The organism is Streptomyces griseomycini, assembly GCF_014203535.1.
In the GTDB taxonomy this organism is placed as follows: Bacteria; Actinomycetota; Actinomycetes; order Streptomycetales; family Streptomycetaceae; genus Streptomyces; species Streptomyces griseomycini.
The window spans coordinates 57,494-115,164 of record NZ_JACHJI010000004.1; the positions used below are offsets into that span (position 1 = coordinate 57,494).

The following is a 57,671-nucleotide window of genomic DNA, read 5'->3' on the forward strand; positions in this document are numbered from 1 at the left end:
CCGACCGGGACGGTCCTGGCAGCGGTACAGCGTCTGACCGTCGTACGGCGGAGCGGCCGGGTAACCGATCGCCGTCACGTCCTTCATCTGCGGCACGGCCGGGGCCTCGAAGTCCACCGGCAGTGCCGAACCGACCGTCTCCTCCAGTGACTTGCCGCCACTGCCCTTCTCCGGCGTCACATGGATGACGGCGAAGTCGTACGCGGCGCCGTCGCCGCCCGTCGAACCGCCCTGCTCGATCCACTGGTCCGAGGTCTGCGCCCAGTCACCCCACCAGACGCCGTACGGAGCGACCTCCTCCTTGGTGGCGCTCTCGAGCTCCTTGGCCGACTTGCCCGCGTCGTTGTACGACGGCACGAAGGCGATGTTGCGGTACCAGCCGCCCTTCTTGCCGGCGTGCACGCAGTGGCCGGCCGTCCAGACCATGTTGGACTTGCCGGGGTTGGCCGGGTCCTGCACCACCGTCGCGGAGCAGACCATCGTGCCCTCGGGGGAGTCGAAGAAGACCTTGCCGGCCGTGGGGGCGTTGGCGTGGTACGACGGCGGAACGGCCTGCGCCTGCACCGGCTCCGGCGTCGGGTCCGTCACGCCCTGGTCACCGGAGATGTCGCTGTCGTCGACTCCCTGGTCCGGCTCCTCGGCGTCCCGCATGCGGTCCGGGTCCCACAGGCCCTCGATGATCGGGTTGATGAACTCGTTGGCCTCGCGCAGCCAGTCGTCCTTGCTCCAGTCCCTCCACGCGCCGTTCTTCCACTTGTCGATGTCGATCCCGTGCTCCTTGAGCCGGTCCTTGAGGTCGTCCGGGATCTTGAGCTTGCCGTCGTCGGCGGCGGCGGTCGCGGAGGTGTCGGCACTCGCGTCGGCGTCCCCCGACTCGCAGGCGGTGGCGGTGAGCGCGAGTGCCGAGGCGAGCGCGACGGCGGCCAGAACGGGGGAGGTGCCGCGCCGTGTCCTCCCCCCTCGCCGAGTGGTGGACGACGGCCGTATGGATCGCATGATCTGACTCCCCCTGAAATGGACGAACGTGGTGCTTCGGCCGTGTTCACACCTGAACCCACGTGCGGTTCACCGGCGTTCTCACAGCCTTCGGGAACGGCACCACACACTATGCGCTCGCTGTGGGGGACAGCCGACGGAACGGCAACGGTTCCGTCACGGCAGGGATCTTGAGGCAACCCGTAACCCGGTGGGCGGTGCGGGGTTGGTAGCGGTGGGGGACCGCCGCCCGTGCGGCGTCCCCCCGCCCGTGGCCGGCGGGAGACAGCGGAGAGCGGAGAACGGTGGCGGAACTCACGCACGAGGGACGGGAAACGGCAGGCCCGGTCGTCCCGGTGAGAGCGCGCGGAATGACCGTCGAGGACGCGGACGGACGCCGTTACCTCGACTGCCTCTCCGGCGCCGGAACGCTCGCCCTCGGACACAACCACCCTGTCGTGCTCGAGGCGATCCGCAAGGTCATCGACTCGGGTGCACCGCTTCACGCCTCCGGTCTGGCGACCCCGGTGAAGGACGCCTTCACCACCGAACTGTTCCGCACCCTGCCCTCCGGGCTCGCCGACCGCGCGCGTGTGCGTTTCTGCGGACCGGACGGCACCGACGCCGTGGCGACCGCCCTCCGGCTCGTGCGCGCGGCGACCGGTCGCGCCGGCGTGCTCGCGTTCACCGGCGCCCACCACGCGCTGACCACCGGGTTCCCGGACGTGGCCCGCGCCGCACCCTCCGGTGCACAGATCACCCTGCTGCCCTATCCGCAGGACTACCGCTGCCCCTTCGGCATCGGAGGCGAGCGCGGAGCCGAACTGGCCGCCCGGTGGGCCGAGTCCGTCCTCGACGGCCCCGCCTCGGGTGTACCGCTTCCCGCCGGGATGATCGTCGAGCCCGTACAGGGCGACGGCGGGGTCCTCCCGGCGCCGGACGCCTGGCTGCGGCGGCTGCGGCGGTTGACGGCCGACCGGTCCGTCCCGCTGATCGCCGACGAGACCCTGACGGGTGTCGGGCGGACCGGCGCCTTCTGGGCGGTGGAGCACAGCGGCATCACGCCCGATGTGATGGTGCTGTCCGCGGCCATCGGGGGAAGCCTGCCGCTGACCGTCGTGGTCCACCGGGACGACCTCGGCGTCTGCGCCTCCGACACCGGCACCGGCACGTTCCCCGGCAACCAACTCGCCATGGCCGCGGGCGCGGCGACCCTCGGCCACGTCCGCGAGAACGGCCTCGCCGAACACGCGGCCACGCTGGGCGCCCGCATGCTGGGCCGGCTCCGGGCGCTCGCGGGAGAGCTCGCCTGTGTGGGGGAGGTACGGGGACGAGGACTGATGATCGGGGTCGAGATGGTGGATCCGGAGGACGGGGACGACGACACGGGCCGGGCCCCCGCCGGCCCGGGAGCGGCGGTGCCGCCGGACGGCACGCGAGGGCGCCGGCCCCGCCCCGCCGCGCCCGAACTCGCGGTCGCCGTGCAGCGGGAGTGCCTGCGGCGTGGCCTGATCGTCGACCTCGGCGGCCCCTGCGCGAGCGTCGTCCGGCTGCTCCCGCCCCTGACGACCATCGACGAACAGGCGGACGCGGTGCTCGACCGACTCGCCGATGCGCTCCAGGCAGTGGCGCGCGTCCCCTTCACCCACCGCCGGGCGGAACGGCCCCGCCGCGCGCCCCGCCGCCCCGCAGACCGCGCCGAGCGGGCGGGGTGACGGGCGGCCGCGACGCACGACCGACACCCGTTCACGGACCGCCACCGCATGACCACGAGCCACTCCACGAGGATCCGCCGTGCACTCGACCACCACTCCCGACGACCGCACCCCAGGACGGGCGTGCGGCCCGAGCACCGACGACCCCCGGTCCGCCGCCGGAAGGGCGAGCGCCGCGGTACCGCGCCAGGGGAGGGGGGCACCGGACGACGGGCGGCTCCGGGACACCGGCACGGATCCCCTGGAGCACCCCGACCCGTACAGGGCGGCCCAGGCCGCGGCGGTGGAGAACCTCCTGCGCTGCTGGGTACGCGAGACCGGCCTGCCCGCTCCGGACAACGGCATGCTGCGCATCCCCCTACCGGCCAGTGGCACCGCCCTGCTCGTCCCCGTCCTGCACTGGTCGCCGACGGGCTGGCACCGCTTCGGCCCGCCCCGCCTGGACCGTGCCCCGGAGCCCGCCCCACCGGCCGACGCCGTCCTCCTGGCCGCCCTCCTGGGCAGGGAGAGCACCGGTGTCCCTGAACCGGCTCCGACCGGTCCGCGGCCCGGGCGACTGCCGGGCCCCCCGCACTCCGCCGGCACATCCGCCGCCGGGCCGACGGCCGGCCTCCCCCCGGCCACCGCTCCCGGGATCGGCGACGTCACCGACCTCGTCTCGTGCGTCGCCGATTCCCTCCGGCGCGTCAGCGCCTTCATCACCGACCGGCGGAACAGTCCGGAAGACGCCCCCGACCTCTTCCTCGCCGCGGAACAGGCACTTCTCCTCGGCCACCCGTTGCATCCGGCTCCGAAGAGCCGCCAGGGACTCTCCGACGCCGAGGCACGGCTGTACTCACCCGAGTTGCGCGGCTCTTTCCCCCTCCACTGGATGGCTGTCGCCCCCTCCCTGCTGGCTGCCGACTCCGCCTGGACCGAGCGCGGACGTCGTGTCCCCGCGGCCCACCTCACCGCACGCCTCGCCGGCCCCGGACTGCCGTTGCCGGACGGATACGCGGCTCTCCCCGTACACCCCTGGCAACTGCGCGAAGTGCGGCACCGTACCGAGACCGCCGCTCTGCTGGACGCCGGACTGCTCCGCGATCTCGGCAGTCACGGCACCCTCTGGCACCCCACCTCCTCCGTACGCACCGTTCACCGGACCGGCGCCCCCGCCATGCTCAAGCTGTCGATGGGCCTGCACATCACCAACTCCCGCAGGGAGAACCTCCGCAAGGAACTCCACCGCGGTGTCGAGGTCCACCGTCTGCTGCGCACCGGACTGTCCCAGCAGTGGCGGGCCGTGCACCCGGACTTCGACATCGTCCGCGATCCGGCCTGGCTCGCCGTGGACGGACCGACCGGTGACCCCGTGCCCGGGCTGGACGTCGTGATCCGGCACAACCCGTTCCGGCCCCACCACGACGTGGCCTGTGTCGCGGGACTGGTCTCGCCGCGCCCTCGCGCACGACCGGGTACGGGCGCCGACCCCGCGGAGACCGCCGCCGTCACCGACACCGTCCGGGACCGTGCGGGCACGGATGCTCCGGCCATGGGATCCCGGCTGGCGGAACTCGTCACACGTCTCACCGCCCGAACGGGGCGCTCCCGCGGCATCGTTGCCACCGAGTGGTTCCTGCGGTATCTCGAACACGTGGTGCGGCCCGTACTGTGGCTCGACGGAGAGGCCGGCATCGCCCTGGAGGCGCATCAGCAGAACACCCTGCTTCTGCTGGACGCCGACGGCTGGCCCGCGGGCGGCCGTTACCGGGACAACCAGGGCTACTACTTCCGCGAGTCCCGCCGCGCGGAACTCGACGCCAGGCTGCCGGGTATCGGCGAGCACAGCGACACGTTCGTCTCCGACGAGGTCACCGACGAACGGTTCGCGTACTACCTGGCCGTCAACAACGTGTTCGGTCTCGTCGGGGCCTTCGGCTCCCAGCGCCTCGCCGACGAGCGGCTGCTGCTCGCCGCCTTCCGCCGCTTCCTCACCGGGGTCTCCTCCGGTTCGGCACGCACCCGCAGCTCGCTGCCCGCCCGTCTGCTGGACTCGCCCGTCCTGCGGTGCAAGGCCAACATGCTGACCCGGTTGCACGGCCTCGACGAACTCGTCGGCCCGGTCGACACCCAGTCCGTCTACGTCACCATCGCCAACCCCCTGCGCTCCTGATGGCCCACCCGTTCCCCGACACGACCGCCACCGACGACACCGAGGAGTCCTCGGACGAGGGCCGCCACCACGACCTGCTCGACCACGTCGGTGACTGGGGCCCGGTCCCCACCCCCGCAGGCCTGTTCCAGCTCGTCCCCGTCCGCGTCGAACGTGACCTGCCGCTTCTCTCACGCTGGATGAACGACCCCGCGGTCGCCGCGTTCTGGGAGCTGTCCGGACCACCGGCCGTGACGGCGGACCATGTGCGGGCCCAACTCACCTGCGACGGACGCAGCGTTCCGTGCGTCGGCGTGCTGGAGGGCACGCCGATGAGCTATTGGGAGATCTACCGGGCGGACCTCGACCCGTTGGCTCGCCATTACCCGGTTCGGCCTCATGACACCGGACTCCATCTCCTCATCGGCGCCGGGGGAGACCGGGGGAGAGGTCTCGGCGGCACTCTGCTCAGAGCCGTCGCCGACCTCGCCCTCGACAGACGGCCTGCCTCCGCACGCGTCATCGCGGAACCCGACCTTCGCAACATCCCCTCCGTCACCGCCTTCCTGCGCGCCGGCTTTCGTTTCTCCGCCGAGATCGACCTGCCCGGCAAGCGGGCCGCGCTCATGGTCCGGGACCGGTCCCTACGGCATCTCCTGTAGCGCTCCGTCACCGCGCTCTCACATGTGGTACACCGCTCGCGCCACCCCGGTTCCCCTCACGCCGCAGCAATTCCTTCAGTGCCGGTGTCAGCGCCGGCGCCGGCGCCAGTCCGACCGAGTGCCGACGCCGGGCCGTGTCCGGTCGTCGCCGCTCCGATCCGAGGAGCCCTCGTCTTGATCACACCTTCCGCTCTCACCGCGATCGCCCGGATGTCAGTGCCGGGCCGTAGGGTGGTCGCGCTATGACGAAGCCCTCACTCCCCGAACTCCTGCATGCTGCCGTCACTGCCGTCGGCGGCACGGAGCGTCCCGGCCAGGTGGCCATGGCCGAAGCCGTCGCCGAGGCGATCGACGACGGCTCCCATCTGCTGGTCCAGGCCGGCACCGGCACCGGAAAGTCGCTGGGCTATCTGGTGCCCGCGCTCGCGCACGGGGAGAGAGTCGTCGTGGCGACGGCCACCCTGGCCCTGCAGCGCCAGCTCGTGGAGCGTGACCTGCCGCGCACGGTCGAGGCGCTGCATCCCCTGCTGCGCCGCCGCCCCGAGTTCGCGATGCTCAAGGGCAGATCCAACTACCTGTGTCTGCACCGCCTCCACGAGGGCGTGCCGCAGGACGAGGAGGAGGGCCTCTTCGACCAGTTCGAGGCGGCCGCGCCCACCAGCAAGCTGGGCCAGGACCTGCTGCGCCTGCGTGACTGGTCGGACGAGACGGAGACCGGCGACCGGGACGACCTCACGCCCGGCGTGTCCGACCGGGCGTGGTCCCAGGTGTCGGTGTCGTCGCGGGAGTGCCTGGGCGCCACGAAGTGCGCCTACGGCGCCGAGTGCTTCGCCGAGATGGCCCGTGAGCGCGCCAAGCTGGCCGAGGTCGTCGTCACCAACCACGCCCTGCTCGCGATCGACGCCATCGAGGGCGCGCCGGTGCTCCCGCAGCACGAGGTGCTGATCGTCGACGAGGCCCACGAGCTGGTCTCCCGGGTCACCGGAGTCGCCACCGGGGAGCTCACGCCGGGGCAGGTCAACCGTGCGGTGCGCCGCGCCGCGAAGCTCGTCAACGAGAAGGCCGCCGACCAGCTCCAGACCGCCGCCGAGGGCTTCGAACGGCTGATGGAGCTGGCGCTCCCGGGCCGACTGGAGGACATCCCGGAGGACCTCGGATACGCGCTCATGGCACTGCGCGACGCCTGCCGGACCGTGATCTCCGCGATCGGGAGCACCCGTGACAAGTCCGTCCAGGACGAGGACGCGATCCGCAAGCAGGCGCTGGCCTCCGTGGAGAACGTGCACGACGTGGCGGAACGGATCACGAACGGCTCGGAGTGGGACGTCGTCTGGTACGAGCGCCATGACCGGTTCGGAGCCTCCCTGCGCGTCGCCCCCATGTCCGTCTCGGGTCTGCTGCGGGAGAAGCTCTTCGCCGACCGCTCCGTCGTCCTGACGTCCGCGACCCTGAAGCTGGGCGGCGATTTCAACGGCGTGGGAGCCTCCCTGGGCCTCGGTCCCGAAGGCGCCGAAGGCGATGACCTCCCTCAGTGGAAGGGCGTCGACGTCGGCTCGCCGTTCGACTACCCCAGGCAGGGCATCCTGTACGTCGCCAGGCACCTGGCCCGCCCGGCCCGTGACGGTGACCGCGCGGACATGCTCGACGAGCTCACCGAGCTGATCCAGGCGGCGGGTGGTCGCACGCTGGGGCTGTTCTCCTCGATGCGGGCCGCCCAGCTCGCCGCCGAGGAGCTGCGCTCCCGGATCCCCGAGTTCCCGATCCTTCTGCAGGGTGAGGAGACGCTCGGTGAGCTGATCAAGAATTTCGCGGCCGACCCCAGGACCTGCCTCTTCGGCACGCTGTCGCTCTGGCAGGGCGTCGACGTCCCGGGGCCGAGCTGTCAGCTGGTCGTCATGGACAAGATCCCGTTCCCGCGCCCGGACGATCCCCTGATGAGCGCCCGCCAGAAAGCCGTGGAGGAGGCGGGCGGCAACGGCTTCATGGCGGTCGCCGCCACCCATGCGGCGCTGCTCATGGCGCAGGGGGCCGGCCGTCTCGTACGCGCGTCGGGGGACCGGGGCGTGGTGGCCGTGCTGGACCAGCGGCTGGCGACGGCCCGCTACGGCAGCTATCTGAAGGCTTCGCTGCCCGATTTCTGGTACACCACGGACCGCAACCAGGTCAGGAAGTCGCTGGCCGCGATCGACGCGGCGGCGAAGCAGGCCGAAGCCGAGGCGGAAGCGTAGGGAGAGGGGGACGCGGTCCGCGGCACCCCCTCGGGGCGACCGAGGGCCGTCGCCGGCATCCACCACCGGGGTCCGGACAGCACAGGGCCCCGGAACCGGCGCAGGGGTTCCGGGGCCCGGTCAAAGGGCGGGGCGGCGGTCGAGGCCGGCCCCGCGCCGTGTTCAGACCCGACGCAGAACGGCCACCACCTTGCCCAGGATGGTCGCGTCGTCGCCGGGGATCGGCTCGTAGGCCGCGTTGTGCGGGAGGAGCCAGACGTGGCCGTCCTCGCGCTTGAAGCGCTTGACGGTCGCCTCACCGTCGAGCATCGCCGCCACGATGTCACCGTTCTCGGCGACGGGCTGGCGGCGGACCGTGACCCAGTCGCCGTCACAGATCGCGGCTTCGATCATGGAGTCGCCCACGACCTTCAGGACGAACAGTTCGCCGTCACCGACGAGCTGCCGGGGGAGGGGGAAGACGTCCTCGACGGATTCCTCGGCGAGGATCGGCCCGCCGGCGGCGATGCGGCCGACGAGCGGGACGTAGGACGCGGCCGGCTTGCCGGCGGTGTCCGCGGGCTGCACGGGGGCGGCCTGGTCGGAGCCACGCACCTCGTACGCGCGCGGACGGTGCGGATCGCGGCGCAGGAAGCCCTTGCGTTCCAGTGCCATCAGCTGGTGCGCCACGGACGACGTGCTGGAGAGGCCGACCGCCTGGCCGATCTCGCGCATGGACGGCGGATAGCCGCGTCGCTGCACCGAATCCCTGATGACTTCGATCACCCGGCGCTGGCGGTCGGTGAGCCCGGAGCTGTCCGCCCGGATGCCAGGAGGTCGGCCCGGCAGGGAGCGCTTGTGCCCCTCGGGATTCATGGCTTCGCTCATCGCGTGCACCGGCTCGAGTCGGCCCGGGGAGCGGTCCTGGGCAGTGATGGCGGCACTGTCTGCGGTGGTGGTCACGTCGGCCCCTCTCGATGGTCTCCCTGCAGCACAACGGTAGTTGCTTTCGAAAGGTTGCGCCAAACACACGTTCGAGTGAAAAATCGCGAATTGCTGTGCGGAATCTCCTGTCGGGGTGTATCGGTCGCCATGCTTTCCGCCGGGCAAACAGGCCTGTTGTTGTACTCTTCACCGCCGGGGCGATGACCTTGTGCCGATGGCCTCAGTCTGCCATCGCGTGCCCCGCGACGCGGGGAGCGGCCCCCGTTTTCCCGGGAGTCGCACCGCCCCTCCTCTCCTCGTGCACGGCATCTCCCCGTGTGTGGTGTGCCGTGTCCGGCCCGACGCGGGCGACACGCGTGCCGGACGTGCATGTATGAGCCAATCCCCACATCTAGTGGTTGGATGGCGACAGCAGCCCAGAAGTTGTGGTCCCCCGGGTCTTCGCGCCCTCCGAGATCGCCTATGCTGGTGCTGCTTCGTGAGGCCCGAGAGGCCCAGCGAGGCTATTGAGTCTGCTGTGAGGAGGGTTGGGAGTTCATGCACTGCCCCTTCTGCAGGCACCCCGACAGCCGTGTCGTCGACAGCCGTACGACCGACGACGGCACGTCGATCCGCAGACGCCGCCAGTGCCCCGACTGCTCCCGTCGCTTCACGACCGTGGAGACGTGTTCGCTCATGGTGGTCAAGCGGTCCGGAGTCACCGAGCCGTTCAGCCGCACCAAGATCATCAATGGTGTGCGCAAGGCGTGCCAGGGGCGGCCCGTCACCGAGGACGCACTCGCCCAGCTCGGCCAGCGCGTCGAGGAGGCGGTGCGAGCCACCGGAAGCGCCGAGCTGACCACCCACGACGTGGGGCTGGCCATACTCGGCCCGTTGCAGGAGCTCGACCTCGTCGCGTACCTGCGGTTCGCCTCCGTCTACCGGGCGTTCGACTCGCTCGACGACTTCGAGGCCGCGATCGCGGAACTCCGGCGGGCGGGGCGGCCCGCCGCGGACGACGGGGACCGCGAGGGAGCCGTCGCGGGGGGCCAGGAAGACGACAGCGGGCCCGGAGGGACTGCCCAGGTCCCCGAGCCCGCCCGCGCCGCCGACTGACCGGCGGGCCGACTCCGGACGCCGGGTGCGGGGAGCGGCCGGGCGGCGGCGATGAGAAGACCTGTTGCGGGCAGACGAGTGGGTGCCCGCAGCACCAGACAGAACACCGTGCCTCGGAAACATCGGGGCACTTCGGGGCGTTTACGCCCGTACAGGGAGGCGGCATGACAGAGACGGCGAGCGGTCCGGCACGGAGTTCCCGAGCCAAGGGCACCAAGACCGGCAAGGGACTGCGGGTCGAGCGCATCCACACCACTCCCGGAGTCCACCCGTACGACGAGGTGGCCTGGGAGCGCCGTGACGTCGTCATGACCAACTGGCGCGACGGCTCGGTCAACTTCGAGCAGCGCGGCGTCGAGTTCCCCGACTTCTGGTCGGTGAACGCGGTCAACATCGTCACCAGCAAGTACTTCCGCGGTGCCGTGGGCACCCCGCAGCGCGAGACCAGCCTCAGGCAGCTGATCGACCGCATCGTGAAGACGTACCGGAAGGCCGGTGAGGAGTACAAGTACTTCGCCTCGCCCGCCGACGCCGAGATCTTCGAGCACGAGCTGGCGTACGCCCTCCTGCACCAGATCTTCAGCTTCAACAGCCCCGTGTGGTTCAACGTGGGCACGCCCCAGCCGCAGCAGGTGTCCGCCTGCTTCATCCTGTCCGTCGACGACTCCATGGAGTCGATCCTCGACTGGTACAAGGAAGAGGGCATGATCTTCAAGGGCGGCTCCGGTGCCGGCCTGAACCTCTCCCGGATCCGCTCCTCCAAGGAGCTGCTCTCCTCCGGCGGCAACGCCTCCGGACCGGTCTCCTTCATGCGCGGAGCCGACGCCTCCGCCGGAACGATCAAGTCCGGTGGCGCCACCCGCCGCGCCGCCAAGATGGTCGTCCTCGACGTGGACCACCCGGACATCGAGGACTTCATCGAGACCAAGGTCAAGGAAGAGGAGAAGATCCGCGTCCTGCGCGACGCCGGCTTCGACATGGACCTGGGCGGCGACGACATCACGTCCGTCCAGTACCAGAACGCCAACAACTCGGTCCGCGTCAACGACGAGTTCATGAAGGCGGTCGAGCAGGGCGGCAAGTTCGGCCTGCGCGCCCGGATGACCGGCGAGGTCATCGAGGAGGTCGACGCCAAGGCGCTCTTCCGCAAGATCGCCGAGGCCGCCTGGGCCTGCGCCGACCCCGGCATCCAGTACGACGACGTCATCAACAACTGGCACACCTGCCCCGAGTCCGGCCGGATCACCGCGTCGAACCCGTGCAGCGAGTACATGCACCTGGACAACACGTCCTGCAACCTGGCCTCGCTGAACCTGATGAAGTTCCTCAAGGACGACGGCCAGGGCAACCAGTCCTTCGAGACCGAGCGCTTCCAGAAGGTCGTCGAGCTGGTCATCACCGCGATGGACATCTCGATCTGCTTCGCGGACTTCCCGACCCAGAAGATCGGCGAGAACACGCGCGCGTTCCGCCAGCTCGGCATCGGCTACGCCAACCTCGGCGCCCTGCTGATGGCCACCGGCCACGCCTACGACTCCGACGGCGGCCGCGCCCTCGCCGGCGCGATCACCTCCCTGATGACCGGCACGGCGTACCGGCGCTCCGCCGAGCTCGCCGCGATCGTCGGCCCGTACGACGGCTACGCCCGCAACGCCGACGCCCACCGGCGCGTCATGAAGCAGCACGCCGACGCCAACGGCACCGCCGTGCGCATGGACGACCTGGACACCCCGGTGTGGGCCGCCGCCACCGAGGCCTGGCAGGACGTGCTGCGCCTCGGCGAGAAGAACGGCTTCCGCAACTCCCAGGCGTCCGTGCTCGCCCCGACCGGCACCATCGGCCTCGCGATGTCCTGCGACACCACCGGTGTCGAGCCCGACCTCGCGCTGGTCAAGTTCAAGAAGCTGGTCGGCGGCGGCTCGATGCAGATCGTCAACGGCACCGTCCCGCAGGCCCTGCGCCGCCTGGGCTACCAGGAGGAGCAGATCGAGGCGATCGTCGCCCACATCGCCGAGCACGGCAACGTGATCGACGCCCCCGGCCTCAAGCACGAGCACTACGAGGTGTTCGACTGCGCCATGGGCGAGCGGGCCATCTCCCCGATGGGCCACGTCCGCATGATGGCCGCGATCCAGCCCTGGATCTCCGGCGCCATCTCCAAGACGGTCAACATGCCGGAGACGGCGACCGTCGAGGAGGTCGAGGAGATCTACTTCGAGGCCTGGAAGCTGGGCGTCAAGGCGCTCGCCATCTACCGCGACAACTGCAAGGTCGGCCAGCCGCTCTCCGCCAAGAAGAAGGAGGACGAGAAGAAGGCCGAGATCGCCGAGAAGGCCGAGGAGACGATCCGTACCGCGGTCGAGAAGGTGGTCGAGTACCGCCCGGTCCGCAAGCGCCTCCCGAAGGGTCGTCCCGGCATCACCACCTCCTTCACCGTCGGCGGCGCCGAGGGCTACATGACCGCCAACTCCTACCCGGACGACGGTCTCGGCGAGGTCTTCCTGAAGATGTCGAAGCAGGGCTCGACGCTCGCGGGCATGATGGACGCCTTCTCCATCGCCGTCTCGGTCGGCCTGCAGTACGGCGTGCCGCTGGAGACCTACGTCTCGAAGTTCACCAACATGCGCTTCGAGCCGGCCGGCATGACGGACGACCCGGACGTGCGGATGGCGCAGTCGATCGTCGACTACATCTTCCGCCGCCTGGCGCTGGACTTCCTGCCCTTCGAGACGCGCTCCGCGCTCGGCATCCACTCCGCCGAGGAGCGCCAGCGCCACCTGGAGACGGGTTCGTACGAGCCGGCCGACGACGAGGTCGACGTCGAGGGCCTGGCCCAGTCGGCGCCGCGGGCCCAGGAGCTGAAGGCGGTCGCCACGCCGAAGGCCGGGGTCGAGGTGGCCAAGCCCGCCCCGAAGCAGGCCCACACCAGCGCCGAGCTGGTCGAGATGCAGCTGGGCATCCAGGCCGACGCCCCGCTGTGCTTCTCCTGCGGCACGAAGATGCAGCGGGCTGGCTCCTGCTACATCTGCGAGGGCTGCGGCTCGACCAGCGGCTGCAGCTGACGCGTCCGGGCACTGCCCGGGTGTGAGTTCGCGACCGAGGGCGGTGGCGCCGATGTCCGGTGCCACCGCCCTCGGCGTCGTTCGGCGGGGGCGCCTCCGAACTGCCCGGGGACGCCTCGGCCTTCAGGCCGGCAGGGCGATCGGCACGGGCTCGGGGGTGCGGGAGACCGCGACCACCACCAGCGACGCCCACGACCTCCCGCGCGCCGGGCACGGCGAGAGAACGCGGGCGATGCCGTTCCGGATCCGGCTGGCACCGAGGGCGTAGGCCCCTCCCGGAGCGCTGCCCCGGGAGGCGGGCCGGGCCAGGAGTCCCCACCCGCCGGGAGAGGGGAGCGGTCACTGTCGCGCACCGGCCGCCCGGGCGCGTCGTGTCACGCCCGGCGCGTCGCCCCCATCACGCGTGCGAAGGTCGCCGGGTCGCCCTCGAAGCCCTGGACACCGGGGTGGAAGTCCCAGGTTCCGGAGCCGTCCCGGACGAACTCCGCGACCGTCGCCGCCGTGGCCCCCAGGACACCGCCGAAGTCGTCCTCGGCCAGGACGGTGTACCCCTCGCGGATGCGCAGACCCGGGTTGCCCACACCGGAGAACGTGCGCCGCGCCCGGTGCTGCTGTATGACGACGCCGACCACCACGCGCGCGTACCGTCCGTCGAGGCGGTCCAGCTCCAGCGTCATGACCTCGTCGAAGCCGAAGCCCTTGCCGTCCTTGCTGTCCCGGTTGAGCGTGATGGTGCCGTCGGGGGAGCGACTGTCGAAGTGCACCACGTAGGCGGGATCGCCGTGCGGGTCGTCCGCCGGATAGGGCGCGGCGACGAGATCCAGGTCGGTCGACGGCTCCCCCGAGGGACTCGGGTCCCACCTCAGCGCGATCTCCACCCTGCGGATGCCCTTGTTGAGGCCGTTCACCAGTTCTCCCCTTCCCCGTGACCGTTCTGCCGCTCACCCCAACCGCCGGGCGATCCCGGCAGGTTGTCCATCCTGCCACGCACGCGGTGGCACGCGCGGGGAACCAGTCCACCCGAGGGTGACCGACGCCACGCCCCCTGGCCTTACGATGGCGCGGTGCTGGTCAAGTGGATTCGCTGCACCGTGGTGGACCGCCGCGGGTTCGAGCGGGGGCAGCGGAAGTGGGCGGGGCTTCTGGGGGAGCCGGGGTTTCGCGGACAGGGCGGGGGCTGGAGCCGGGGGCGGCCGGACGTGGCGCACGTCTTCTCCTTCTGGGAGAGCCGCGCCTTCTACGACTCCTTCATGGCGCGCTCCCACGACCGGCTCGCCTCGGCCCAGTCGGGCACCTTCAAGGACGCTCAGGTCAGACTCTTCGACCACCGCTTCGACGTGAAGACCGGCTTCGAACCGCGCTTCACCGACGCCGACCTGCTCAGAGCGGCGCTGTGCCGGGTCCACGAGGAACGGGCGGAGCACTTCGTGTTGATGCAGGAGAAGGTCTGGAACCCGGCGATGGCCGGTTCGCCCGGGATGGTCCGCGGACTGTTCGCCGAAGCGCCCGGGAACGAGTTCCTGGTGCTGTCGATGTGGCGGTCCGCGGCCGAGCACGGCAAGTACCGCACCGAGAGGGTGGAACGCCTCGCCCTGCGGGCGCAGACGGAGGCCGACGTCGCGGCCCTCACGGGGGACGTCGTGGACATGGAACCGGCCTGGACGGTCTGATTCCCGTACGCTCAGAAGACGTGCCCGGTGCGGCCCGCGGTGCGGGACGTGTGTGACCTACGCTGTAAGGGGCCCGCACGAGTGCCCGCCGGGTCGTCACCCGATCTAGGGTTTCGGCATGGCACGACCACGGCGCATCGTCCTTGTCCGGCACGGCGAATCAACGGGCAATGTTGATGACTCCGTGTACGAGCGTGAACCCGATCACGCCCTGGCCCTGACCGAGCGGGGTCTGCGGCAGGCGGAGGACACGGGCCGGCGGTTGCGGGGACTGTTCGGCCGGGAACGCGTCAGCGTCTACGTCTCCCCGTACCGCCGGACGCACCAGACGCTGAGCGCCTTCGGCCTCGACCCGGAGCTCATACGCGTGCGCGAGGAGCCGCGGTTGCGCGAGCAGGACTGGGGCAACTGGCAGGATCGCGACGACGTGCGTCTGCAGAAGGCCTACCGGGACGCCTACGGGCACTTCTTCTACCGCTTCGCCCAGGGCGAGTCCGGAGCCGACGTCTACGACCGGGTCGGCGGCTTCCTGGAGAGCCTGTTCCGCAGCTTCGAGGCCCCCGACCACCCGCCGAACGTCCTGATCGTCACCCACGGTCTGGCCATGCGGCTGTTCTGCATGCGGTGGTTCCACTGGACCGTGGCGGAGTTCGAGTCCCTGTCGAACCCGGGGAACGCCGAGATGCGGATGCTCGTTCTGGGGGAGAACGGCAAGTACACCCTCGACCGGCCGTTCGAACGCTGGCGAGATCCGGAGCCGTACGGGATCACCGGCTAGAGTGGCAGGGCGATGACCGCTGATTCCTCTTCCGCCCGGCGCCTGGACCGCGCCCTGGCCAGCCTGCGCGGACTGTCGGTGGGGGACGCGCTCGGCTCACAGTTCTTCGTTCCGGTGAACTATCCGCTGCTCAAGCGCCGTGAGCTGCCCCACGGCCCCTGGCAGTGGACCGATGACACCGAGATGGCCTGTTCCGTCGTGGCCGTCCTGGCGGCCCACCACCGGATCGACCAGGACGCCCTCGCGCGGTCCTTCGCCGAGCACCAGGACTTCGACCGGGGCTACGGCCCCGCGGTGGGCCGGCTGCTGCGACTGGTCCGTGAGGGGGGCGACTGGCGCGAGCTCGCCGCCGCGCTCTTCAACGGACAGGGTTCCTGGGGCAACGGCGCCGCGATGCGGATCGCACCGTTGGGCGCCTGGTACGCGGACGACCCGGAACAGGCCACGCATCAGGCGGAGATCTCGGCCTACCCCACCCACCAGCACCGCGAGGCCGTGGTCGGCGCCATGGCGGTCGCCGCGGCAGCCGCACTCGCCGCCGCCCCCGGCGGGCCGCCCGGTGCGGAGGCCCTCCTCGACGGGGTCATCGCACTGGTGCCCATGAGGAGCGCGGTCGGTGCCGGGCTGCGCCGGGCCCGGGACATGCTCGACTACGGGGACGCGGCCACCGTCGCCGCCGTGCTGGGCTGCGGACGGCGTACGACGGCCCACGACACCGTGCCGTTCGCGCTCTGGTCGGCCGCCCGGGCGCTGGGCGACTACGAGCGGGCCTTCTGGACGACCGCGCAGGTGGGCGGGGACGTCGACACGACCTGTGCCATCGTGGGCGGGGTGGTCGCCGCCGGGAAGGCGGGGGCGCCGCCCGCAGAGTGGGCCGACCGGGTCGAGCCGCTGCCGGACTGGATGCCGACCCCGGTCTGAGGGAGCCGGCCCGTCTGAGGACCTGTCCGCCGGATCAGTCAGGTCGCGGGCCGCCCGAAGAGTGCTGGTGAGCCCCCGGGTGGCCAGGACGGGCTCCGGCGCCGAGGACTCTCCGTACGTATCGGGAACTCTGCGTGACAGGCTGCGCGTTCTCAGGACGTCTGCCGTGTGAGCCGTAGGGGCTCTGCACCTGCGGCGGATGGTGGAGAGCGTCGTCGAAGTGTGTCCTCGGGGGTGATCGTGAGAGTCCTGCTCGCCGTGCTGCTCGTCCTGAGGGCCGCGGTGGTGCGGTCCGGTGCCCCGGCCGGGGCGCTCGGGCGGTGGTACCGGCCCTCCGGGCGCCGGCGCGGGTCCGTCCGCCAGCGGCCGGACGGGGATCGGCCCGGTGCTCCCCGGCCGGTCCCCGTGGCCTCCGTCGGTGAGCTGCCGGGCCGGACCCGTGGTGTTCTCCTGTCAGCCGATGCCCGGACCGGCCGAGCCGGAGAGCGCCTCCAGGTCGCTCTTGCGGACCCGGATCACCAGCCATGCGGTGGCCAGGGCGAGTACGGCCATCGCCGCGGCCGGGATGAAGGCCGTCGAGATGCCCTGTGCGAGCACCTCGTGTCCCCAGGGGGCGGGCAGCTGCTGCGTCTGCGCGAATTCGGCCTTCTGCTCCGGCGTCCCCTCGGCGAGGAAGCCCGGTATCTGCTTCTCCGCCTCGTCCCTGCTGGCCGTGCCGAACACCGTCGTCAGAAGGGCCAGTCCCACCGACCCGCCCACCTGCTGGGTCGCGTTGAGCAGCCCGGACGCCGCGCCGGCCTCGTGCTGGGCCACGCCGGAGACCGCGGTGAGCGTCAGCGTCACGAAGTTCAGGCCCATGCCGAAGCCGAAGATCAGCATCGGGCCGAGGACGCCGCCGACGTAGGAGCTGTCGGAGCTGATCAGCGCCTGCCAGGCCAGTCCGGTCGCGGCGAGCGCCGAGCCGATGAGCATGAACGGCTTGGGCCCGAGGACGGGCAGGAACCGCTGCGACAGACCTGCTCCGAGCGCGATCACGACCGTCACCGGCAGGAAGGCGAGACCGGCCTCGATCGGGCTGTACCCGAGCACGTTCTGCACGAAGAGAACGATGTAGAAGAACATGCCGAACATCGCCGCGGCCAGGCTGAGCATGATCACGTACGTGCCCGAGCGGTTGCGGTCGGCGAACATCCGCAGCGGGGTGATCGGATCCTTGGCCCGGGACTCGATCAGCGCGAAGGCCACCAGCAGCAGCACGGCGGCCACGAACGAGCCGATGGTCACGCCGTCCCGCCAGCCCTCCTCCGCCGCGCGGATGAAGCCGTAGACGAGGGAGGCCATGCCGGCCGTCGAGGTCACCGCGCCCGCGATGTCGAAGCGACCGGTGTGTCGCTCGGACTCGTTGATGTACAGCGGTGCGAGTACGGCGATCAGCACACCGATCGGCACATTGACGAAGAGCACCCACCGCCAGTCGAGCCACTCGGTGAGCATGCCGCCCGCGAGCAGGCCGATGGCGCCGCCGCCCGCGGAGACCGCGGCGAAGACGCCGAAGGCCCGGTTGCGCTCGGGTCCCTCCGGGAACGTGGTGGTGATGAGCGCCAGCGAGGTGGGCGAGGCGATCGCGCCGCCCACTCCTTGCAGAACGCGCGCTGCCAGCAACTGCCACGGTTCCTGGGCGAATCCGCCGAGCAGCGAGGCGAGGGTGAACAGCAGGATGCCGGTCATGAAGACGCGGCGGCGGCCGAGGATGTCACCGGCCCGGCCGCCGAGGAGCAGCAGCCCGCCGAAGGTCAGGGTGTAGGCGCTGACCACCCAGGTGAGATCGGTGGTGCTGAACTCGAGAGCGTTCTGGATGTGCGGCAGCGCGATGTTCACAATCGTCGCGTCGAGTACCACCATGAGTTGGCAGGCCGCGATGACGGTGAGCGCGATACCGGGGTGTCCGTCCCGGCGGGCCGCACCTGGCTTCTGGTCCTGGATCAACGGAGAGGTTGTCACTATGGGTCCCCCACGAGTGCGTCAGTGAACGCTCGCGTTCACTGTTGCGTCAACGGTAGGAGCCCTCGACAGTGAACGCAAGCGTCCACTAAATGCGTCGTCGCTCGGCACGTCCCCCGCAGATGCCGTGCGTCGCGCGCCCATCCCCGGAATGCCCGCTTCCTCTGCTCGTTGGAGAGAGTCAGATGGTTACTTCGAGCTGGGCGGCCGCCCGCACCCAGGCGGCCGCTTCCCGTCGACGTGGTGCCGTGCTGGAACGCGCGATCCTCGACGCCGCCCTGGAACAACTCAGCACGGTCGGCTGGAACGGCCTGACGATGGAGGGCGTCGCCGCCGGCGCCCAGACCGGAAAGGCCGCCGTCTACCGCCGCTGGCCGTCCAAGGAGGACCTGGTCGCGGACGCGCTGCGGGCCGGCCTGCCGCGTTTCGACGCGGCACCCGACCTGGGGGGCGTGCGCGAGGACCTGCTGGCGCTGTGCCGGCGAGCGCGTGACGCGATGTTCTCCCGGCCGGGTGTCGCCCTGCGCTCGGTGATTCACGAGTGCGACACCACGCAGGCCGAACGCTTCCACGCCGTGATCGTCGAGGGGGTCGTGGAGCCGACCGTCCAGATGCTGCGCGAGGTGGTCGAGCGCGGAATCGAGCGGGGGGACGTGCGTCCCGACGCCGCGAACGGATATGTCCTCGACGCCATCCCCGCGATGATGATGTACCGCTCCAAGATGTGCGGAAGTGAATGGGGGGATGCCGATCTGGAGGAGATGATCGACCAGTTGATGGTTCCGCTGCTGCGGCCGAGCGGCTCCTGACCGGACCCCGCCGAGGCGATGACGCTGCTCGGGGAACCGGGGTGTCGCGGGCCGTTCCGGGCAGCGTACGCTAAGGGCGCCATGCCGTACGAACCACCTACTCACACCGTCGAGCGCTCTCTCCGCGCCACCACCGGGGCGAAGATCGTTGCAGGTGTCGACGAGGTGGGGCGCGGCGCGTGGGCCGGACCCGTCACCGTCTGCGCGGCGGTCACCGGACTGCGCCGGCCTCCCGAAGGGCTCACCGACTCCAAGCTCCTCACCGTCAAGCGGCGCGCCGAGCTCGCCGAGACGCTGCGGAGTTGGGTGACGTCGTACGCGCTCGGGCACGCGTCCCCGGAGGAGATCGACGAGCTGGGGATGACGGCCGCGCTGCGGCTGGCGGCGGTACGGGCGCTGGAAGCACTGCCGGTCCGGCCCGACGCGGTGATACTCGACGGCAAGCACGACTACCTCGGCGCGCCCTGGAGGGTTCGCACGGTGATCAAGGGCGACCGGTCGTGCGTGGCGGTCGCGGCGGCCTCGGTGATCGCCAAGGTTCAGCGCGACAAAATGATGGCCGAACTGGGTGTCGACCATGCAGACTTCGGTTTCGCGGACAATGCCGGGTATCCGTCGCCCGTGCACAGGGCCGCACTGGAGGTTCGGGGCCCCACCCCGCACCACCGGTTGTCGTGGGCGTATCTTGATGCGCTGCCCCAGTGGCGGCACCTCAAGAAGGTCCGAAGCTGGGCGGACGGAAGTGTTCCGGGAATCGATGGTCAGCTCGGCTTCGATTTCTGACGGTTCCGCTCGCACTCATGTGCCACCCGGCGGCGCGAGCCGTACCAACGTTTGATAAAAATCAGCTCATGCCTCTCATTCCCGAGGAGCCTCAGATTCACGAGAGTGCCCAGGGTCCCCGCGCCACTCCGGCCAGCGGCCGCACCGCGCCGACCCCCCGCCCCGTACCCGGTCCCCGCCCCGCGGCTCCGTCGCGTCCCGGCCGTCCCGGCCCGCCGCGGCCCGCGCCGCCGACGCAGCGCACGCCGCGTGACGCGACCGCCCCGGCCAAGCCCGGCCCTTCGGCTCCGGCCGCGCCCGCCGGTGCCGCTCCGCAGATCCAGTTGATCCCGGCCTCGGCCCAGGGGGCGCTCGACGCCGCCGAGGAGGCCGTGGACCTGCTGCTGGACTCGGGTCGTGCTCCCGGCGACGTGTTGGTGATCACCACCGGCGAGCCGCACCCGTGGGCCACCCACGAACTGTCCTTCGGCGAGGCCTCCTACTGGGCCCAGCACGATGCCGGTGACGACGTCTTCTACACCGACGCCGGCGTCGCGGAGCGCGCCGGTGCGCGGCCCGTCGTGGTGGTCGCCGTTAACGGTGGCGAGCAGTCCGTGGCCGCCTCCGCCCTGTCGGTGGCCCGTGCCAAGGCCGGTGCCCTGCTGATCGTCTGCGGTGACCCGCAGCGGATCAACTCGGTGCTGGGCGCGGGCGTCTGAGCCGGCACCGCGGTGCCGGGACGGACACCGCGGATGACGCGAGCGACGCGGTCGCGGCGTCCGCACGCTCGGGGACCCGGCGTGGCCGCGGAACCGGCTGGGCCGGTGCGCGCGGCTGTGCTGTTCCCGTGCCGGGCCGAGTCCGGCGTCGTGCGGACGCGCTGTGCCGTCCCGACCCACGACCCGCCCCGGGGGGCGGGCCGGGGACGTCGAGCGGTCCGTGCGTGGCGTCAGCGTGCCGCCGCGCGGCGCAGGATCTCCGACGGGGCGCCGCCGGTGCGCGGTATTCGGGGCGGGGCCTCGGACGTGGCGAACGGCTCCGGTGCCGAACCGGCGCTCGGATGGCGCCCGCCGCGCCCTTCCCCGAGCACCTGCCAACCGTCACGGGTCAGCGTGATGTACGCCCCGCAGCGCAGCCCGTGCAGTGTGCAGGCGTCTCGCAGCCCCCACATCCACGCGCCGTCCTCCTCGGTCCAACGTGCGTCGCCGTCACGGCAGTAGAGCAGCACGGCGGTGCGTACCGGAGTGCGGCGCCGGAGGTCGTGCGGGATGACCCGGCGCAACTGGGCCAGCAGCACGTTGCGGAACATCCAGCCGTCCGCGGGGGCGGGGCGGCGGGTGAACGAAGCGCTCGCCCGCAGCCGCTCGTCCGGGTCGAGCACGGCGACGACCGCGGTCGCCGGCCCGGGGCGATGCCGGACGTGCAGTCCGCTGACGACCTCGCGCGGGTTGCGCAGCAGCGGAATTCCCGCGGCGGCCCACTCCGCAGGTTCGAGCACACGGGTGGCGGAAGCGGCGGACGTCGACAGCGATGCCGCCGAGGACGGAGCGAATCCGAAGGTCACGGTCCTCCCTTCGGCTACGCCCACACTGCGGGCGGGGTCGGATTCGGGGGAGCGCGCACGCAACAGTGCCCTACCTGATCGGCGGGCGGGCCGTGCGGGTGCGGACCTCAATTCTTCCTGTCGAACTTGGATGCGGCAACGAGCAATCGGGGCAGCCGACCGTTATCGGATGAAGCGCGGTTTATATCCCACACGCTGTCCTTCCGGACCACGCGTGCGGCGTTCGATCACGACACGTTCGTACGTCATGGGCGAGGCGGGATTCCAGAGGGACGCGTTCCGGAGGAGCGTTCGCGATCGGACCATCACACAGAGTGAAGTGGCCGATTGTCAGTGCCGTCGGGTTGCATGGGGACATGGACGACCTGGAGCTCCGTACCGAAGCCGATGCCATCCTCGCCGAACTCGTCGGGGCCCCGGAGGGTTCGGCGCGGTTGCGGGAGGACCAGTGGCAGGCCGTGGCGGCCCTGGTGGAGGAGCGTCGACGGGCCCTGGTGGTGCAGCGCACCGGCTGGGGCAAGTCGGCGGTGTACTTCGTGGCCACCGCGCTGTTGCGCCGGCGTGGCTCCGGCCCGACGGTGATCGTCTCGCCGCTGCTGGCGTTGATGCGCAACCAGGTCGAGGCGGCGGCGCGGGCCGGCATCCGGGCGCGCACCATCAACTCGGCCAACCCGGAGGAGTGGGACACCATCCACGAGGAGGTCGAGCGCGGCGGGACCGACGTTCTCCTCATCAGCCCGGAACGCCTCAACTCCGTTGACTTCCGCGAGCAGACGCTGCCCAAGCTCGCGGCCACGACCGGCCTGCTGGTGGTCGACGAGGCGCACTGCATCTCCGACTGGGGGCACGACTTCCGGCCCGACTACCGCCGGCTGCGGGCGATGCTCGCCGAGCTCGCCCCCGGCGTGCCGGTGCTCGCGACAACGGCGACCGCCAACGCGCGGGTCACCGCGGACGTGGCCGAGCAACTGGGGACCGGCGCGGGGGAGGCCCTGGTGCTGCGGGGGCCGCTCGAGAGGGAGAGCCTGCGGCTCGGAGTCGTCCGGCTGCCGGACGCCGCACACCGCCTGGCCTGGCTCGCCGAGCACCTGGACGAGCTGCCGGGCTCCGGGATCATCTACACGCTGACGGTGGCCGCGGCCGAGGAGGCCACCGCCTTCCTGCGGCAGCGCGGCTTCGAGGTGGCCTCCTACACGGGACGCACGGAGAACGCCGACCGGCTGCAGGCCGAGGCCGACCTGCTGGAGAACCGGGTCAAGGCGCTGGTGGCGACGTCGGCGCTGGGCATGGGATTCGACAAGCCGGATCTGGGTTTCGTGGTCCACCTGGGCTCGCCGTCCTCGCCGATCGCCTACTACCAGCAGGTGGGGCGTGCGGGCCGCGGTGTGGCCCACGCAGACGTACTGCTGCTGCCGGGCAAGGAGGACGAGGCCATCTGGCGCTACTTCGCCGACACCGCCTTCCCTCCCGAGGCGCAGGTCCGCCAGACCCTCTCGGCCCTCGCCGGTGCGGGACGGCCTCTGTCGGTACCGGCGCTGGAGGCGGCGGTGGACCTTCGGCGCACCCGTCTGGAGACGATGCTGAAGGTGCTCGACGTCGACGGCGCGGTCAAGCGGGTGAAGGGCGGCTGGACGGCCACGGGAGCCGACTGGGCGTACGACACCGAGCGCTATGCCAGGGTCGCCCGGCAGCGCGCCGCCGAGCAGCAGGCCATGCGCGACTACGTGAGCACGGACCGGTGCCGCATGGAGTTTCTGCGCCGGCAACTGGACGACGAGGGTGCGGCCCCGTGCGGCCGTTGCGACAACTGCGCGGGTGCCTGGGCCGACCCTTCTGTCTCGGCGGAGGCGTTGACGGGGGCGGCGAAGGAGCTGGACCGTCCGGGAGTGGCGGTCGAGCCGCGCCGGATGTGGCCGACGGGGATGCCCGCACTGGGCATCGACCTGAAGGGCCGCATCCCGGCCGGGGAACAGTGCTCCACCGGGCGCGCCCTGGGGCGGCTGTCGGACATCGGCTGGGGCAACCGTCTGCGCCCGCTGCTGGCCGAGGACGCGCCTGACGGGCCGGTCCCCGACGATGTCCTGCGGGCCGCGGTGACGGTCCTCGCGGACTGGGCGCGCTCTCCCGGGGGCTGGGCGTCGAACGACCCGGACGCCCTCGCCCGGCCGGTCGGCGTCGTCGCCGTACCGTCCCTGACCCGTCCCCGACTGGTCGCGTCCCTGGCCCGGGGCGTGGCGGACGTCGGGCGCCTGCCCTTCCTGGGCGCCCTGGCGTACACGGGGCCGAGCGGCGCGCACGCGGCACGGCGGAGCAACTCCGCCCAGCGCCTGAGGGCGCTGTCCGGAGCCTTCGCCGTCCCCGAGGAGCTGGCCGGCGCGCTGGCCGGCGCCTCCGGGCCCGTCCTGCTCGTGGACGACCGCACGGACTCGGGATGGACCCTCGCGGTCACCGCTCGCCTGCTGAGGCGGGCGGGGGCCGGCCAGGTCCTGCCGCTGGTGCTCGCCACGGCGGGCTGACCGCCTTCCCCGCCGCCCCGTCTCGCGCCTCCCGGGGGCCTCAGCCCTTTGCCGTGCGGAAGCCGCTCGGGAACCGTTCGGAAGCACTTCGACGGAGCCGGAGGACGACGAGCACATCGATCAGGCTCGGACTTCCCCGACACCACACCGACACCGGCATCACGGCCGGGTTGATGGACCCCGGCCCCTTCACCCGGATCCTCGGCCCCCTCGGTGCAGGTGCACGAGGTCAATGGCCGCCCCCGGCCGTCCGCCATCCCCGGCACGTGACGTGTCCTGATCGGACTTTATCCACAAGGCGAAGCGGAGTCTTTGATTCCGCGAGATCGTCTTCGCATGACGAACCACAGCGAAACGACCGGATCCCCCGAAAACGGCGACATCCCCGGGCGTGACGGGTGCCGGCGCACCGACCTTCCGGAGCGCGCCGAACCCGTGGGCCGCACCGCGCCCGCCCGTCCCCGCGGGCGCGGCGAGAAGGAAGACCGCGTACCGCGCGCGGCGGACATCACCCGCACCGCGTACGACCATCACGGCGACGCGCAGCAGGTCACCCTGCGCACCCCGGCCGAACTCGCCGACGCGCTGCCCTACCTGCTCGGATACCGCCCCGAGGACAGCATCGTGCTGGTCGCCCTGCACGACAAGGACGGACGGGGCCGGTTCGGCGGCCGCGCCCGGCTCGGTATCCCCGCGAAACCGGACGACTGGCCCTCCGCCGCCCGGCAGCTTGCCCACGGTCTGGTGAAGGGCGGCGAGCGCCGAGGTGCCCGGGCCGAGCAGATGGTCGTCTTCCTCTGCCGCGAACCGGGCGAGGGCGAATCCGGTCGGCAGGTCAAGGAGCGACTGGGGCCACTCGCCCACGCGCTGCGCCTGGAGTGCGGCGCCCTCGACGTCCCGGTGGTGGAGGCCCTGTGCATCTCGGACGGCCGCTTCTGGTCCTACTGCTGTGACAACGAGGGCTGCTGCCCGGCCGGGGGAACGCCGATGGGCCTGCCCGGCACCTCGGTCCTGGCCGCCGCGGCCACCTACGCGGGGATCCAGGTCCGCGGCACGCTGCGCGAGCTGCGCGCCAGGCTCCTGCCGTGGGAGAACCCCGCCGCCCTCGAGCAGGAGGCCGCCCTGGACGCCGCCGGCACGGCGCTGGTCCCCAGGATCCTCGATGAGGCGGGACGGCGCGAGGTCGCCGAGGAGACGTTGAGGCTCGCCGAGCGGGTCATGGGCCGCCTCGCCGACGCCCCGCCCGTCACCGGCGCGTTTCCGGCGGACCGGCGGGACGACGCACTGCTCGGGCACGACGAGGCCGCGGCGCTGATCCTCGGCCTGCAGGACCGTACGACGCGCGACCGCGCGGCCGAGTGGATGGAGGGGGCCGAAGCGGGCGCCGCCCTCCGGCTGTGGCGGGCCCTGGCGCGCCGCTGCGTGGGAGCGTACGGCGAACACGCGGCCGCCCCCCTCACCCTCGCCGGATGGGTCGCCTGGTCCACCGGTGACGAGTTGGAGGCCCGGGAGGCGCTCGCGATGGCGCTGGGCGCCGACCCCGACTACCTCTTCGCCCGTCTCCTGCACCAGGCCTGCAACGAGGGTCTCGACCCGGAGTCGATCCGCCGCTGCCTGCGCGCGGAACGCGAGGGACGCGGGCGGGCCGCATCCGACGGGCCGGCCGCGGACGTCAGGGAGGGCGGCGTGTGCGATCCCGCGGTTACCGGCCCGGGAACGACCTCTTCACGCCGTCGGCGCCGCACGCGTGTCTCCGGTTCCGGCGGCTGTTCCCCCCTCCGGGCGCGGACGGAGGGGACCCGCCGGAGCACGCGGGTTCCGCATCCGCGCGCGTCGGCGGGGAGCACGCGGCCCGGGGCGGGGGACCGCACACGTCCGGGCGGCGCGCGTCCGGGTGCGGCGGGGCCGGACGCCGCACGCCGTCGCGGTGCTTCGCCGGAAGGCGCCCCGCCCGGAGGGCGGGGCGGCGAAGAGGACGAGCGGACGAGCGGGGAGAACCACTGACCGGAGCGGCGGGGCCGGGAAGGGCCCGGGAGGCAGTCGGCTCGGTCCCGTCATGGGCGGAGGCGCCGGCCGAGCCCGGCCGAGAGGGGGACCGGCGGGACCAGGGGGACGCGGTACCGCCGGGTGACCGGCAGGGCGTGCCGGGCCGAAGTGGATCAGTCGTCGATGCGGCAGGCGAAGGGAGTGTTTATCGTCAGGCAGACGACTATGATCGCCGCATGCCCTACGACCCGTCAGCCTTTCCGCCCTTTGCCGTCACCGTGGACCTGGTCGTGCTGACTGTGCGCCGCCATGCTCTGTGTGCGTTGGCGGTGCGCAGGGGAGAGGCGCCCTTCCAGGGGCGCTGGGCCCTCCCCGGGGGCTTCGTGCGAGCCGACGAGGACCTGGCGCAGGCGGCGGCGCGGGAACTCGCCGAGGAGACGGGGCTGCGTGTGCACGACCCGGCCGCCCCCGCCCAGGACAACGGCGCTCACCTGGAACAGCTCGCCACATACGGCGACCCGAAGCGTGATCCCAGGATGCGTGTCGTCAGCGTCGCGCATCTGGCCCTCGCCCCCGACCTGCCCGCCCCCCGGGCGGGCGGTGACGCCAGCAACGCGCGCTGGGCGCCGGTCGAGGAACTGCTGCAGCAGGGTGGGCACGGCCGGGACGGCGAGCCGGTCGCGCCGCTCGCCTTCGATCACGCCCAGATCCTGGCGGACGGGGTGGAGCGTGCCCGGTCCAAGATCGAGTACTCGTCGCTGGCGACGGCCTTCTGCCCGCCCGAGTTCACCGTCGGCGAGCTGCGTCGTGTCTACGAGGCGGTGTGGGGCGTGGCGCTCGATCCGCGCAACTTCCACCGCAAGGTGACCGGCACACCGGGCTTCCTGGTCCCCACCGGTGGCACGACCACCCGGCAGGGCGGTCGTCCCGCCCAGCTCTTCCGGGCCGGTGGAGCCACTCTGCTCAACCCCCCGATGCTGCGTCCCGAGGTCTGACGCGGAGAACGCGGCCGCGCGGGGAGAACGGCGAACGCGGGTGTGAGGGCGCGGCTTTCCCTGTCGACGGGGGACCTTGCGGTGCCCGGAAAACCCGATATGGCACGCTATCTTGCTTCGGGTGATCCAGGCCATCGGACTGACCAGCAGCCCCCGCAAAGAGCTTCCGCCCGCTGTCGACGACGTCTCCTTCGAGGCTCGTGCGGGTCGCGTCACCGCGCTGCTCGGAGCGCCGGGCGCCGGCAAGACGACAGTGCTCAGACTCATGCTCGAACTCCAACGAGGCCGTGGGGTCACTCACTTCAGGGGGCGCCCGCTGCACCGCATCCCCCATCCCGCGCATGAGGTCGGCGTGCTGCTGGGCGACGTGCCGGGCCACCCCGCCCGCACGGTCCGCGGACATCTCCGCATGCTGTGTGCCGCCGCGGGCGTCCCGGCCCGCCGTGCCGACGAAATCCTCGAAGCGGTGGGGCTGGTGGGTCTGCGCGACGAACGCCTCGGCATCCTGTCGCGCGGCATGGACCGCCGGCTCGGACTGGCCTGCGCGCTGCTGGCGGAGCCGCACACGCTGGTGCTCGACGAGCCCGCGCACGGCCTCTCCGTCCGCGAGAGCCGGTGGCTCCACGGCGTGCTCCGTACGTACGCGGCCCAGGGAGGCACCGTCCTGTGCACGACGGCCGATCCCAAGGAGGCCGCGCGGATCGCGGACCGCGTGGTCACGCTGGAGCGGGGGAGGCTCGTCGCCGACCAGGAGGCCGGGGTCTTCTCGCGCACCCGGCTTCGCCCCCGCGTCGCCGTCCGCAGCCCGCACGCCGCCCGCCTCGCCGCGCTGCTCGCGAAGGAGGCCCGCACCGCACGGCGCTCCGTGGAGGTCGTGCCGGAGGGCGGCAACCGCCTCTACGTCTACGGCAGTACCTGTGCGGAGGTCGGCGAGACCGCGTTCCGGCACGGCATCGTCGTACACCAACTCGCCCACGAAGTAGGGGACATGGGGCCCGGCGCGGGCGGTGTCCACCTGTCCCGGAGCGCTGGTGACGAGGTACGGGCCCGAACCGGTCACCCGCAACGGGCAACAGGCGCACCGGTGGCTCCGGCCACAGGCGCACCAGCGACCCTCACCGCCGACACGCCTGCGCGTCCCGCCACCGACGCGCCGCCGCCCTCCGCGGCGGACGCAGCGGAGCAGGTGACGGGCGGCCCGCGACCGGCTCCCTCCGCCGCACCGCGGCACCACACCGGTGCTCCGGCCGACAACGACCCGCCCGCCTCCGCACCCCCCGACCGGCAGGTGCCGGAGGAGCCCGCGGTGAAGGAGACCCGCCGCCCCGCCACAGCCTCCACGGGCCGGCCCGACCGCTCCTTCGACGCCCCGGCCGAGCTCCCGCCCCGCCTGTCCGCCCGACCCGCCCCCGGTCCCCTCCGCCCCCTTCGCTATGAGATCCGCCGGGTCGCGGGCGTCGGCACGGGGCTCCTCGTCGGGACCGGTGCACTCGTCGTGTCCGCGCTCACCGCCGTGCTGCTGGCGCGCATCGGGCACACCCCGCAGCCGCGCCTGCTGGCCGCATGGCCGCGGGAACTGCCGCTGCCGCCCGCGGCGCTCGGGGCGGGGCTGCTCGGTGCACTGGCCTTCGGCGACGAGTTCCGCCACCCCGCCCTGGCGGCGGACCGCGGCACCGTGCCCCGGCGGCTGGGCCTGCTGGCCGCCAAACTCCTCGTCGCCTCGGTCGTCGCGCTGGTGCTGGCCGTCCTGACCGTCGGGTGCGATGCCGAACTGCTCTATCTCCTCTACGGGCCGGAGGTCGTGGAGGTCCCCGCCGACTGGCTCGCGCTGAGCGCCGGCTGGCTCGGCCTCGTGATCGGGTGCGCCTGCGCCGGTGTACTGGCCGCAGGCGTCTTCCGGTCCACCACCGCCGGACTCGCCGTGGTCGTCGCCGTACCCCTCCTCGTCGTGCCCCTCGTGCGCAAGGCGGTGGAAGGGCCGTCGGCACGTGCTGTGACCGGGTTCCCGGCGCGGGTGCGGGAGGGGGCACCGCTCCGGTGGCCCTTCGGGGGAGAGCACCACCTGGAGGCGGTGCTGCGGGTGATCGCCCAACCGGTGGGCGGTGCACTGGTGTTGTCGCTGGCGGTGCTGCTCTGCGCTTATCTGCTCACCACCCTGCGGGGCAGGGTTCGATGACGACCGTCCGTGCATGGATCGGTACGTCCGCGGTCGCAACTCATCGGAAACGGCCCGTTTCTTTCCGATAAGGCGTCAATTGCGACGGGGTGAGCGATCACCCTTTCGTGTGCTTTTCACCAAAGACCTCAAGGGAGTTGGGAACGGCGCCGACAAAGGATGCGTGAGTACCCTTGCGCACACCATGATGACCGCCGCCCGCTCCGCAGACTCCGGCCTCGCGAGCCCGGGCGAACTCGACCGCTACCCCTGCGCCGAGGCGCCCGCCGCCGACCGCGTCGGTGCCCCTGCCTGGGACGGGGCGGATCCGGAGCTGGGCCGCGTGAGCCGGCGTGCCGCGGGCAGCCGTGGACGCGGGCTGCATGGTCAACTCGTCCAGCAGTTGGGTCAGATGATCGTTTCCGGCGATCTGGGCGCCGACCGTCCGCTGGTGCCCGAGGAGATCGGCCAGCGCTTCGAGGTCTCCCGCACCGTCGTCCGCGAGTCGCTCCGCGTCCTGGAGGCCAAGGGCCTGGTCAGTGCGCGCCCGAACGTCGGCACGCGCGTGCGTCCCGTCAGCGACTGGAACCTGCTCGATCCGGACATCATCGAGTGGCGGGCCTTCGGGCCGCAGCGCGACGACCAGCGCCGTGAGCTCAGCGAGCTGCGCTGGACGATCGAGCCGCTCGCCGCCCGCCTGGCGGCCGGCCACGGGCGCGAGGACGTCCAGCAGCGCCTGTCCGACATGGTGGAGATCATGGGCCACGCGATGGGGCAGGGCGACGCGCTCACGTTCGCCCGTGCCGACTCCGAGTTCCATTCGCTGCTCATCCAGATCGCCGGCAACCGCATGCTGGAGCACCTCTCCGGGATCGTGTCCGCCGCGCTGCAGGTCTCGGGCGGCCCGGTCACGGGCTGTGAGCGGCCCAACGAAGCGTCGCTGGCGCATCACGGCCGGATCGTCGACGCCCTCGCCGGCGGCGACGGCGCGGCGGCCGAGGCGGCCATGCGCCAGCTCCTCACGATCCACCCTGAGGTGGAACGCGTGGTGCCCGCTCCGCGCGAGCACTGACCGCGTTCCGCGGGCGGCGCGGTCCGGCGTGCCATCCCCCTCCTGTGGCAGCGCCCCACCGATGACCGTCCCCCGTCGGACCCCGCGGGATCGTCGACGATCCCGCGGGGTCCGACGGCGAGAAGGGGGCGCGAGCTCCGGAGAGGCACCGGCCTCGCCCCGAATGAAAGTTTTTGCCCCTGTTTGGCAGCTTCTGAATACTTACGGGGTGTGACTCGGGCCACGCGGATTGGGCGTAACGCTCCTGGGAAGAACGCGATGACCTAAGAGGTGACAGCCGCGGAGGAATACGGACGCCGTCGAAGGCGCTGTGCATCTCCCGGCCCCCGCCCGCGCCGTCGGCCCATCCCCAAGCCGGCGGTCGGCTCCTGTCCACTGTGGACGGGGCCGGAAGCCGTTTTCCAACGTTCCGAGAGGTTGTTCGTGTCGGCCAGCACATCCCGTACGCTCCCGCCGGAGATCGCCGAGTCCGTCTCTGTCATGGCGCTCATTGAGCGGGGAAAGGCTGAGGGGCAGATCGCCGGCGATGACGTGCGTCGGGCCTTCGAAGCCGACCAGATTCCGGCCACTCAGTGGAAGAACGTACTGCGCAGCCTCAACCAGATCCTCGAGGAAGAGGGTGTGACGCTGATGGTCAGTGCCGCAGAGCCCAAGCGCACCCGCAAGAGCGTCGCAGCGAAGAGTCCCGCCAAGCGCACCGCCACCAAGACGGTCGCGGCCAAGGCGACGACCACCCGTAAGGCCACCGCCACCGCCACACCCGCGGCGCCCGCCGCCGACCCCGCAGTCGAGGAGGAGGCGCCCGCCAGGAAGGCGGCCGCCAAGAAGACCACCGCCAAGAAGGCGACGGCGAAGAAGACCACGGCCAAGAAGACGGCCGCCAAGAAGACCGCCGCCAAGAAGGACGACGTCGAGCTGGTCGACGAGGAGGTCCTCGAGGACACCAAGGTCGCGGAGGAGCCCGAGGGCGCCGAGAGCGCCGGCTTCGTGCTCTCCGACGAGGACGAGGACGACGCGCCCGCCCAGCAGGTCGCCGCCGCCGGCGCCACCGCCGACCCGGTCAAGGACTACCTCAAGCAGATCGGCAAGGTCCCCCTGCTCAACGCCGAGCAGGAGGTCGAGCTCGCCAAGCGCATCGAGGCGGGTCTGTTCGCCGAGGACAAGCTGGCCAACTCCGACAAGCTGGCGCCGAAGCTCAAGCGCGAGCTGGAGATCATCGCCGAGGACGGGCGCCGTGCCAAGAACCACCTCCTGGAGGCCAACCTCCGTCTGGTGGTCTCCCTGGCCAAGCGCTACACCGGCCGCGGCATGCTCTTCCTGGACCTCATCCAGGAGGGCAACCTCGGTCTGATCCGTGCGGTGGAGAAGTTCGACTACACCAAGGGCTACAAGTTCTCCACGTACGCCACCTGGTGGATCCGTCAGGCGATCACCCGCGCGATGGCCGACCAGGCCCGCACCATCCGCATCCCGGTGCACATGGTCGAGGTCATCAACAAGCTCGCGCGCGTGCAGCGCCAGATGCTCCAGGACCTGGGCCGCGAGCCCACCCCGGAGGAGCTGGCCAAGGAGCTCGACATGACCCCGGAGAAGGTCATCGAGGTCCAGAAGTACGGTCGCGAGCCCATCTCGCTGCACACCCCGCTGGGCGAGGACGGCGACAGCGAGTTCGGTGACCTCATCGAGGACTCCGAGGCGGTCGTCCCGGCCGACGCGGTCAGCTTCACGCTCCTGCAGGAGCAGCTGCACTCCGTCCTCGACACCCTGTCCGAGCGTGAGGCGGGCGTCGTCTCCATGCGCTTCGGTCTCACCGACGGTCAGCCGAAGACCCTCGACGAGATCGGCAAGGTGTACGGCGTCACGCGCGAGCGCATCCGCCAGATCGAGTCCAAGACCATGTCGAAGCTGCGTCACCCGTCGCGTTCCCAGGTGCTGCGCGACTACCTCGACTAGGTCCGGCCGCCGCGACGCGCGACGTACGGCGCCTCCGCGAAAGGCCCGGTTCCCCTTCTCGGGAACCGGGCCTTTCGTCGTGCGCGCGGGTGCGGGCCGCGGCGGGGTGGATCACTCTGGGTGTCCCACGACCACCCCAGTGTGAGGAGTGTGCATGCGTCGTCGTCTTGTCCGGGCCCTGGCCCGGCCGCTGGTCCTCGCGGCCGCCACGACCGTCATACCGATGGCCGCGTCCGCCCCGGCGGCCGCCGACAGCATCGTCGTCGGCGGCTTCCCGGTCGATGTGGGGGAGAGTCCGTGGACCGTGGCGCTGTCCAGCCGTGACCGGTTCGGGGGTACGCGGGCCGGACAGTTCTGCGGAGGTGTGGCGGTCGGCCGCACCACCGTGCTCACCGCGGCCCACTGCATGGACGAGGAGATCCTGGGGGCGTCACCGGACCGGGTGCCCGACCTCAGGGTCATCGCGGGGCGCACGGACCTGCTCTCGGACCGGGGGCAGGAGATCGCCGTGCGCGACACCTGGGTGAACCCGGACTACGACCGTGTCACCAACTCCGGCGACTTCGCCGTGCTGACCCTGGCCGAGCCGCTCCCCTCGGATTCGGTCATCGCCATGGCCGGGGCGGGCGACTCCGCCTACCGGGTGGGGACGAGGGCCACCGTCTACGGGTGGGGGGACACCACGGGGGCCGGCACCTACGCGGGCAGCCTGCACGCGGCACGCGTGCGTGTGCAACCCGACACGCTGTGTGAGAGTGCCTATCCGGGAGGTCCCGGAGGGGCGTACCGCGCCGAGACGATGCTGTGCGCGGGAGAGATCGCAGGGGGCCGGGACGCCTGCCAGGGGGACAGCGGCGGGCCGCTGGTGGCCCAGGGGAGGCTGATAGGCCTCGTGTCCTGGGGGGCGGGCTGCGGCTGGACGGGCAGCCCCGGGGTGTACACGCGGGTGTCCGACATCGTGCGGACCCTCGGGTAGGCGGAGGCCGGCCGGGAGGACCGCACAGGAGGGCCGCTGAGGGCGTCCGACGGGGCCGAGGCGGCCCCGGAGGGCTCCTCAGCATGAACGGGCGGTTGTCCCCGGTCTCCGGGGACAACCGCCCGTTCGCCGGCCTGTGCCGGACTGGCTCGTCGTCGGACGCGAGGTGTCGGCGCTCTGTCAGCGCTCTTCGTCGGAAGCGGTCGCCGGGGGCGAGGTCAGCCGCTCCGTCTCGTCCTGTATCTCAGCGGCGATCTTCTTGAGTTCCGGCTCGAACTTGCGGCCGTGGTGGGCGCAGAAGAGCAGTTCTCCGCCGCTCAGCAGGACGACGCGCAGGTATGCCTGGGCGCCGCAGCGGTCGCAGCGATCGGCGGCCGTCAGCGGGCTCGCGGGGGTCAGAACAGTAGTCACGTCGCCTCTTCTCTAGCTCGACGAGCTGTCGTACCAGGGTCAACATCCAACCAGCCCCAAAACGTTCCCGCTCGTGGCTTCTTTTCGAAAAAATCTTTCCGAGGTGGCTGGTCGTTGCCGGTTGGCGGCGAATGTGCCGTAGTGCGTGTCTGATGTGCCGTACGGATTCGCGTTCGTATGGGTGGTCCGCCCTCCCGGCCGGGTTGCCGGTTGTTCATGAGGACGTGCCCGGAGCCTAAATGGTTCATGCCTGGAAGGGAACGTGATGTGTGCTTCACTCCATCGAGGGATCGAACAAGCATGCGACTCTCGACTAGGGTGAGCTCAGACGAGGGTGGCGTTTCAACGGCTCTACCAGGCCTCGGTACCCTCTCACCGGTGACTCAAGCCGCGCCCTTACCCATGAGGGCCCCATCTGAAATTCAGCGAGGAGCGAACCGCGTGACCGCCGAGACGTCCGTGCCGTCCACAGCGCTGCTGGCAGGAGCAGACCGGGACGGTTCCAACTACACCGCGCGGCACCTGCTCGTCCTCGAGGGGCTCGAGGCCGTGCGGAAGCGCCCCGGCATGTACATCGGATCGACCGACAGCCGCGGTCTGATGCACTGCCTCTGGGAGATCATCGACAACTCCGTGGACGAGGCCCTCGGAGGCTACTGCGACCACATCGAGGTGGTCCTCCACGACGACGGCTCGGTGGAGGTCCGGGACAACGGCCGCGGCATCCCGGTCGACGTCGAACCCAAGACCGGCCTGTCCGGCGTCGAGGTCGTCATGACCAAGCTGCACGCGGGCGGCAAGTTCGGCGGCGGCTCGTACGCCGCCTCCGGCGGTCTGCACGGCGTCGGCGCCTCCGTCGTCAACGCCCTGTCCGCGCGGCTCGACGTCGAGGTGGACCGCGGCGGGCACACCCACGCGATCAGCTTCCGGCGCGGTGTCCCCGGCGCCTTCGCCGCCCTGGGCCCGGACGCGAAGTTCGAGGCCGGGAACGGGCTCCGCAAGGCCAAGAAGATCCCGAAGACCCGGAGCGGCACGCGCGTGCGCTACTGGGCCGACCGCCAGATCTTCCTCAAGGACGCCAAGCTCTCCCTGGAGACGCTGCACCAGCGGGCCCGCCAGACCGCCTTCCTGGTGCCCGGCCTGACCATCGTCGTCCGTGACGAGTACGGGCTCGGGGAGGGGGGCAGCAAGGGCGAGGAGTCGTTCCGCTTCGATGGCGGCATCAGCGAGTTCTGCGAGTTCCTGGCCAGCGACAAGGCCGTCTGCGACACGCTCCGCTTCACCGGTCAGGGCACCTTCAAGGAGACCGTCCCCGTCCTCGACGAGCACGGCCAGATGACGCCCACCGAGGTCACCCGTGAGCTCGGTGTCGACGTGGCGCTGCGCTGGGGAACCGGCTACGACACGACGGTCAGGTCGTTCGTCAACATCATCGCCACCCCCAAGGGCGGCACCCACGTCGCCGGCTTCGAGCAGGCCGTCGCCAAGACGATGAACGAGGTGCTGCGCGCGAAGAAGCTGCTGCGCGTGGCCGAGGACGACATCGTCAAGGACGACGCCCTGGAGGGCCTCACGGCGGTGGTCACGGTCCGCCTGGCCGAGCCGCAGTTCGAGGGCCAGACCAAGGAGGTCCTCGGCACCTCGGCGGCCCGCCGCATCGTGAACACCGTCGTCTCCCGCGAGCTCAAGGCCTTCCTGACCTCCACCAAGCGGGACGCCGCCCAGCAGGCGAGGGTCGTCCTGGAGAAGGCCGTCGCCGCCGCCCGGACCCGCATCGCGGCCCGCCAGCACAAGGACGCGCAGCGCCGCAAGACGGCTCTGGAGACCTCCTCGCTGCCCGCCAAGCTGGCCGACTGCCGCAGCGACGACGTCGACCGCAGCGAGCTGTTCATCGTCGAGGGCGACTCCGCGCTCGGCACGGCGAAGCTCGCCCGGAACTCCGAATTCCAGGCGCTGCTGCCGATCCGCGGAAAGATCCTCAACGTTCAGAAGTCGTCCGTGACGGACATGCTGAAGAACGCCGAGTGCGGTGCGATCATCCAGGTCATAGGAGCGGGGTCGGGGCGCACCTTCGACATCGACGCGGCCCGCTACGGCAAGATCATCATGATGACCGACGCCGATGTGGACGGCTCCCACATCCGCACCCTGCTGCTGACGCTGTTCCACCGCTACATGCGGCCCATGGTCGAGGCGGGCCGGGTGTTCGCCGCGGTGCCGCCGCTGCACCGCATCGAGCTCGTCCAGCCCAAGAAGGGCCAGGAGAAGTACGTCTACACGTACTCGGACCGGGAGCTGCGCGACAAGCTCATGGAGTTCCAGAGCAAGGGCGTCCGGTACAAGGACTCGATCCAGCGGTACAAGGGCCTCGGCGAGATGGACGCCGACCAGCTGGCCGAGACGACCATGGACCCGCGTCACCGCACCCTGCGCCGGATCAACCTCACCGATCTGGAGGCCGCCGAGCAGGTCTTCGACCTGCTCATGGGCAATGACGTCGCCCCCCGCAAGGAGTTCATCTCCAGCTCCGCGGCGACCCTGGACCGGTCCCGCATCGACGCGTAGCGGCCGCGTCGGCTGCGCTCACGGTGGGCCGAGTCACCTGATGGGGTGAAGCGGAACGGGAAGAAGAGTCAGAGATCTTCCCGTTCTGTCCATCCTTGGGCATGCAGCCAAGCAACTCGGGGGACGTGAGGTACGACGATCCCTGGTACGACGCCCTGGCTTCGGGCTGGGGCGCCTCGGCCGATGCGGGAGTGCCGCCGGCACGGCGTGAGAAGGTCGCCGTGGCGGCCGCCGACGTCTACCTCGAAGTACAGCGCAGCGAGGCCTTCCAGGAGGTGCGCAGCCGGTACCGGAGGTTCGTGCTCCCGGCGGTCGCGCTCTTCTTCGCCTGGTACGTGGCGTACGTCGTGACGGCCACGACCGTACCGGAATGGATGGCACGGCCGGTGGCGGGCGCGGTGAACGTGGGGATGCTGGCGGGGCTCGGGCAGTTCCTGACCACCTTCCTGCTCACCTGGGCCTACGTGCGGCACGCACGGCTGCGCAGGGACCGGGCGGCGCTGGAACTGCGCTGGGACGCCCAGGAGCTGGCGCGGGGCAGAGGCGGCGCGACATGACGGGTGACCACCACGTGCCGGCCCTGCTGCTGTTCGGCGCGTTCGTCGCGGTCACGCTGGGCATCACGACCTGGGTGAGCCGCCACCGGCGCGGTTCCGCGGAGGAGTTCTACGCCGGCGGCCGGCTCTTCTCGCCGATGGAGAACGGTTTTGCCCTCGCGGGCGACTACATGTCGGCCGCGTCCTTCCTCGGCATCTCCGGGCTCATCGTGCTCGTCGGCTACGACGGGATGCTCTACGCGGTGGGCTTCCTGGTGGCCTGGCTGGTGGTCCTGTTCCTGGTCGCCGAACTGGTGCGCAACTGCGGGCGGTTCACGCTCGCCGACGTGGTCGCGGCGCGCATGCGGGAGCGTCCGGTGCGCATCGCGGCGGGAACCTCGTCGGTCACGGTCTCCGTCCTGTACCTGGTGGCGCAGATGGTGGGCGCGGGCAGCCTCGTCGCGCTGCTGCTCGGGGGGACCGGCGAGGCGGCGCGGACCTGGACCGTCATCGGGGTCGGTGCGCTCATGGTGATCTACGTGTCGTTGGGAGGCATGCGGGCCACCACATGGATCCAGATCGTCAAGGCGGTCCTGCTGCTCGGCGGCACCGTCGCGCTGACCGTCCTGGTCCTGCTGCGGTTCCACGGCGACATCAACCGACTGCTGCTCACGGCGGCCGAGCGCAGCGGTCACGGGGAGGCGTTCCTGGCGCCCGGGCTCGCCCACGGCGGGGACTGGACCGCGCGGTTCGACTTCATCAGCCTGGGACTCGCGCTGGTCCTCGGCACGGCCGGGCTGCCGCACATCCTGTCCCGCTTCTACACCGTCCCCACGGCGCGGGCGGCGCGGCGCTCGGTCGTCTGGGCGATCGGGCTCATCGGCGGGTTCTACCTGATGACGATCGTCCTCGGATTCGGCGCCGCCGCCGTCGTCGGGCCGGACGCCGTGCGCGCCTCGAGCGCGTCCGGGAACACGGCGGTGCCCCTGCTGGCGCTCGACCTGGGCGGCGGTGCCGGCTCCACAGGCGGAACGGTTCTGTTCGCGGTCGTCGCCGCGGTCGCCTTCGCCACCATCCTCGCCGTGGTCGCCGGGGTCACGCTCGCCTCCTCGGCGTCGGTCGCCCACGACCTGTACGCCTCCCTGCGGCGCCGGCGCGGTGAACCGCGCAGCGAGGTGGCCGTGGCCCGCCTCGCCGCCGTCGGCATCGGCGTGGTCGCGATCGCCCTGGGCCTGCTGGCCCGCGACCTCAACGTCGCCTTCCTGGTGGGCCTCGCCTTCGCCGTCGCCGCGTCGGCCAACCTGCCCGTGCTGCTCTACTCCCTGTTCTGGCGCGGCTTCACCACACGGGGTGCCGTGTGGGCCGTCTACGGGGGCCTGATCCCGGCCGTGGTGCTGGTACTGCTGTCCCCCGTGGTGTCCGGCAGCCCCGAGGCCCTCTTCCCCGGGGTCGACTTCCAGCTCTTCCCGCTGCAGAACCCGGGCCTGGTCTCCATCCCGCTGGGCTTCCTCGCGGGCTGGCTCGGCACGGTCACCTCGGCCGAGGTTCCCGACGCGGCCAGGCACGCGGAGACCGAGGTCCGCTCGCTGACCGGCGCGGGAGCCGCGTAGGGCACCGGCGGAGACGGACGGCGCCGGCATCCGTATGGAGGGAGGGCACGGTTCCTTCCCCCGCCCCCACGGGCCGTGTCCTCAGGCGCGGGTCGCCCACGCGTAACGGTGTTCCGGGCGGCCCGCGTCGCCGTACTTGAGGGTCAGCGTGGCCCGCCCCGTGCGCTCCAGGAGCTTCAGATAGCGCTGGGCGGTCTGGCGGCTCACCCCGGTGCGTTCGGCGATCTCCTGGGCCGACAGCGGGCCGTCGGCGTCCATCAGGGACTGCCGTACCAGCTCCGCGGTGGTGGGCGAGTGCCCCTTGGGCAGCTGGGGCTCGGTCGGCGCCGACAAGGCGCCGAAGAGGCGGTCCACCTCCGCCTGCTCCGCCTCGCCGCCGCCGTCGAGGGTGCGGCGCAGTTCCGCGTACGCCTCCAGCTTGGCGCGCAGGCCGGCGAAGGCGAACGGCTTGACCAGGTACTGCAGGGCACCGTGGCGCATCGCCGCCTGCACGGTGGCCACGTCACGCGCGGCCGTCACCATGATCACATCGGTCTGGTGGCCGCGCCGGCGCATCTCCCGGACGACCTCGAGCCCCGTCCCGTCGGGCAGGTAGTGGTCCATGAGGACCAGGTCCGGCCGCGGCGGCGCCTCCAGGCCGGCGAGCGCCTCGGCCGCGCTGTGCGCCTGACCGGCGACGTGGAAGCCGGGCACCTTCTCGACGTAGGCGGCGTTGACCCGCGCGACCCGGACGTCGTCGTCCACGACCAGGACCTCGATCATCACGCCTCCTCCGTGGCGGTCCGCGGGGTGGAAGCCCCGGTGAGAACGGGTTCCGCGCCCGGTTCGGCCAGGGCCTCGGGCAGGACGACGGTGAACTCCGCGCCTCCGCCGTGCGCCTCTCCCACGGTCGCGCTGCCCCCCTGCCGCTCCGCGAGCCTGCGCACCAGGGGCAGTCCGATGCCCCGCTCGCGATGCGCCGGGGCCTCCTTGGTGGACCAGCCCTCGGTGAAGATCAACTCCCGGTGCTCCTGCGGAATTCCGGGCCCGGTGTCCCGCACCACCAGCACCGCCGTACGCCCCTCCGCGCGCAGCTCGACCTCCACGCGCGCGTGCGGCGTGCCCGCGACGGCGTCGAGGGCGTTGTCCACCAGGTTGCCGACGACGGTGACGAGCCCTCGGGGGTCGATCAGCCGGTCCGGCAGCCGCGTCCGGTCCGAGACCCGCAGGGCGACCGAGCGCTCGGCCGCGACCGTCGCCTTGCCCACCAGCAGGGCGGCCAGCAGGGGGTCCCGGATCTTCTCGGTGACCTGCTCCGCCGTGGCCCGGTGTTCGCCGACGACCTCGCCGACGAACTCCACGGCGTCGTCGTACATCTCCAGTTCGAGCAGCCCCAGCAGGGTGTGCATGCGGTTGGCGTGCTCGTGGTCCTGGGCGCGCAGCGCGTCGATCAGGCCGCGGGTGGAGTCCAGTTCCCGGCCCAGCCGGTCCAGCTCGGTGCGGTCGCGCAGGGTGGCGACGGCGCCGCCGTCGTCGGTCGGCATGCGGTTGGCGACCAGGACGCGCTGCCCCCGGACGGTGAGCAGGTCGGTGCCGGTCACCCGCCCGGCCAGCACATCGGCCGTACGCCCCTCGCCGAGGGCCTGGTCGGGGGACCGGCCCACGGCCTCCGCGCCGATCCCCAGCAGACGCTGCGCCTCGTCGTTCAGCAGGCGGATGCGGCCGCCGCGGTCGAGGGCGACGACTCCCTCCCGGATGCCGTGCAGCATGGCCTCGCGCTCCGCGAGCAGCGCCGAGATGTCCGAGAAGGCCAGGTCGCGGGTCTGCCGCTGCACCCGACGGGAGACGAGCCAGGCCGCGAGCGCGCCGACGGCCAGGGCACCGCCCGCGTACGCGAAGAGCCCCGGGATGGCGTGGATCAGCCGGGCCCGGACGCTGTCGTAGGCGATGCCGACCGACACGGCCCCGACGATCTCACCGTCGTCGTCGCGCAGCGGTACCTTGCCGCGCGCGGAGCGGCCCAGGGTGCCGTCGTCGATCTCCATGACGTCGTGTCCGGCCAGGGCCTCGCCCGGGTCGGTGGAGACCAGGCCGCCGATCCGCCGCGGATCGGTGTGCGACCAGCGCACTCCCCGCCGGTCCAGCACCACGACGTACTCGGCCCCGGTGGCCTTCCGGATCCGTTCCGCCTCCCGCTGCACCGGTCCGTCCGGCGAGGGTGTCGTGCTCCGCAGGTCGTGGGCGATCTGCGGTTGCTGGGCGGTGGTCTGCGCGATCGCGAGGGCCCGCCGCATCGCCTGGTCGTCCAGCTGGTCGCCGAGCGGTGCCAGGAACAGCCCGGTGGCGAGCACCGCGACTCCCGCGGCGATCGCCAACTGCATCAGCAGGACCTGCGAGAACACCCGCCGCGGCAGGCCGAGGCGCAGGCGGCGTGCGGGGGGAGTGGGGCTCATACCCATGACGGTACGTGGGTGGGCGCGGGCCACCGCAGCCGTGTGGCGTGGATCTCGTGCGTGTGCGGCGGGGAGCGCGTGCGGCGGGGGGAACGGGGACGCGTGCGTCCCGGGGGCGAGGCTCCGGGACGGTCACGCGCGCGTGCCCCACGGGAACCGGGAGCGGTGCGGTCAGCTCGCCAGCGCCGTCACGGTCACCTCGCGGACCGCCACCACGTCCATCCGCGCGGGCGAACCCAGCACCGACCCGCAGCTCTCCGGGCGGGGCGGAAGGGACGCGCCCTGGGCGACCTCGACCAGCCACCGGCGCCCGTCCACGTGGGCGACGGTCACCTTCCAGCGTCCGGCCGCGCCGTCCGTCCGCACGACGCCCAGGGCCTGCGCGGCGTGCTCGCCGACCGCGCCGCGCACGGCCAGCTCGGCCGCCTGGCCGGGGCGCTCCCAGGCGGAGTTCCCGCGGCATCCCTCGACCACGATCCGGCCCTCCTGCGCGCGGTGCAGCACCTCCTTGACGGCATGCGCCTCGGCCCTGCCGTACGCGTAGCCGTACGGCAGGACGAGCACCGTGGGGGAGAAGCGGTGACCGCCCAGGTGGGTGACCTCCCAGACGCCCTTGACCCCCGAGGCGGCGAGCTCGGCCGCCAGGGGCCGCCCGAGGAGGGCGCAGCAGCGGTCGCGCTTGCCGTTGGTGCAGACGAGGGCGAGGGGACCGCCTTCGTGGGGCCGTCCGCCGAGCACCGTGTCGAAGGCGGCGGGCTCGCCCCTGCCGAGTGCGGCGAAGTCGAGGCCGAGCAGTCGTTCGGGATCCGTGGTCGTGGCGGTGTGCAGCCACACGCGTCCCGGAACGGTGTGACCCACGTACACCCGGCGCGCGGCGGGCACGCGGCGGTCCGCGTGACGCCCCGGACGGCGTACGAGCGCGATGCGCACCCCGGTGCCCTTCGCGGCCGCCTCCAGGGCGCGGCCGAGCGCGGGGTCGAGGTGGCTCGACGTGAGCGCCTTGGCACCCCACGGGCCGGGCTGCTCCAGCAGCAGCCAGGTCCTCGCGGTGGCCGCGGTTCCCGCCACCGGTTCGTCGAGCTCGCGGGAGACGGTTGAGCACGTACTCACAGAGGTGAGCCTAACCTGACTTGCTCACAGATGGCTTCCCGTCCCGTCCGTGTCCTGCTCCGGCAGCGGCCGGGGCGGCTTCGGTCCCGCGTACAACCCGTTGGGGCGCATGCGCAGGGGGCGTTCGCCGTACTCCTCGAGGGCGTGCGCGATCCATCCCGCCGTACGGGCGACGGCGAAGATCGTCTCTCCCGCGGTGGCCGGCATCCCGCACGAGGCGGTCAGGACGGCCAGGGCCAGGTCGACGTTGGCGTGCAGCGGGGTGTGGCGGGCGGTGGTGGCCACGATGTCGCGGGCCGCGGCGAGGGCGGGTGCGGCGTGCGGGATCTCCTCCAGGAGGGAGAACAGGGCACGCGCGCGCGGATCCTCGCCGGGATAGAGACGGTGTCCGAGCCCCGGGACGTGGCGGCCGGACCGCAGCTCGTCGGCGATCACGGGAGCCGCGTGGCCCCGGTCGAGCACCTCGAGCAGCAGCTTGTGCGCGAGAGCGCTGGCCGCGCCGTGCAGCGGGCCCTCGAGCACCCCGAGCCCCGCCGAGACGGCCGCGTAGGCGTGCGCGCGGGCCGACGCGGCGACCCGGACGGCGAGCGTGGAGGCCGCCAGGTCGTGGTCGACGAGGAGGGCGAGCGCCGTGTCCAGGACGCGCAGGTGCGCCTCGTCGGCCTGCCGCCCGGACAGCCGCGCCCAGAGGCGGTGGGCCAGCGGGCCGGTGTCCCGGTGGTCGGGCCGCACCGGCGGGAGGGCGGCGACGAGGGTCGGGATGAGCGTGCGGGCCGTGCCGAGCACGGCGTCCTCGGACAGGTCGAACCGCAGCGGGTCGGCGGTCGCGGCGGCGATCGCGGCGACCCGCAGGCGGTCGGTGGGCGTGGCGTGCCCGGGCAGCGCCTGAACGGCGCGACGCGCCACGGCGACCGGGGCCTCGGGCGCGGTGAAGGAGGCTCCGGGGCGGAGCCGGCCCGTCCACAGCCACTCGGCGACTTCTTCGTAGGTGTGCCGGGTGGCGAGTTCGACGGCGTCGACGCCCCGGAAGTAGTACCGGTCGGCGTCGATCAGGGTGAGGCGGGTCCGCACGGACAGCTCGCCGCCGGAGCCGCCCGGGCCGCCGCCGCTCTTCTGCCTGTTGCGCCGTGCGAGCGCCTCCACCTCCTTGGCGTCGAAGGTGCTGCCCCGTCCGCCCGCCGCCCGCCGGCTGCTGAGCTGGCCGCGGCTCACGTAGGCGTACACGGTCTCCGGCTTCACGCCGAGCAGTTCGGCTGCCTCCTTGGTGCTCAGGCGCCGGTCCGCGTCGACGGGGGAGGGGTCTTGATCGCGCATGGGGTCACGGTATCCGTCCTGCCTCGACCGGTTTCAATATTGATTGAATCAAGATTGACAGTAATCAATCAAGCATGGACAGTCGAATCAAGTTCCCGAGGAGGTAAGTCATGTCTGTCCGTGAGGCTGTGGCCGCGCGCGTGGAAGTGCCACGAGGGCTGGCGGGTGTCGTCGTCACCGAGACCCGGGTCGGCGACGTCCGGGGAGCCGAGGGCTTCTACCACTACCGGCAGTACTCGGCCGTCGACCTCGCGGAGTCCCGCGGCTTCGAGGACGTGTGGCACCTGCTGGTGCACGGCGACCTGCCCGACGCGGAGCGCGGCGCCGCCTTCGCCGCGGAGACGGCGGCGCTCAGGAGGCTGCCCGAACCGGTGCGGGCGGCGCTGCCCGTCATCGCCGCGGCGGGCGGGCGCTCGGGGCCGCTGGCCGGGATGCGGACGGCGCTGTCGTTGCTCGGTGCGGCGAAGGGGTTCCGGCCGGTGTACGACATCGACGCCGACCGGCGCCGACGGGACGCGCTCGAGGCGGCCGCGGCGGTGCCGACGCTGCTCACCGCGCTGCACCGGCTGGGGAAGGGGCTGGAACCGGTGGAGCCGCGCGAGGACCTGTCGTACGCGGCGAACTACCTCTACATGCTGACGGGTTCGGAGCCGGACGCGGACCGGGTGCGGGCGATCGAGCAGTACTTGATCTCCACCATCGACCACGGCTTCAACGCGTCGACCTTCACGGCGCGGGTCATCGCGTCGACGGGCGCGGACGTGGCGGCGTGCCTGGCCGGGGCGGTGGCGGCGCTGTCGGGGCCGCTGCACGGAGGCGCGCCGAGCCGGGCGCTGGACACGCTGGACGCGATCGGGACGCCGGAGCGCATCGACGCCTGGGTCCGCGAGCACGTCCGCGCGGGCGAGCGGATGATGGGCTTCGGGCACGCGGTCTACCGCACGGAGGATCCCCGCTCGCGGATGCTGCGCGAGGTGGCGCAGCGGTTCGGCGGTCCCCGGGTCGACTTCGCCGTGGAGGTCGAGCGGCGTGTGGAGGCGATCCTGGCGGAACTGAAGCCGGGGCGGGAGCTCCACACCAATGTGGAGTTCTACGCGGGCGTCGTCATGGAACTCTGCGGTCTGCCGCGCGAGATGTTCACCCCCACGTTCGCGGCGGCACGGGTGGTGGGGTGGAGCGCCAACATCCTGGAGCAGGCGGAGGATTCCAAGATCATCAGGCCGGTGGCCCGGTATGTGGGGGAGCGGGCGCCGGTGGCGGTGCCGAAGACGGCCTGACCTGCGGAGCCCGACGCGACAGCAGCGCCGGGCTCCTCTGCGCATCTCTCACTCGGACGAATCCCGGGAGGCGTCCTGGTGGCTGCGTGACTCGGAAACGCGGTCACTTCCGCGAGGCCGCCGAGAGCCCTGCCGACGGGTTCCTCGGGGTTCGGCTGTCTCAGGCGTCGGGAATGTCTCCCTTGGCCCGTACGGGCGTCTCGCGACTGATCACCACGATCCGCTCGTCGTCGGCACGGGCCGCGTCGGACGGCAACTGGGCGTCGAGTGACGCGGTGGCGTCCGTGCCGATCACGGCGAAGCTGCCGTCGGACAGTTCGAAGATGTCCGGGCAGGTGTCGCCGGTCATGCTCCCGCGTTCCCTGGGGGAGGCGCCGATGCGACGCACGATCTTCAACGGGGGTCCCCGTTCTCACAGTGTGGCTGTCGGGCGGGGACAGAGTAATGCCGAGCCGTCACGGCTGATGTCCGTGTGCTGAGATGGACCACTCCGAACGGGCGCGTCACACGGAAGGCGTATTCTTCCTCAACTTCCCTCATCGCGTGGGGGGTTCGCCCACCACCCACCACTCCTCGGTGTCACCGGCATCGTCCAGATCCTGAATCAGGGCGTCCACCATCTGGCCGATGCGTCCCTCCTCCGAGTCGTCCCGCAGGCTCGCGCGGTGGGGCCGGGTGGACTCCCGGTACTTGCGGAACAGCGCACTCCTGCACAGCACTCGCAGATGCCCGTGAAGCTCCGCCTGGGTCGCCACGCCGATGCGATAGCCGAACAAGGCGTTCGAGTAGAGGGCGTTGGCGAAGAGGTGCTGCCGCAGGCGGGTCGCGGACTCGGTCTCGATGGTCCTCAGCACGGCGGCCAGTTCGGGGTCGTCGATGGCCCGGTCCAGCAGGCCGAGCTGCAACCGCTGGTAGTCGACGAGGCCGGCGCGGCGGCTCTCGGCCCGCCTCTCCTCGAGCAGCTGCCGGTGCAGATCCTCGTACCGCCGTTGCCGCGAGGCCACCCCCGCGAGTGCCCCCGCGGCGAATGCGAACCCCGCCGCGGCAGCGAAGCCGAGACTCTGCGTGCCGAACCTCTGTGTGGCCATGTCAACCCCCGGATCAGGCGGCCGTCCGCCGGTCGTCGGGGTGCGGGTCTGCTGGAGCGGACCGGCGAGCGGTGGGCGGCGCTTGCCGCCTTCCAGGGTGCCGAGCGGCTCTGGTCGGCGGGAAGGCGGAGAGGAGGCGCACGGAGGGAAGCGAGGGTCGCACGAACCGGCGCCTTCTCCGACGTCTGCCCCGCACACCCTGCTAACAATCGTTCACTTCGGGGTCGTTCTCGTCGTTCGTATCCTGGGGTGTCAGTCGGTTCTCGCCCGGATGCCGGGGCGCGAGCCGGTGTACGCGTGGGTGTGAAAAGGGGTCGTGCGGTGGAGCGGAGCAGTGGTCGGCGGATTCCGGTGGTCGTCCTGGCCGGGTTTCTCGGCTCCGGGAAGACCACCCTGCTCAACCACCTCCTCCACCACAGCGGTGGAAGCCGCATCGGTGCCGTCGTCAACGACTTCGGCGCCATCGAGATCGACGCCATGGCCGTGGCCGGCGCGCTCGGGGACTCGACGGTCTCGCTCGGGAACGGATGTCTGTGCTGCGCCGTCGACGCCGGTGAGCTGGACGTGTACCTGGAGCGGCTCGCCCGGCCCTCCGCCGGGATCGACGTCATCGTGATCGAGGCCAGCGGCCTCGCCGAACCGCAGGAACTCGTGCGGATGGTGCTCGCCAGCGAGCATCCCGACATCGTGTACGGCGGACTCGTCGAGGTCGTGGACGCCGCCGAGTTCGACGACACCCGGGCCAGGCACCCGGAGATCGACCGGCACCTCGGCCTCGCCGACCTCGTCGTCGTGAACAAGCTGGACCGGGTCACGGACACCTCGCGCGTACTGGGTCTGGTCCGGTCACTCGTCGACCGCGCGGCCGTGCTGCCGGCCACGCACGGCCGTGTCGACCCCGAGTTCCTCTTCGACTGCAGGCCGAGCGAGGAGCGCATCGGGCAGCTGTCGTTCGACGATCTGCACCGCCACGACCGCGGGGAGGAGGAGCACGCCGGGCACCTGCACGCCGCGTACGACAGCCTCTCCTTCGTCTCCGCGCAGCCGCTGGACCCACGGCGGTTGATCCGTTTCCTGGACAGCCGGCCCGAGGGGCTCTACCGGATCAAGGGGTACGTCGACTTCGGGCCGCACGACACCCGCAACCGGTACGCCGTCCATGCCGTGGGGCGGTTCCTGCGGTTCTGTCCCGAGCCCTGGGGAACCGGCCAGGAGCGGCTCACGCAGCTCGTCCTCATCGGGGCGGGCATCGACACCGCCGCGCTCCGCAAGGAGCTGGAGGCGTGCGGGAGCGACGGCGCCCCACACGCCGACGAGCACGGCATGTGGGGCGTCCTGCGCTATGTGCGGGAGCCCGAGGACCCCGTGGACCCGGTGGGTCCAGGGGACCCTGCGGCTTAGACCGGCCCCGCCACCACCGACACCGTCTTCGGCAGCGACACGCCCGAGCCGTCACGGCGCGGGTCGGGCTCCGGGAGGCTCACCGGCGTGCCGTTCTTCTGGGCGGCACGGGCCGGGGCCGGGCCCGCCCAGGCCAGGGCCAGGCAGTCCTCGCCCTTCAGGAACCGCTGGCAGCGCACGCCGCCGGTGGCCCGGCCCTTGCGCGGGAACTGGTCGAACGGGGTCAGCTTCGCCGTCGTCTGGACGGAGTCGTCCAGCGTGCCGCGCGAGCCCGCGACCGTGAACACCATCGCGTCCGCCGCCGGATCGACCGCCGTGAAGGCGATGACCTTCGCGCCCTCCGCGAGCTTGACGCCCGCCATGCCGCCGGCGGGCCGGCCCTGCGGACGGACCTGCCCGGCCGGGTAGCGCAGCAACTGCGCGTCGTCGGTGATGAAGACCAGGTCCTCCTCACCCGTACGCAGCTCGATCGCGCCGACGATCCGGTCGCCCTCCTTGAGCGTGATGACCTCCAGCTCCTCCTTGTTGGAGGGGTAGTCGGGCACCACGCGCTTGACGACGCCCTGTTCGGTGCCGAGTGCCAGACCCGGCGACGACTCGTCGAGCGTCGTCAGGCACACGACCTGCTCGTCGTCCTCCAGGGAGACGAACTCGGCCAGGGGCGCCCCGCCCGAGAGGTTCGGCGTCGGCATCGCCTCCGGGAGCTGGGGGAGGTCGACGACGTTCAGCCGGAGCAGGCGGCCGGCCGAGGTGACCACGCCCACCTCACCGCGGGCCGTGGCCGGTACCGCCGAGACGATCACGTCGTGCTTGACCCGCTTGGCGGCGCCGTCCTGCGCGAACGGCTCGTCGTTCACCGTACGGGCCAGCAGTCCCGTGGAGGACAGCAGCACGCGGCACGGGTCGTCCGCCACCTGCAGCGGCACGGTGGCGGCCGGGGTGGCGGCCGACTCCAGCAGGAGCGTACGGCGGTCGTTGCCGAACTTCTTGGCCACCGTGGCCAGTTCGCCGGAGACCAGCTTCCGCAGCTCGGCGTCCGACTCCAGGATGCGGGTGAGCTCCTCGATCTCCGCGTTCAGCCGGTCCCGCTCCGTCTCCAGCTCGACGCGGTCGTACTTGGTCAGCCGGCGCAGGGGCGTGTCCAGGATGTACTGGGTCTGGACGTCGCTGAGGGAGAAGTGCTCCATCAGACGCTGCTTGGCCTGCGCGGAGTTCTCGCTGGAGCGGATGAGGCGGATGACCTCGTCGATGTCCACCAGGGCCGTGAGCAGACCCTCGACCAGGTGCAGACGGTCCCGCTTCTTGCCGCGGCGGAACTCCGAGCGCCGGCGTACGACGTCGAAGCGGTGGTCGAGGTAGACCTCCAGCAGCTCCTTGAGGCCCAGGGTGAGCGGCTGGCCGTCCACCAGCGCCACGTTGTTGATGCCGAAGGACTCCTCCATCGGCGTCAGCTTGTACAGCTGCTCCAGGATCGCCTCCGGCACGAAGCCGTTCTTGATCTCGATGACCAGCCGCAGACCGTGCTCGCGGTCGGTGAGGTCCTTGACGTCGGCGATGCCCTGGAGCTTCTTCGACCCGACCAGGTCCTTGATCTTGGCGATCACCTTCTCCGGGCCGACCGTGAAGGGCAGCTCGGTGACGACCAGGCCCTTGCGGCGCGGCGTCACGTTCTCCACGGTGACCGTCGCGCGGATCTTGAACGTGCCGCGGCCCGTCCGGTACGCGTCCCGGACGCCGGACAGGCCGACGATCCGGCCGCCGGTGGGCAGGTCGGGGCCCGGGACGTGCTTCATCAGGGCGTCGAGGTCGGCGTTCGGATACCTGATCAGGTGGCGCGCGGCCGCGATGACCTCGCGCAGGTTGTGCGGCGGCATGTTGGTGGCCATGCCCACGGCGATGCCCGACGCACCGTTCACCAGGAGGTTCGGGAACGCGGCGGGCAGCGCGACCGGTTCCCGCTCCTGGCCGTCGTAGTTGGGCGCGAAGTCGACCGTGTCCTCGTCGATGGACTCGGTCATCAGGCTCGTGGCCTCGGCCATCCGGCACTCGGTGTACCGCATGGCGGCGGGCGGGTCGTCGTTGCCCAGCGAGCCGAAGTTGCCGTGGCCGTCGACCAGGGGCACGCGCATCGAGAACGGCTGGGCCATGCGCACCAGGGCGTCGTAGATCGAGGCGTCGCCGTGGGGGTGCAGCTTGCCCATGACCTCGCCGACGACGCGGGCGCACTTCACGTAGCCGCGCTCGGGCCGCAGCCCCATCTCGTTCATCTGGTAGACGATGCGGCGGTGCACCGGCTTGAGGCCGTCGCGCGCGTCCGGCAGGGCGCGGGAGTAGATGACCGAGTACGCGTACTCGAGGAAGGAGCCCTGCATCTCGTCGACGACGTCGATGTCGAGGATCTTCTCCTCGTACGAGTCGTCGGGCGGCGGGGTCTTCGTGCTGCGGCGGGCCATCGCTGCCGGCTCCTTGCTGAAGCGTGTGACGGGATCTGACGCGGACCATTGTGGACCGTCGCACTGACAAGCGGGACCAGGACCCGGCTCCGGCCGTCCGGCGCGGGGCGGGGAGTGGCGGCGCGAGCAGGGTACGCGCACGTGCCGCGGACGCCGCGAGCGGGGCCCGGCCGGTCGGCGGCGGGGCCGGGCCGCCCGGTGGACGCCGGCCCCGCCGCCGGCGCGTTCCGACGGCGACGGCGGCACCGGGCGGCGGGCCACCGACGGACCGGGCCCGTGCCCCACGGGTTCCGCCGCGGTGGGGCGCTCCTCATGGCTCTGCCGTGCGGGGGGAAGCAGGTCCTCGCGAGTTCGCCGTGCGCCGCGGCAAGGGTTCTGCGGTGCCACCGCGCGCGGTGCCGTGCCTGCGGGCTCCGCCACGTGCGGTCTCGTGGTTCCGCCGGGTGCGGGGCGTGTCCTCGCGGGTTCGCCGTGTGTCGGGGCAGGGGCCTGGAGGCGCCGCCGCGCGGGGGAGTCGTGCCCGTGGGTTCCGCCACGCGTGGGCGGGTCCCGGGCAGATCCGCACCTTCCGGGGCCGGGCCCTCGGGCCCGCCGTGTCCGGGGCGGTCTCGTGGGATCGCCGCACGCCGGGGCCGGGCCCCGCAGCTCGGCCGTGCGCCGGTCCGCCTCGCACGGCCCGCCGCCCTGCGAGGCGCGTGCCGGGTCCGCGGACCGGTGTCACGGCTGTCCCGTCCGTCTCCCTGCTCACACCGGTGTCATCACCCCCCGCGGCTTCTCGCTCTCGGCGTAGTCGGCCCCGCCCGGGAACTTCACGGGCGGTCCGCACGCTTGCATACAGTGGCAGGACCGGCAGAAACGGCGGTTTCGACGACCGCCTCCGCGATCGAAGGGACGTACATGCCCATGGGTCACACGGCCACAGCCCAGGCAGGCTCCGGCGGCCTGACAGCGACCGAGCACCGCCTGGCCAACGGCCTGCGCGTGGTGCTCTCCGAGGACCACCTGACCCCGGTCGCCGCGGTGTGCCTCTGGTACGACGTCGGTTCGCGCCACGAAGTCAAGGGGCGTACCGGTCTGGCTCACCTCTTCGAGCACCTCATGTTCCAGGGTTCCGCCCAGGTGAAGGGCAACGGTCACTTCGAGCTCGTGCAGGGCGCCGGCGGCTCGCTCAACGGCACCACCAGCTTCGAGCGCACCAACTACTTCGAGACCATGCCCGCCCACCAGCTGGAGCTCGCCCTCTGGCTGGAGGCCGACCGCATGGGCTCCCTGCTGGCCGCCCTGGACGACGAGTCCATGGAGAACCAGCGGGACGTGGTCAAGAACGAGCGCCGCCAGCGCTACGACAACGTGCCCTACGGCACGGCCTTCGAGCGGCTGACCGCGCTCGCCTACCCGGAGGGCCACCCGTACCACCACACGCCCATCGGCTCGATGGCGGACCTGGACGCGGCCACCCTGGAGGACGCCCGTCAGTTCTTCCGCACCTACTACGCGCCGAACAACGCCGTGCTCTCCGTCGTCGGCGACATCGACCCGGAGCAGACGCTCGTCTGGATCGAGAAGTACTTCGGCTCCATCCCGTCCCACGACGGCAAGCCCGCGCCCCGCGACGGCTCGCTGCCCGACATCATCGGCGAGCAGCTGCGCGAGGTCGTCGAGGAGGAGGTCCCCGCGCGGGCGCTGATGGCCGCCTACCGGCTGCCGCAGGACGGCACGCGCGCGTGCGACGCGGCGGACCTGGCGCTCACCGTCCTCGGCGGCGGCGAGTCCTCGCGGCTGTACAACCGGCTGGTACGGCGGGACCGTACGGCCGTGGCGGCCGGGTTCGGCCTGCTGCGGCTGGCCGGGGCGCCCTCCCTCGGGTGGCTGGACGTGAAGACGTCCGGTGACGTGGAGGTGCCGGTGATCGAGGCCGCCGTCGACGAGGAGCTCGCCCGGTTCGCCGAGGAGGGCCCCACGGCCGAGGAGATGGAGCGCGCCCAGGCCCAGCTGGAGCGCGAGTGGCTGGACCGCCTCGGCACGGTCGCGGGCCGCGCCGACGAACTGTGCCGGTACGCCGTCCTGTTCGGCGACCCGCAGCTCGCCCTGACCGCCGTCCAGCGCGTCCTGGAGGTGACGGCGGAGGAGGTGCAGGAGGTCGCCAAGGCCCGCCTGCGCCCCGACAACCGCGCGGTGCTCGTCTACGAGCCCGTCGCCCCCGCGGCACAGGACGCGCAGGACGCAGAGGAAGCCGCCGCAGTCGCCGGCACCGACGAGAACGAGGAGGCGGCGAAGTGACCGAGCTCGCCACGATGGACTTCCACCCCCAGCCGCAGGCGGGCGAGGCCAGGCCCTGGGCCTTCCCGGCCCCCGAGCGCGGCACGCTCGACAACGGCCTGACCGTGCTGCGCTGCCACCGCCCCGGTCAGCAGGTCGTCGCCGTCGAGGTGCTCCTCGACGCTCCCCTGGACGCCGAGCCGACCGGGCTCGACGGTGTCGCCACGATCATGGCGCGGGCCTTCTCCGAGGGCACCGACAAGCACTCCGCCGAGGAGTTCGCCGCCGAACTGGAGCGCTGCGGTGCCACGCTGGACGCGCACGCCGACCACCCCGGCGTCCGGCTGAGCCTCGAGGTCCCGGCCTCGCGGCTCGCCAAGGGGCTCGGGCTGATCGCCGACGCCCTGAGGGCGCCCGCGTTCGCCGACAGCGAGGTCGAGCGGCTGGTCCGCAACCGCCTCGACGAGATCCCGCACGAACTGGCCAACCCTTCCCGCCGGGCCGCCAAGGAGCTCTCCAAGGAGCTGTTCCCGGCGAGTTCGCGCATGTCGCGCCCGCGCCAGGGCACCGAGGAGACGGTCGCCGGCATCGACTCCGCAGCGGTGCGCGCCTTCTACGAGAAGCACGTCCGTCCCGCGACGGCGACCGCGGTGGTCGTCGGCGACCTCACCGGCGTCGACCTGGACGCGCTGCTCGGCGACACGCTCGGCTCCTGGACGGGCTCCACGGCCCAGCCCCGGCCCGTTCCGCCGGTGGTCGCCGACGACACCGGCCGGGTCGTGATCGTGGACCGTCCGGGTGCCGTCCAGACGCAGTTGCTGATCGGCCGCGTCGGCCCGGACCGGCACGACCGCGTGTGGCCCGCGCAGGTGCTCGGCACGTACTGCCTCGGCGGCACCCTCACCTCCCGCCTGGACCGCGTCCTGCGCGAGGAGAAGGGCTACACCTACGGCGTCCGGGCGTTCGGGCAGGTCCTCAGGTCCGCCCCGGACGGCACGGGCGCGGCGATGCTGGCCATCAGCGGCTCCGTCGACACCCCGAACACCGGACCCGCCCTCGAGGACCTGTGGACGGTGCTGCGCACGCTCGCCGCGGAGGGGCTCACCGACGCCGAGCGGGACGTCGCCGTGCAGAACCTGGTGGGCGTGGCGCCGCTCAAGTACGAGACCGCCGCGGCCGTCGCGAGCACCCTGGCCGACCAGGTCGAGCAGCACCTGCCCGACGACTACCAGGCCGAGCTGTACCGGCAGCTCGCCGCGACCGGCACCGTGGAGGCGACCGCCGCGGTCGTCAACGCCTTCCCGGTGGACCGCCTGGTGACCGTCCTCGTCGGTGACGCGGCGCGGATCAAGGCGCCCGTTGAGGCCCTCGGGATCGGCGAAGTCGCCGTGGTGGCGGCCGAGTAGGCGGCCGCGGGGGACACGTGCGCGGGGCCCTGGTGACTCATGTGTCACCAGGGCCCCGCGCATGCCCGAATTGGGGTGGAGGTTGCCTGTCTGCCCTGTGGGATGCGCTACAAAACCCGGGTTCCGTTTGGGATCGGGAAGATCCTCCGCTTAGCGTCTTCCGGGCTGTTCGTCGGGCAGTGCGCCGCGTCCGCGGCACCGGACAGCCATCGCCGAGTCCCCGTACGGCGCGAGCCAGGGGAGCCGGGGACCCGCATGCAGTCCCTGGGGTGAATCGGGCGCCCGCGCGTGTCGCGAGGGGGCCCGTAGGAGACCTTCCTGCTCCGAACCCGTCAGCTAACCCGGTAGGCGAGAGGGAAGGAAAGGACCAGCCTGTACATGGCGTTCACCCGCGCCACCGGGAAGCACCGCCGTCCCCGCCGGATCGAGCGCGGCACCGCCCGTGCGGCGGGCGTCGCGGCCCTCGCCGGCACCGGCGTCGTCGGCTCCCTCACGGCCCCCGCGGTCGCCGCCGGACCCGCCGCCGCGCAGACCGGCCTCACTCCCGTCGTCACCATGGGCGACGTGGTCGCCGACCGGATCGACGCCCAGGCGGCCGCCCAGCACGAGGCCGCGCGCGAGGCCGCCCAGGCCGCCGCGCGGAAGGCGGCCGAGGAAGCCGCGCGCGAGAAGGCGGCCGAGGAGGCCCGGGCGGAGAAGGAGCGCGCCGCGCGGGAGGCCGAGCGCAAGCGTCTCAACACCTTCGTCTCCCCGATCCCCGGCTCCTACGTCTCGACCGGCTACAAGAGCGGCGGCGCCGTCTGGTCCTCCGGCAGCCACACGGGCGTCGACTTCCACGCCGCGAGCGGCACCCCCGTCCAGGCGGTCGGCATGGGCACCGTCGTGGAGGCCGGCTGGGGCGGCGCGTACGGCAACCAGGTCGTCATCAAGATGCACGACGGCACGTACACCCAGTACGGCCACCTGTCGTCCATCGGCGTCTCGGTGGGCCAGCAGGTCACGCCGGGGCAGCGGATCGGCCTGTCCGGAGCCACCGGCAACGTCACGGGCGCGCACCTGCACTTCGAGGCCCGGACCACCGCCGAGTACGGCTCCGACCTGGATCCCGTCGCCTATCTCCGCGCACACGGCGTGAACCTCTGACGCGCGTCCGCCTTCCTTCCCGATGCCCCGGTCTCCGAGCCGGGGCATCGGTGTTTCCGGGGCCGCTTGTCCAAAAATACGTATGGATTCCGGTCCGCCGTCGGAAATTCGAGCCGATTGCAATAGAGTCACGGAAACAGGCGCCGCCCGACGGCGTTTCACGGGGATTAAGCCGGAGGTCGGTCATGCGTATTCCCGCGCACTCGGTGTGCACGGCGATCCGGGACGACATCGTCGCGGGGGTCCACGAGCGCGGCAGCCGGCTCACCGAGGAACTGCTCGCCCGCCGTTACGGCGTCTCCCGCGTCCCCGTCCGGGAGGCCCTGCGCACGCTGGAGGCGGAGGGGTTCGTGGTGACCCGGCGGCACGCGGGCGCGTGCGTCGCGGAACCCACCGAGCAGGAGGCCGCCGACCTGCTGGAGATGCGTCTGCTCCTCGAGCCGCTCGGCGCCTCCCGCGCGGCCCGGCGCCGCACCGAGGCCCACTTGAAGGTGTTGCGCGGTCTGGTCCGGCTGGGTCAGGAGCGCGCCCGCCAGGGCAACGGCGACGACCTGCGGGCCCTGGGCGGCTGGTTCCACGAGACGCTCGCCCAGGCCTCCGGCAGCCAGGCGCTGACGTCGACGCTGACCCAGTTGCGGCACAAGATCGCCTGGATGTACGCCGTCGAGGGGCCCTTCGACCCGGTGGAGTGCTGGGCGGAGCACGGCGCGATCGTGGACGCGGTGGCGCGCGGCGACGGTGAGCGCGCGCGGGCGGCCACCGCGCTGCACGCGGAGCGCGCGAGCGCCGCGCACCGCCTGCGCCTCATCCCCGGCACGGACCGTCCGGAGCGTGTGAGGAACTCGCAACGTCCCGTAAACACGCCGAGTCTCCGGAATTAACACGAGAGCCGTATACAAAGACACGTCTCATTCGGGGGGATTGTTTTCCGCTGCCCTGGAAAAGGAAAGAGAAAGGCCCGCCCGGTGGTCCGGACGGGCCTTTCGGTGATGCGTTCCGGCGCCTGTGGGGCGGTGGGCGCCGCAATCGATCGAAAGGGTTCTCAGACGGTCTCGGGGAGTTCCTCGAGGCCCTCGGAGACCAGCTTCGCCAGACGGTCCAGGGCGGCGTCCGCGCCCTCCGCGTCGGACGTGAGGACGATCTCCTCGCCGCCCTGGGCGCCCAGGCCCAGGACGGCCAGCATGGAGGCCGCGTTGACGGGGTCGCCCCCGGCCTTGGCGATCGTCACCGGGACGCCTGCGGCCGTGGCGGCTCGGACGAAGATGGAGGCGGGACGGGCGTGGAGACCCTCGGCCCAGCCGACGTTGACGCGGCGCTCAGCCATGTGTTGCTGCCCTTCAGTCTTCAGGGTTGTCTAGACCAGTTTCCCATATCGTGAAGCATGCCGGGAGCGGCACCCGCTCCCGCTCCCGGGCGGGTTCCGGACCGCGGCCTCGGTCCGGCTCGTCGCCCTCCACAGACTGCCTCGCGTCGTTGTCGTACGCGAGCCGTACTCTGGGGCCCATGCAGACCTCGTCGGACCGGCACGAGTACCCCGCCCACTGGGAGGCCGACGTGGTGCTGCGCGACGGCGGCACCGCGCGCATCCGCCCCATCACCGTCGACGACGCCGAGCGCCTGGTCAGCTTCTACGAGCAGGTGTCGGACGAGTCGAAGTACTACCGCTTCTTCGCGCCCTACCCGCGCCTGTCCGCGAAGGACGTCCACCGCTTCACGCACCACGACTTCGTGGACCGGGTGGGACTCGCGGCCACGGTGGGCGGCGAGTTCATCGCCACCGTACGCTACGACCGGATCGGCGCCGACGGGACACCCGCCTCCGCACCGGCCGACGAGGCCGAGGTCGCCTTCCTCGTGCAGGACGCCCACCAGGGCCGGGGCGTCGCCTCCGCCCTGCTCGAGCACGTCGGCGCCGTCGCCCGGGAGCGCGGCATCCGCCGGTTCGCCGCCGAGGTGCTGCCCGCCAACACCAAAATGATCAAGGTGTTCACCGACGCCGGGTACACCCAGAAGCGCAGCTTCGAGGACGGCGTCGTCCGCCTGGAGCTGGACCTCGAGCCCACCGACCGTTCCCTGGCCGTGCAGTACGCGCGCGAACAGCGCGCCGAGGCGCGCTCGGTGCAGCGGCTGCTCGCCCCCGGCTCGGTCGCCGTCGTCGGCGCCGGCCGCACCCCCGGCGGCGTGGGGCGCAGTATCCTCGGCAACATCCGGGACGCCGGGTTCACCGGCCGCCTGTACGCCGTGAACAGGGCCCTCCCGGAAGGGTGGAAGGAGCTCGACGGGGTGCCCGCCTTCCGCTCGGTGCGGGACGTCGACGGACCCGTCGACCTGGCGGTGGTCGCGGTGCCCGCCGAGCGCGTCCCCGAGGTCGTCACCGAGTGCGGCGAGCACGGCGTGCAGGGCCTGGTCGTCGTCTCGGCCGGCTACGCCGAGTCCGGCCCCGACGGCCGCGAGCGCCAGCGCGCCCTCGTCCGGCAGGCGCGCACGTACGGCATGCGGATCATCGGCCCGAACGCCTTCGGCGTCATCAACACGTCCCCCGAGGTGCGGCTGAACGCCTCGCTCGCCCCCGAGACGCCCAGGCCGGGCCGGATCGGGCTGTTCGCCCAGTCCGGCGCCATCGGCGTCGCCCTGCTGTCGCGCCTGCACCGACGCGGCGGAGGGGTCACCGGCGTCACGGGCGTGTCCACCTTCGTCTCGTCCGGCAACCGGGCCGACGTCTCCGGCAACGACGTCCTGCAGTACTGGTACGAGGACCCCGACACCGACGTCGCCCTCATGTACCTGGAGTCCATCGGCAACCCCCGCAAGTTCACCCGCCTCGCCCGCCGGACCGCTGCGGCGAAGCCGCTGGTCGTGGTCCAGGGCGCACGCCACGGGGCCGGGCCCCGGGGACACGCCGTACGGGCGACCCGGCTGCCGCACGCGACGGTGTCCGCGCTGCTGCGGCAGGCCGGGGTGATCCGGGTGGACACCATCACCGAACTGGTCGACGCGGGCCTGCTGCTCGCCCGCCAGCCCCTGCCGGCCGGGCCCCGGGTGGCGATCCTCGGCAACTCCGAGTCCCTGGGCCTGCTCACCTACGACGCCTGCCTCGCCGAGGGACTGCGTCCGCACCCCCCGCTGGACCTCACCACCGCCGCCTCGGCGGCGGACTTCCACGCCGCGCTCTCCCGTGCACTGGCCGACGACACCTGCGACGCGGTGGTCGTGACCGCGATCCCGGCGGTGGGGGAGGGGTCGGTCGCCGACGCGGCGCTGGCCGAGGCCCTGCGCTCGGCCGCCGCCGCGACGCCGTCCAAGCCGGTCCTGGTGGTCCACGTGGAACTCGGCGGCCTCGCGGAGGCACTCTCGGCCGCCGCGAGCACGGCACCGCAGCCGCCCGCGGCGACCGCCCCGCAGCAGGCGCCCCCGACACAGCAGGTGCCCTCGACGCAGCAGGCACCCTCGACAGCGCCACCCCGGCCGCCGGTCACCACGTCCCCGGCGGCCGCGGCCGACCCGCACCCCGCGCCGTCCACCGCGGGCGACCCGCCCGCCCCCGCCGCGCCGCCCGAAGGCGCCCATCTGATCCCCGCCTACCCCGCCGCCGAACGCGCGGTCCGTGCCCTCGCCCAGGCCGTCGCGTACGCGCAGTGGCGGCGGGACGCCGCCGACCCCGGCAAGGTGCCCGAGTACGAGGACATCGACGAGAGGGGCGCCGCCGCGCTCATCGA

General features: G+C 72.1%; 43 protein-coding genes, 1 pseudogene and 1 riboswitch (2 of these 45 running past the window's edge). Of the genes and pseudogenes, 30 read left to right on the top strand and 14 right to left on the bottom strand.

All coding sequences use genetic code 11. The features are described from left to right. A protein-coding gene (locus FHS37_RS12210; RefSeq protein WP_184820148.1) for a trypsin-like serine peptidase crosses the window boundary here: on the bottom strand, window positions 1–996 show its 5' portion. It extends 225 nt beyond the left edge of the window; the window shows 996 of its 1,221 coding nt (coding positions 1–996); the start codon lies at window positions 994–996; the stop codon falls past the left edge of the window. Window positions 997–1,280: 284 nt separating this feature from the next. Between FHS37_RS12210 and FHS37_RS12215 the strand changes: the two genes are divergently transcribed. The 4 genes from FHS37_RS12215 (at window position 1,281) to FHS37_RS12230 (ending at window position 7,711) form a co-directional block, all read left to right on the top strand. Next, window positions 1,281–2,690, top strand: a complete 1,410-nt coding sequence (locus FHS37_RS12215) for an aminotransferase class III-fold pyridoxal phosphate-dependent enzyme (protein WP_184820150.1) — start codon at window positions 1,281–1,283, stop codon at window positions 2,688–2,690. Between the two features lie 79 nt (window positions 2,691–2,769). Continuing rightward, a complete protein-coding gene (locus tag FHS37_RS12220) occupies window positions 2,770–4,842 on the top strand; it encodes an IucA/IucC family protein (RefSeq protein WP_184820152.1) in 2,073 nt (690 codons plus the stop codon). After that, a complete protein-coding gene (locus FHS37_RS12225) occupies window positions 4,737–5,483 on the top strand; it encodes a GNAT family N-acetyltransferase (RefSeq protein ID WP_184820154.1) in 747 nt (248 codons plus the stop codon). The genes FHS37_RS12220 and FHS37_RS12225 overlap by 106 nt, the downstream gene beginning before the upstream one ends. Window positions 5,484–5,725: 242 nt before the next feature. Further along, on the top strand, window positions 5,726–7,711 hold the full coding sequence (locus tag FHS37_RS12230) for an ATP-dependent DNA helicase (protein WP_184820156.1): 1,986 nt from the start codon (window positions 5,726–5,728) through the stop codon (window positions 7,709–7,711). Window positions 7,712–7,873: 162 nt separating this feature from the next. Here the strand turns inward: FHS37_RS12230 and lexA are convergent, their stop codons facing one another. Further along, window positions 7,874–8,653, bottom strand: coding sequence for a transcriptional repressor LexA (lexA, locus tag FHS37_RS12235; protein WP_184820158.1), 780 nt, complete (start codon window positions 8,651–8,653; stop codon window positions 7,874–7,876). Window positions 8,654–9,172: 519 nt separating this feature from the next. Here lexA and nrdR point away from each other — a divergent pair. The 3 genes and pseudogenes from nrdR to FHS37_RS41010 all read left to right on the top strand — a co-directional run. After that, window positions 9,173–9,730 (top strand): transcriptional regulator NrdR, encoded by a 558-nt coding sequence (gene nrdR, locus FHS37_RS12240; protein WP_184820160.1) that lies wholly within the window; start codon window positions 9,173–9,175, stop codon window positions 9,728–9,730. 164 nt (window positions 9,731–9,894) lie between these two features. After that, entirely contained in the window at window positions 9,895–12,792 is a 2,898-nt protein-coding gene (locus FHS37_RS12245; protein ID WP_184820162.1) for a vitamin B12-dependent ribonucleotide reductase, read from the top strand. A 130-nt stretch (window positions 12,793–12,922) separates the two neighbouring features. Next, window positions 12,923–13,024, top strand: a pseudogene (locus FHS37_RS41010) (RNA-guided endonuclease TnpB family protein); the annotation flags it as partial. 142 nt (window positions 13,025–13,166) lie between these two features. Here the strand turns inward: FHS37_RS41010 and FHS37_RS12250 are convergent. Continuing rightward, entirely contained in the window at window positions 13,167–13,700 is a 534-nt protein-coding gene (locus tag FHS37_RS12250) for a TerD family protein (RefSeq protein ID WP_184820164.1), read from the bottom strand. Between the two features lie 156 nt (window positions 13,701–13,856). On the opposite strand from FHS37_RS12250, the gene FHS37_RS12255 reads away from it, so the two are divergent. The 3 genes from FHS37_RS12255 (at window position 13,857) to FHS37_RS12265 (ending at window position 16,161) form a co-directional block, all read left to right on the top strand. After that, the gene (locus FHS37_RS12255; protein ID WP_184820166.1) at window positions 13,857–14,462 is read left to right on the top strand and encodes a YdbC family protein; all 606 of its coding nucleotides are present in this window, start codon (window positions 13,857–13,859) and stop codon (window positions 14,460–14,462) included. Window positions 14,463–14,580: 118 nt separating this feature from the next. Beyond that, the gene (locus tag FHS37_RS12260; protein ID WP_184820168.1) at window positions 14,581–15,240 is read left to right on the top strand and encodes a histidine phosphatase family protein; all 660 of its coding nucleotides are present in this window, start codon (window positions 14,581–14,583) and stop codon (window positions 15,238–15,240) included. Window positions 15,241–15,252: 12 nt separating this feature from the next. Then, complete coding sequence (locus FHS37_RS12265) at window positions 15,253–16,161, top strand: ADP-ribosylglycohydrolase family protein (RefSeq protein ID WP_184820170.1); 909 nt, start codon at window positions 15,253–15,255, stop codon at window positions 16,159–16,161. Between the two features lie 453 nt (window positions 16,162–16,614). Here the strand turns inward: FHS37_RS12265 and FHS37_RS12270 are convergent, their stop codons facing one another. After that, the gene (locus FHS37_RS12270) at window positions 16,615–18,162 is read right to left on the bottom strand and encodes an MFS transporter (protein WP_184820172.1); all 1,548 of its coding nucleotides are present in this window, start codon (window positions 18,160–18,162) and stop codon (window positions 16,615–16,617) included. 185 nt (window positions 18,163–18,347) lie between these two features. On the opposite strand from FHS37_RS12270, the gene FHS37_RS12275 reads away from it, so the two are divergent. The 3 genes from FHS37_RS12275 to FHS37_RS12285 all read left to right on the top strand — a co-directional run bounded on the left by FHS37_RS12275 (window position 18,348) and on the right by FHS37_RS12285 (window position 20,452). After that, a complete protein-coding gene (locus tag FHS37_RS12275) occupies window positions 18,348–18,971 on the top strand; it encodes a TetR/AcrR family transcriptional regulator (RefSeq protein ID WP_184820174.1) in 624 nt (207 codons plus the stop codon). Window positions 18,972–19,052: 81 nt separating this feature from the next. Continuing rightward, a complete protein-coding gene (gene rnhB / locus FHS37_RS12280) occupies window positions 19,053–19,754 on the top strand; it encodes a ribonuclease HII (RefSeq protein WP_184820177.1) in 702 nt (233 codons plus the stop codon). 68 nt (window positions 19,755–19,822) lie between these two features. Next, window positions 19,823–20,452, top strand: a complete 630-nt coding sequence (locus FHS37_RS12285) for a hypothetical protein (protein ID WP_184820179.1) — start codon at window positions 19,823–19,825, stop codon at window positions 20,450–20,452. Window positions 20,453–20,682: 230 nt separating this feature from the next. Here the strand turns inward: FHS37_RS12285 and FHS37_RS12290 are convergent, their stop codons facing one another. Next, window positions 20,683–21,297, bottom strand: coding sequence for a hypothetical protein (locus FHS37_RS12290; protein WP_184820181.1), 615 nt, complete (start codon window positions 21,295–21,297; stop codon window positions 20,683–20,685). Window positions 21,298–21,653: 356 nt separating this feature from the next. Here FHS37_RS12290 and FHS37_RS12295 point away from each other — a divergent pair, with 356 nt between their 5' ends. From FHS37_RS12295 to FHS37_RS12325, 7 genes are all read left to right on the top strand, one after another. Further along, the gene (locus FHS37_RS12295; RefSeq protein WP_184820183.1) at window positions 21,654–23,813 is read left to right on the top strand and encodes a RecQ family ATP-dependent DNA helicase; all 2,160 of its coding nucleotides are present in this window, start codon (window positions 21,654–21,656) and stop codon (window positions 23,811–23,813) included. A gap of 336 nt (window positions 23,814–24,149) precedes the next feature. After that, window positions 24,150–25,817, top strand: a complete 1,668-nt coding sequence (locus tag FHS37_RS12300; RefSeq protein ID WP_184820185.1) for a DUF4192 domain-containing protein — start codon at window positions 24,150–24,152, stop codon at window positions 25,815–25,817. Between the two features lie 218 nt (window positions 25,818–26,035). Then, on the top strand, window positions 26,036–26,794 hold the full coding sequence (locus FHS37_RS12305) for an NUDIX hydrolase (RefSeq protein ID WP_184820187.1): 759 nt from the start codon (window positions 26,036–26,038) through the stop codon (window positions 26,792–26,794). A gap of 121 nt (window positions 26,795–26,915) precedes the next feature. Further along, complete coding sequence (locus tag FHS37_RS12310; protein ID WP_184820189.1) at window positions 26,916–28,970, top strand: ABC transporter ATP-binding protein; 2,055 nt, start codon at window positions 26,916–26,918, stop codon at window positions 28,968–28,970. A gap of 163 nt (window positions 28,971–29,133) precedes the next feature. After that, complete coding sequence (locus FHS37_RS12315; RefSeq protein ID WP_184820191.1) at window positions 29,134–30,021, top strand: FadR/GntR family transcriptional regulator; 888 nt, start codon at window positions 29,134–29,136, stop codon at window positions 30,019–30,021. 423 nt (window positions 30,022–30,444) lie between these two features. Further along, the gene (locus tag FHS37_RS12320) at window positions 30,445–31,974 is read left to right on the top strand and encodes an RNA polymerase sigma factor (RefSeq protein ID WP_184820193.1); all 1,530 of its coding nucleotides are present in this window, start codon (window positions 30,445–30,447) and stop codon (window positions 31,972–31,974) included. A gap of 154 nt (window positions 31,975–32,128) precedes the next feature. Next, on the top strand, window positions 32,129–32,950 hold the full coding sequence (locus tag FHS37_RS12325; protein WP_184820195.1) for a S1 family peptidase: 822 nt from the start codon (window positions 32,129–32,131) through the stop codon (window positions 32,948–32,950). A 180-nt stretch (window positions 32,951–33,130) separates the two neighbouring features. Here the strand turns inward: FHS37_RS12325 and FHS37_RS12330 are convergent, their stop codons facing one another. Then, window positions 33,131–33,361 (bottom strand): DUF7455 domain-containing protein, encoded by a 231-nt coding sequence (locus FHS37_RS12330; protein WP_184820197.1) that lies wholly within the window; start codon window positions 33,359–33,361, stop codon window positions 33,131–33,133. A 441-nt stretch (window positions 33,362–33,802) separates the two neighbouring features. Here FHS37_RS12330 and FHS37_RS12335 point away from each other — a divergent pair, with 441 nt between their 5' ends. The 3 genes from FHS37_RS12335 to FHS37_RS12345 all read left to right on the top strand — a co-directional run bounded on the left by FHS37_RS12335 (window position 33,803) and on the right by FHS37_RS12345 (window position 38,072). Continuing rightward, entirely contained in the window at window positions 33,803–35,926 is a 2,124-nt protein-coding gene (locus FHS37_RS12335) for a DNA gyrase/topoisomerase IV subunit B (protein WP_184820199.1), read from the top strand. Between the two features lie 101 nt (window positions 35,927–36,027). Next, a complete protein-coding gene (locus tag FHS37_RS12340; RefSeq protein WP_184820201.1) occupies window positions 36,028–36,483 on the top strand; it encodes a DUF485 domain-containing protein in 456 nt (151 codons plus the stop codon). Beyond that, window positions 36,480–38,072 (top strand): monocarboxylic acid transporter, encoded by a 1,593-nt coding sequence (locus tag FHS37_RS12345; RefSeq protein WP_184820203.1) that lies wholly within the window; start codon window positions 36,480–36,482, stop codon window positions 38,070–38,072. Before FHS37_RS12340 ends, FHS37_RS12345 begins: the two co-directional genes overlap by 4 nt. An 81-nt stretch (window positions 38,073–38,153) precedes the next feature. Here the strand turns inward: FHS37_RS12345 and FHS37_RS12350 are convergent, their stop codons facing one another. The 4 genes from FHS37_RS12350 to FHS37_RS12365 form a co-directional block, all read right to left on the bottom strand. Further along, on the bottom strand, window positions 38,154–38,834 hold the full coding sequence (locus FHS37_RS12350) for a response regulator (RefSeq protein WP_184820205.1): 681 nt from the start codon (window positions 38,832–38,834) through the stop codon (window positions 38,154–38,156). Then, window positions 38,834–40,504, bottom strand: a complete 1,671-nt coding sequence (locus tag FHS37_RS12355) for a sensor histidine kinase (RefSeq protein WP_184820207.1) — start codon at window positions 40,502–40,504, stop codon at window positions 38,834–38,836. Before FHS37_RS12355 ends, FHS37_RS12350 begins: the two co-directional genes overlap by 1 nt. A 171-nt stretch (window positions 40,505–40,675) precedes the next feature. Then, on the bottom strand, window positions 40,676–41,614 hold the full coding sequence (locus tag FHS37_RS12360) for a ferredoxin family protein (protein ID WP_184820209.1): 939 nt from the start codon (window positions 41,612–41,614) through the stop codon (window positions 40,676–40,678). Window positions 41,615–41,638: 24 nt separating this feature from the next. After that, complete coding sequence (locus FHS37_RS12365) at window positions 41,639–42,928, bottom strand: citrate synthase (RefSeq protein WP_184820211.1); 1,290 nt, start codon at window positions 42,926–42,928, stop codon at window positions 41,639–41,641. Window positions 42,929–43,038: 110 nt separating this feature from the next. On the opposite strand from FHS37_RS12365, the gene FHS37_RS12370 reads away from it, so the two are divergent. Next, a complete protein-coding gene (locus tag FHS37_RS12370; RefSeq protein WP_184820213.1) occupies window positions 43,039–44,205 on the top strand; it encodes a citrate synthase in 1,167 nt (388 codons plus the stop codon). 160 nt (window positions 44,206–44,365) lie between these two features. Here FHS37_RS12370 and FHS37_RS12375 read toward each other — a convergent pair whose 3' ends face one another. Both FHS37_RS12375 and FHS37_RS12380 read right to left on the bottom strand, forming a co-directional pair. Next, entirely contained in the window at window positions 44,366–44,602 is a 237-nt protein-coding gene (locus FHS37_RS12375) for a hypothetical protein (RefSeq protein WP_184820215.1), read from the bottom strand. 139 nt (window positions 44,603–44,741) lie between these two features. Further along, entirely contained in the window at window positions 44,742–45,293 is a 552-nt protein-coding gene (locus tag FHS37_RS12380) for a DUF6082 family protein (RefSeq protein ID WP_184820218.1), read from the bottom strand. Between the two features lie 321 nt (window positions 45,294–45,614). Between FHS37_RS12380 and FHS37_RS12385 the strand changes: the two genes are divergently transcribed. Continuing rightward, entirely contained in the window at window positions 45,615–46,694 is a 1,080-nt protein-coding gene (locus FHS37_RS12385; protein WP_184820220.1) for a CobW family GTP-binding protein, read from the top strand. Here the strand turns inward: FHS37_RS12385 and FHS37_RS12390 are convergent. After that, window positions 46,691–49,147 carry a DNA gyrase/topoisomerase IV subunit A gene (locus FHS37_RS12390; RefSeq protein WP_184820222.1) on the bottom strand — a complete coding sequence of 819 codons (2,457 nt, stop codon included), beginning with the start codon at window positions 49,145–49,147 and terminating at the stop codon, window positions 46,691–46,693. The genes FHS37_RS12385 and FHS37_RS12390 overlap by 4 nt on opposite strands. A gap of 897 nt (window positions 49,148–50,044) precedes the next feature. Between FHS37_RS12390 and FHS37_RS12395 the strand changes: the two genes are divergently transcribed. The 4 genes from FHS37_RS12395 to FHS37_RS12410 all read left to right on the top strand — a co-directional run bounded on the left by FHS37_RS12395 (window position 50,045) and on the right by FHS37_RS12410 (window position 54,836). Next, a complete protein-coding gene (locus FHS37_RS12395; RefSeq protein ID WP_184820224.1) occupies window positions 50,045–51,427 on the top strand; it encodes a M16 family metallopeptidase in 1,383 nt (460 codons plus the stop codon). Continuing rightward, window positions 51,424–52,812, top strand: coding sequence for a M16 family metallopeptidase (locus FHS37_RS12400; RefSeq protein WP_184820226.1), 1,389 nt, complete (start codon window positions 51,424–51,426; stop codon window positions 52,810–52,812). Before FHS37_RS12395 ends, FHS37_RS12400 begins: the two co-directional genes overlap by 4 nt. A gap of 200 nt (window positions 52,813–53,012) precedes the next feature. After that, window positions 53,013–53,178: riboswitch (cyclic di-AMP (ydaO/yuaA leader) on the top strand. A 12-nt stretch (window positions 53,179–53,190) separates the two neighbouring features. Then, the gene (locus FHS37_RS12405; RefSeq protein ID WP_184820228.1) at window positions 53,191–53,955 is read left to right on the top strand and encodes a M23 family metallopeptidase; all 765 of its coding nucleotides are present in this window, start codon (window positions 53,191–53,193) and stop codon (window positions 53,953–53,955) included. Between the two features lie 185 nt (window positions 53,956–54,140). Further along, a complete protein-coding gene (locus FHS37_RS12410; RefSeq protein WP_184820230.1) occupies window positions 54,141–54,836 on the top strand; it encodes a GntR family transcriptional regulator in 696 nt (231 codons plus the stop codon). Between the two features lie 161 nt (window positions 54,837–54,997). Here the strand turns inward: FHS37_RS12410 and FHS37_RS12415 are convergent, their stop codons facing one another. Further along, the gene (locus tag FHS37_RS12415; RefSeq protein ID WP_184820232.1) at window positions 54,998–55,279 is read right to left on the bottom strand and encodes an HPr family phosphocarrier protein; all 282 of its coding nucleotides are present in this window, start codon (window positions 55,277–55,279) and stop codon (window positions 54,998–55,000) included. Window positions 55,280–55,458: 179 nt separating this feature from the next. On the opposite strand from FHS37_RS12415, the gene FHS37_RS12420 reads away from it, so the two are divergent. Continuing rightward, window positions 55,459–57,671: the 5' portion of a bifunctional acetate--CoA ligase family protein/GNAT family N-acetyltransferase gene (locus FHS37_RS12420; protein WP_184820235.1), read on the top strand. 712 nt of this gene lie beyond the right edge of the window; the window shows 2,213 of its 2,925 coding nt (coding positions 1–2,213); the start codon lies at window positions 55,459–55,461; its stop codon lies beyond the right edge, outside the window.

Bases quoted from the DNA above. Each gene is read 5' to 3' on its own strand.
- FHS37_RS12230 (WP_184820156.1), top strand. From the start codon at position 5,726: ATGACGAAGCCCTCACTCCCCGAACTCCTGCATGCTGCCGTCACTGCC.
- nrdR (WP_184820160.1), top strand. From the start codon at position 9,173: ATGCACTGCCCCTTCTGCAGGCACCCCGACAGCCGTGTCGTCGACAGC.
- FHS37_RS12245 (WP_184820162.1), top strand. From the start codon at position 9,895: ATGACAGAGACGGCGAGCGGTCCGGCACGGAGTTCCCGAGCCAAGGGC.
- FHS37_RS12260 (WP_184820168.1), top strand. From the start codon at position 14,581: ATGGCACGACCACGGCGCATCGTCCTTGTCCGGCACGGCGAATCAACG.
- FHS37_RS12265 (WP_184820170.1), top strand. From the start codon at position 15,253: ATGACCGCTGATTCCTCTTCCGCCCGGCGCCTGGACCGCGCCCTGGCC.
- FHS37_RS12275 (WP_184820174.1), top strand. From the start codon at position 18,348: ATGGTTACTTCGAGCTGGGCGGCCGCCCGCACCCAGGCGGCCGCTTCC.
- rnhB (WP_184820177.1), top strand. From the start codon at position 19,053: ATGCCGTACGAACCACCTACTCACACCGTCGAGCGCTCTCTCCGCGCC.
- FHS37_RS12285 (WP_184820179.1), top strand. From the start codon at position 19,823: ATGCCTCTCATTCCCGAGGAGCCTCAGATTCACGAGAGTGCCCAGGGT.
- FHS37_RS12295 (WP_184820183.1), top strand. From the start codon at position 21,654: ATGGACGACCTGGAGCTCCGTACCGAAGCCGATGCCATCCTCGCCGAA.
- FHS37_RS12300 (WP_184820185.1), top strand. From the start codon at position 24,150: ATGACGAACCACAGCGAAACGACCGGATCCCCCGAAAACGGCGACATC.
- FHS37_RS12305 (WP_184820187.1), top strand. From the start codon at position 26,036: ATGCCCTACGACCCGTCAGCCTTTCCGCCCTTTGCCGTCACCGTGGAC.
- FHS37_RS12325 (WP_184820195.1), top strand. From the start codon at position 32,129: ATGCGTCGTCGTCTTGTCCGGGCCCTGGCCCGGCCGCTGGTCCTCGCG.
- FHS37_RS12340 (WP_184820201.1), top strand. From the start codon at position 36,028: ATGCAGCCAAGCAACTCGGGGGACGTGAGGTACGACGATCCCTGGTAC.
- FHS37_RS12345 (WP_184820203.1), top strand. From the start codon at position 36,480: ATGACGGGTGACCACCACGTGCCGGCCCTGCTGCTGTTCGGCGCGTTC.
- FHS37_RS12350 (WP_184820205.1), bottom strand. From the start codon at position 38,834: ATGATCGAGGTCCTGGTCGTGGACGACGACGTCCGGGTCGCGCGGGTC.
- FHS37_RS12355 (WP_184820207.1), bottom strand. From the start codon at position 40,504: ATGAGCCCCACTCCCCCCGCACGCCGCCTGCGCCTCGGCCTGCCGCGG.
- FHS37_RS12365 (WP_184820211.1), bottom strand. From the start codon at position 42,928: ATGCGCGATCAAGACCCCTCCCCCGTCGACGCGGACCGGCGCCTGAGC.
- FHS37_RS12370 (WP_184820213.1), top strand. From the start codon at position 43,039: ATGTCTGTCCGTGAGGCTGTGGCCGCGCGCGTGGAAGTGCCACGAGGG.
- FHS37_RS12380 (WP_184820218.1), bottom strand. From the start codon at position 45,293: ATGGCCACACAGAGGTTCGGCACGCAGAGTCTCGGCTTCGCTGCCGCG.
- FHS37_RS12390 (WP_184820222.1), bottom strand. From the start codon at position 49,147: ATGGCCCGCCGCAGCACGAAGACCCCGCCGCCCGACGACTCGTACGAG.
- FHS37_RS12395 (WP_184820224.1), top strand. From the start codon at position 50,045: ATGCCCATGGGTCACACGGCCACAGCCCAGGCAGGCTCCGGCGGCCTG.
- FHS37_RS12405 (WP_184820228.1), top strand. From the start codon at position 53,191: ATGGCGTTCACCCGCGCCACCGGGAAGCACCGCCGTCCCCGCCGGATC.
- FHS37_RS12410 (WP_184820230.1), top strand. From the start codon at position 54,141: ATGCGTATTCCCGCGCACTCGGTGTGCACGGCGATCCGGGACGACATC.
- FHS37_RS12415 (WP_184820232.1), bottom strand. From the start codon at position 55,279: ATGGCTGAGCGCCGCGTCAACGTCGGCTGGGCCGAGGGTCTCCACGCC.